Raw genomic sequence first — 56,005 nt, forward strand, 5'->3', positions numbered from 1 at the left:
TGGACCGGTTCCTTGTCCAGATCGACGTACCCTACCCCGACCGCGACACCGAACGCGACATCCTGATCGCCACGACCGGCGTGGCAGAAGAAGAGGCAACAGCCGTCTTCACCGCTGACGAATTGCTTGCCGCCCAAACCCTGTTGCGCCGGATGCCCGTGGGCGACGCCATTGTGGAAATGATCCTTGATCTGGTGCGCGCCTGCCGCCCCGACGACGACAGCGCGCCCGAAGTGGTCAAATCGAACGTCAGCTGGGGCCCTGGCCCACGTGCCGCACAGGCACTTATGCTGACCGTCCGCGCAGAAGCGCTGTTGCGCGGCCGCCTTGTGCCCTCCGCCGAAGACGTCCGCGCCATGGCAGCACCGGTGCTGACTCACCGCATGGCGCTCAGCTTTGCGGCGCGCGCACGTGGTGAAAATCTGGCGGCGGTTATTGACCAAGTCGCAGCCTCCGTCACGCAAGTGACCGCCGCCGCATGAGCGACGCCCCCCTCACCCTCAGATCCGGCGCGGAGACCCTCGCGGCCCCCTTCCCGCCGCTTCTGGCTGAGGCCGAACATCTGGCCTCAACCGTTCTGGTGGGCGATCATGGGCGCAGGCGCGCCGGGCTGGGCGATACGTTCTGGCAATACCGCCCCGCGCAAAACCACGATGAGATGCGCAGCATCGACTGGCGCCGGTCCGCACGGTCAGACGCGCAATTCGTACAAGACAAGGAATGGCAGATTGCGCAGTCGATCCTGCTGTGGGTCGATCAGGGCGCGTCCATGTCGTTTACGTCGCTCAAGGATGGGACGACCAAAGTCAGTCGCGCCCGCACCCTTGCCTTGGCCACCGCCATCCTGCTGCTGCGTGGCGGCGAACGGGTGGGCCTGACCGGCAATCTGTTGCCGCCGCGTCGGGGCGAAACACAGGTCGCGCAAATAGCCCAGCTGCTCAGCGAGGATCACGAAAGCGATTTCGCAGCCCCAGACGCCCGTGGCATGCTGCCCCATTCAAGGGCGTTGTTCGTGTCCGATTTCATGGGCGACCTGACCCAGATCGAGGCCGCGATGGGCAAGGCCGCCGATGCGGACGTGCGCGGCGCGTTGGTGCAAATCCTTGATCCCGCTGAAGAAGCCTTCCCCTTCGACGGACGCACCATTTTTGAAAGCATGTCAGGCACCCTGCGTCACGAGACCCTGAAGGCGGGCGATTTGCGCGCCCGCTATCTGGATCGCCTCGCAGAACGCAAAGACCGCCTTGCCACTTTGGCGCGCACCTGCGGCTGGCAATTTCACACCCACCACACGGACGCCAGCGCCACGTCTGCCCTGCTGTGGACCTACACCGCGCTGGAGCGCCGCATCTGATGGCCCATGCTGACCCTACGACCCGCCCGTTTTCGGATGAAAATCCCCCTCAGAGGTTTACCACTCCGGCTCGAACTCTCTGGTTCAAAAATACCTCGGGGGAGCGCGCAGCGCGGGGGCGGAGCCCCTCTTGCGGCGTAGCCGCCCGGATCGGATGGGCACAGCCCATTCGACAGAAAGCGCGACCATGCTGACCCTCGGCCCCCTCGCCTTTGCAGCGCCATGGTTGTTGTTGGGCCTTATCGTCCTGCCAATTCTATGGGTGCTTTTGCGCGCCGTACCGCCTGCCCCGATCCGCCGCCGTTTTCCCGGCGTAGCGTTGTTGCTGGGCCTGATGGATGACGACAGCCAGACGGACCGGACGCCGTGGTGGCTCCTATTGCTGCGCCTGCTGGCAATGGCCGCAATCATCACCGCCTTCGCCGGTCCCGTCCTCAATCCGCAAGACCGCACAGCGGGCAGCGGTCCGCTCCTGATCCTGACAGACGGCACTTGGGCCTCTGCCCGTGACTGGCCCCGACGGGTGGACCGCATCGATGCAGCCTTGGACGAAGCCGCCCGCGATGGCCGGCCCGCCGCCGTGGTCAGCCTGACGGACCTGCCGCCAGATGGCCCCGTTTTCCAAGACGCCCAAGCTGTGCAGCTGCGCCTGCCGTCCTTGCAACCCGCGCCCTTCGCACCTGATCCGCAGGGCGTGGCTGCATGGTCCGATACACTGACCGCGGATTTTGACACCTTCTGGGTCACCGACGGACTGGCCCGTGACGGTCGCGAAGACCTCCTCTCAGCGCTCGAAGCGCGCGGCACTGTGACGGTCTTCACCTCCCCCCGCGCGATCCTCGGGTTGCGCGGCGCCGAGGTCGTTGATGGCATCATCACCGTCACCGCCCTTCGGGCAACAGCCGGATCACAACGCGACACCACCATCGCCGCCTACGGACTTGATCCCGCCGGCACCGAACGTCGTCTGGCCACAGCCACCGCCGCGTTTGACCCCGCCGCGACAGAGGCTACGGCGACGTTTGACCTACCCCCCGAATTGCGCAACCGCGTCACACGGTTTGAGATCGAAGGCCAGCGGTCAGCCGGTGCCGTCACCTTGACGGATGATGCCCTTAAACGTCGCGAAGTGGCGCTTTTGGCCGGGGCGTCTGAAACCGAAACCCTCGACCTGTTGTCACCGCTTCATTACCTCGAACAGGCGCTGATCCCGACGGCGGATTTGATCGACGGCACCCTTGAAGATGTCCTTTTGGCCAATCCGGATGTGATTATCCTGGCCGATGTGGCCAACCTCACCGCGGTAGAGGCCGACGCCACCGAAGACTGGGTAGACCAAGGCGGTCTGCTGGTCCGTTTTGCCGGCCCCCGTCTTGCCGCCTCCGACATTTCGCGCACCGACGAAGACCCGTTGATGCCCGTGCGTTTGCGCATCGGCGGGCGGTCCATCGGGGGGGCCATGTCGTGGGGGGAACCCAAGGCGTTGGCCGAATTCCCCGACATCTCGCCGTTTTTCGGGCTGCCCGTGCCCGACGATGTATCGATTTCGGCGCAGGTGATGGCCCAGCCCGACCCGACCTTGGCGCAGCGTGTCATCGCACAACTGGCTGACGGTACACCCTTGGTCACACGCAAACCGTTGGGCGAAGGATCGGTTGTCCTGTTCCACGTGACCGCGAATGCAGAATGGTCCACGCTGCCACTATCGGGACTGTTTGTGCAAATGTTGGAACGCATGGCGATTTCCACACGGCCCTCGGCACCGGATGCCGATGAATTGGCAGGCACCACTTGGCTGCCCGAAGATGTCTTGACCGCCTTTGGTGATCTGGAACGGGCGGACACATTGCCCGGCGTACCGGGCGAAGACATTGCAACCGCAGCACCCTCCGCCGCGATGCCGCCTGGTCTTTATGCAGGCGAAGACCGGCGGATCGCGGTCAATATCATCGCAGCCGAAGACACCCTGTCCGCCGCCATCTGGCCCGCGCGAATCACTGTTGAGGGGTTGAACGTGGTACGTGAAACACTTTTGAAAGGCTGGCTGCTGGCGGCAGCGCTTGTGCTGCTGAGCATCGACATCATCGCATCGCTTGCCCTATCGGGCCGCCTGCGTGGTCCCCGCGCCACCGCCACGGCTATGGTCGCACTTACCGCTTTTTCCATGCCCTTTGACCTTCAGGCGCAAGAGGACGCCTTCGCCATTGAGGCCACGTCCAACGTGCAGCTGGCCTACGTCATCACCGGCGATAGCCGCGTGGATGAGATGTCGGATGCGGGCCTGTACGGGCTGTCCAACACTTTGTTCCAACGCACATCGATTGAGCCGACCCTGCCTGTGGGCATAGACATAGAAGTCGACGAACTGGCATTTTTCCCGTTCATCTATTGGCCCGTGACAGCCGACCAGCCCCTCCCCACGCGGGAGGCTTATGCCAAATTGAACCGCTACTTGCGGTCCGGCGGGATGATCCTGTTCGACACCCGTGATGCAGATCTGGCGCGCTTCGGATCGGCCTCCCCCGAGGGGCGCAAACTGCAGGCTATTGCGCGCAGCCTTGATATTCCCGCCCTTGAACCGATCCCGCAAGACCATGTTCTGACGCGCACATTTTATCTACTGCAAGACTTCCCCGGTCGCCATGCCAGCCGCGATGTCTGGGTCGAGGCCGCACCCGCCAGTGCCACCCAAGCCGAAGGCATGCCCTTCCGTGACCTCAATGACGGAGTGACGCCAGTGGTGGTGGGCGGCAATGATTGGGCCGCCGCCTGGGCGCAGGACCGATCTGGCAACGCCATGGTGCCCATCGGGCGCGGCATGGCAGGCGAACGTCAACGAGAGATTGCCATGCGGTTCGGGGTGAACCTGATCATGCATGTGCTGACCGGCAACTATAAATCCGATCAGGTCCATGTGCCTGCTTTGCTCGACAGGTTGGGGCAATGAGGATGTGTCGGATTTTAGGTATTTTTGAACCAGAGAAACAGGGGCCATCCTATGACCGGTAGCGTCGTTCTTGACCCTTTGGTCCCGCTGGTGGTGCTTTATGTGCTGGCAGGTATTGCAGCACTGGGGCTGGCCTTTGCCATCTGGCGGGGTTTGCTAGGCTGGGCCTTGCGCGCCCTTGCGGCGATTGTGATCCTTGGGGCCATCGCCAATCCGTCTTTGCAGCAAGAAGACCGTGCGGCGCTGTCTGACATCGTCGTCGCAGTCGTCGATGAAAGCGCCAGCCAACGGATCGCGGACCGGCCAGATCAAACCGCCGATGCATTGGCCAACCTGCAATCTGAAATTGCGGACCGGCCCAACACCGAACTGCGCGTCGTGACCCTTGGCGACGCCGATGGTGACGGCGGTACGCAGTTGATGACAGCCCTGTCCGAAGCCTTGTCAGAAGAACCCCAGGCCCGCGTCGCTGGCATGGTATTGATCACCGATGGGCGGCTTCATGATCTTGAATCTGCACCCCCTATTTTGCCCGCCCCGCTGCACGTCCTTTTGACGGGGCGTGACAGCGACTGGGACCGGCGTTTGGTCGTGCAAAATGCGCCAGCCTTTGCCATTTTAGGCGAACCTGTCACCCTGACGTTGCGCATCGAAGACCAAGGCGCAGCCCCCGCCACCGACCTTGTGGATTTGACCATTGCCATCGACGGCGGTGCACCTTTGGCCTTTCAGATCCCCGTCAATGAAGACATCGAACTGCCCATTGATCTGCCCCACGGCGGCATGAATGTCATGCAATTTGCAACCCCCGTTGCCGAGGGAGAGCTGACGGACCGCAACAACGAAGCGGTCGTGCAGATCAACGGCGTCCGCGACCGTTTGCGTGTGCTTCTGGTGTCGGGGGAACCGCACGCGGGCGAACGCACGTGGCGCAATCTGCTGAAATCGGACAGCTCTGTTGATCTGGTGCATTTCACCATCCTCCGTCCGCCAGAAAAACAGGACGGCGTGCCCGTCAATGAACTCAGCCTGATTGCCTTTCCCACGCGGGAATTGTTCCTCGAGAAGGTCGATGAATTCGATCTGATCATTTTTGACCGCTACAAACGGCGCGGTATCCTGCCGTCGATCTATCTGGAAAACATCGGCACCTATGTGGAAAATGGCGGGGCTGTCTTGATCGCGGCGGGGCCGGATTATGCCTCCGCCGATAGCATCTACCGCTCCCCCTTGGGGGCTGTTTTGCCTGGAGCGCCAACGGCGCGGGTCTACGAGGAAGGGTTCACGCCGCTGATCTCAGACCTCGGGCAGCGCCATCCCGTCACGACAGGGCTTGAGGCCTTTGCCCCTACGTCAGGCGAAGACGGGCTGCCCGGCTGGGGCCGCTGGTTCCGCCATGTTGAAGTGACGCCGACACAGAGCGCGGATGTTGTGATGACCGGCGCGAACGATCTACCCTTGCTGATGCTTGACCGGATCGGTGAGGGCCGCGTGGCGCTGATGGCGTCGGATCATTCATGGCTGTGGGATCGCGGCTATGAAGGGGGCGGGCCGCAGTTGGAATTGCTGCGCCGTCTGGCCCATTGGATGATGAAGGAGCCCGAGCTTGAAGAGGAGGCCCTTTGGGTCGAACCAAACGGGCTGACCATGCGAATCATCCGCCGCACCTTGGACGACACGACGGGGCCGGTCACGATCATCCACCCTGATGGCACCGAAACCATCGTAGACTTGGAAGAGGTTTCCCCCGGTCGGTATGAATTGTTGTGGGACGCACCGGAGGTTGGCCTGTACCGTCTTCGCGATGCTGAGACTGAAACGGTGATCGCGTTGGGGCCAGCAGCGCCGCGCGAATTTGAACAGACCATCGCCAGCGCGACGGATCTGACCGACCTGATGGCTGCCACCAATGGCGGCGTCACGTTGATCGAAGGCGGTCTTCCCTCCGTCCGTGCGGTGCGTGCGGGGCGGCCTGCGGTGGGCAATGGATGGATCGGGATTACCCCGCGCGACGCCTACAGGACCGCCGATGTCAGCGTCACACCGATTTTGCCCGCTTGGGCGGCGTTGTTGCTGGCCGGTTTGTTGGTGATCGGGGCTTGGCTGCGCGAAGGACGCCGTTAGCGGATCGCGAAACGTGTTGTGGTCGCGGACCAACCGCCCACGGAATCTGAAGCGCGGATAAACACCTCTGTCACATCGGCGGGAACTGCGATGCTGGATGACCGCGTAAAGGGTTGTTCATCCACATGGGGATGGGCCAGATTGCGGGTGCCCAGAACCGTGCCGTCTGCAAGTTCGACCCGCCATCCATCAGCATAATCGTCCCAGCCCGTGTCCCCATGGGACAGGGTCACGCTGAAGCGGCCACCGGAATAGGTGACTTCCTCAACCTTGGGGGCGTCAGCAAAGGCCGGAGCGGCCATAAGAACCAGGGGCAGGACATACTTCATACGGGGATACATACGCCGATTTTTGGCGCTGCCAAGTCACGTGTCGGTGTCAGACAGCACAATCGCGCGGGGGATTGATGCGAACTCGCGGCTCCAGACCAGCCACGACACCATGACCAGCGCCAGACCAAGGCCCAAGGGCCCCACCAACCACGCCACAGCACCCAGCGCGAAATACATCGCCCGCAGCCCACGGTTAAAATTCATGGCTGCACGGATGTTCAATTCAGCGGCTTTGGCCGCCAGACCTGCGGTGCGGGGATCGGCGGGGTCATTGGGCACAGCCCCCATCATCACCGAACAATACCCAAACACCCGATTGGCCCAGACGAATTTCAAAAACGCATTGCCCAGCAAAAGCAGCACCAAGGTCAGTTTCAGCTGCAAAACCACCGCAGGCGCATCGCCCTGCCCGATCCCTGCCGCCAATCCGCGCAACGGGTCCACGTTGCCGATCAGCGCCAGTAAACCACCCAGCGCCAACAAACAGGTGGAGGCGAAGAAAGACGTGCCTTGCCGCAGGCTCATCATCACTTGCGCGTCGAAAATGCGCGGCTCTCGCGTGGTCATCACCTCCATCCATTGGCGCCGGTATTCAGACATCAGGACCGTCACGGACGGTCGTTTTTTCGTGGGATGTTCGATCAGCCAACTCAGGCCGAGCCAGACACACAGGTAGGCTGCGACCAATACGCCGTCGATCCATGTGAGGCTTTGAAATGCAGTCAGAAGGTTCATGTGTCGCACCCTAGGCGCAAAGCGGGGGATGGACACGGGGTGAAATTGGTTATATTTCCTTACCAATCAAAGGAGACGCCCATGGACATGCCTGCCCCCAGCCCCGCCGTTCTGTCGCGCAAGGCCCAGATTGTTGAAAGATTGCAATCGGTTCTGCCCAAAAGCGCCGTCATCCATACCGAATCCGAGGTCCGCGCCTACGAATGCGACGCCTTGACCGCCTATAAGTGTCCGCCCTTGTGCGCCGTGCTGCCGTCGTCCACCGAAGAGGTCGCGGCGGCCTTGAAAATTTGCCACGACATGGGCGTGCCAGTCGTGCCGCGCGGGTCTGGCACATCGCTGGCAGGTGGGGCCCTGCCCACAGCCGATTGTGTGATCCTTGGCACGGCCCGTTTGAACGCGGTGCTGGAGACCAATTACGAAGACCGTTACATCCGGGTCGGATCGGGGCGCACGAACCTGAGCGTGACCGGCGCTGTTGAGGCGGAGGATTTCTTCTACGCCCCCGACCCGTCCAGCCAGTTGGCATGCGCCATTGCGGGCAATATTGCGATGAATTCCGGCGGCGCGCATTGCCTGAAATACGGGGTCACGACGAACAACCTGTTGGGTGTGAAGATGGTGCTGATGGACGGCACGGTGACCGACATCGGCGGCGCGCATCTGGATGCGGCAGGCCTTGATCTGTTGGGGTTGATCTGCGGGTCCGAAGGCCAGTTGGGCGTGGTGACCGAAGCCACCTTGCGCATTTTGCGCAAACCCGAGGGCGCGCGGCCCGTCTTGATGGCCTTTAACGACAACGAAGTGGCGGGTGCCTGTGTGGCCGACATCATCAAGGCAGGTGTGCTGCCCGTGGCCATCGAATTCATGGATCGGTTGTGCATCGAGACAACAGAGCGTTACGCGCAGGCGGGCTATCCCGACAGTGAGGCTTTGTTGATTGTTGAGGTCGAAGGGTCCGACCCCGAGATTGATGAACAGCTTGCCCTGATCCTCGACATCGCGCGCCGTCACGACCCGGTTGAGCTGCGCGAGGCCAAAAGCGCCGATGAGGCTGCCCGTATCTGGCTGGGCCGCAAGTCCGCCTTTGGGGCCATCGGCCAGATTAGTGATTATATGTGTCTGGATGGCACGATCCCCGTGTCCTCCCTGCCCATGGTGCTGCGCCGGATCGGTGAGTTGTCCGAGGAATACGGCCTGAAGGTCGGGAATGTCTTTCACGCCGGCGACGGCAATATGCACCCCTTGATCTGTTACGACGCCAACAAACCCGGCGATCTGGAACTGTGTGAGGCCATGGGCGCGGAGATCCTCAAGCTGTGCGTGGATGCGGGCGGCTGTTTGACCGGAGAGCACGGTGTCGGCATCGAAAAGCGTGATCTGATGACACATCAATTCGCCCCGCAGGATCTGGAAATCCAGATGGCAGTGAAGGATGTGTTTGATCCCATGTGGCTTTTGAACCCAGCCAAGGTCTTTCCGTTGGACAGCAGCGAGACGCGGCGCATTGCGGCAGAGTGAGGGATGATCTGACGATCAGCGCCTGCGGCGGGCGTGGGAGGGGGCGCTGCCCCCCGGCCTGCGGCCTCCCCCCGAGGTATTTTTGAACCAGAGAAGACGAAGGTCATGACAGCAACCACTGAAGACACCATCGCAGAGGCCATTAAGGCCGCAACGGGGCCTTTGCGCATTCGCGGGGGCGGGACGCGTGACATTGGCACCCCGGTGGTGGGGGACTTGCTGGATGTGTCCGGCCTGTCTGGCATATCTTTGTATGAGCCTGGCGCTCTGACGCTTGTGGCGCAGGCCGGCACGCCTGTTGCTGAGATTGAGGCGGCACTGGATGCTGAAAACCAGCGGCTGGCATTCGAGCCGATGGATCACCGCGCGCTGTTGGGCACCAAAGGCTCGCCCACCATCGGGGGCGTAGTCGCAGCGAACGTGAGCGGGCCGCGCCGTATCGCAGTGGGGGCCTGTCGCGATCACATGCTGGGGGTGCGGTTTGTGGATGGGGCGGGCACGATCCTTAAGAACGGGGGGCGCGTCATGAAAAACGTCACGGGCTATGATCTGGTGAAGCTGATGAGCGGGTCTTACGGCACTTTGGGTGTTCTGACGGAGGTGTCTTTGAAGGTCCTCCCCAAGCCAGAGACGTCAGCCACCTTACGGGTGGAGGGTCTGTCCACGGCACAGGCCGTGGCTGCCATGTCAGCGGCCCTTGGATCGCCCTATGAAGTCACAGGCGCCGCGCAAACGGATGCGACCTATTTGCGGATCGAAGGGTTTGATGCCTCGGTCGCGTATCGGACGGGGCAGCTGACGTCCCTGCTCGGGGCGTTCGGAGAGGTGTCTGTACTTGATGCGAAGGCAACCTGCACTCTGTGGGCTGACATTCGCGATGTCGCCGCCTTTGCGAAAGCCGAGGGCGACGTCTGGCGCATCTCAGTCAAGCCGAGCGATGCGCCGCAGGTGATTGCTGCGCTGCCTGACGGGACTAAGACACTCTTGGACTGGGGCGGCGGGTTGATTTGGGCCTGCACACCGGCTGGCACGGACATCCGGCCTTTGGCAACGGCAGGCCATGCCACGCTGATCCGTGCCGGTGCCGAAACCCGCGCCACGTTGCCGGTGTTTGAGCCGCAGGATCATGTGACCGCGACCCTTTCGCAGGGTCTGCGCCAAAAGTTCGACCCGCGCGGCATCCTCAATCCGGGGCTGATGGCATGATCAGCGGTTTGACCTTCACCTTTGTACTGCTGCCCTGCATTGGCGCCTGCGTGCTGGCGGCCCTTGTGCGGCACTGGCAGTTGGCGGCGGCTGGATTGGCGGGTGGATTGGGCCTCGCGTTTCTCGCACCGACCCTACCAGGTGCAATCGGCCTGATCGGTTTACCGCTGTTTATTGGCGTGGCTTTGGGCGGGCTGGCGATGGTCATTGCCCTGCCGCGCCGCCCGACCATGGACATCTGGGGCCGGATGCTGACGGCGCTTGCCGTGGCCTTCACGGCCTCTTTCCTCAATCTGCTTCTGAATGTGAACGGACTTTAACCCATGCAAACGACCTTCACCGAAGACCAGTTAAAAGACCCCCAGATCGCGCGCGCCAACCAGATCTTGCGGACCTGCGTGCACTGCGGGTTTTGCACGGCGACCTGCCCGACCTACCAAGTGCTGGGCGACGAGTTGGACAGCCCACGGGGGCGTATTTACCTTATCAAGGACATGCTCGAAAACGAACGTGTCCCGGATGAGAAGACTGTCAAGCACATCGACCGCTGCCTGTCCTGTCTGGCTTGCATGACGACCTGCCCCAGCGGCGTTCATTATATGCATCTTGTCGATCATGCCCGTGAATACATCGAAGACAATTACAACCGCCCATGGTCGGATCGCGCTTTGCGGTGGGTGCTTGCGCGCATCCTTCCCTACCCCATGCGGTTCCGCGTGGCGTTGTTGGGTGCCAAGATCGGGCGGCCCTTTGCGCGGCTGATGCCCGATGCCCGTCTGCGCGCCATGGTGGAGATGGCACCGAAAACCATCCCGCCAGTGTCGCGCAATGATGACCCGCAGACCTTTCCGGCCCAGCAAAAGAAAATGCGCGTGGCGCTGATGACGGGCTGTGCGCAAAAGGCGCTGAACACTGACATCAACGACGCCACGATCCGCCTGCTGACTCGGCTGGGGGCCGAGGTCGTCGTGGCCGAAGGGGCGGGCTGCTGTGGGGCGCTGACCCACCACATGGGCAAAACGTCCGAAAGCCACGCCACCGCCGCTAAAAACATCCGCGCCTGGACCAAGGAGATCGAGGGCGAGGGGCTTGATGCGATCGTCATCAACACTTCCGGCTGTGGGACGACTGTCAAAGACTACGGCCATATGTTTGCAGGCACTGATCTGACAGACGAGGCCAAGGCCATCGCAACGCGTGCCAAGGACGTGAGTGAGGTTTTGATCGACCTTCTGCCTGACGGGGCTGAGGCCTTCACCCTCAACACAGCCAAATCACAAGTTGCTGGCACCGATGCCGCGTCGATCCCCACCCAAGGGGAAGGCCGCCTGACAGTGGCCTATCATGCTGCGTGTTCGCTCCAGCACGGCCAACAGATCAAAACCTATCCCAAAGACCTATTGAAACGCGCGGGGTTCAAAGTGGCCGAACCTGCAGACAGTCACCTGTGTTGTGGATCAGCTGGCACCTACAACCTGATGCAGCCCGAGATTTCCAAGCAGCTGAAAGCCCGCAAGGTTGAAACGTTGGAAGCTGTGCAGCCCGATATCATCGCCGCCGGAAACATCGGCTGCATGATGCAAATCGGTGGGGCCACGGATGTGCCCATTGTGCATACCGTCGAGTTGCTGGATTGGGCCACCGGCGGGCCACAGCCGCCCGCCCTGACAGCCCCCGGAAAACGCGCGCCAGAGGTTCCCATCCTGCGGTAACTGCGCCACATTTGTGCCCAAATCGCCACGTAGCTTGCGATGATCACACCGAGGGCCCCTATGCGCGCAACACTTTTGACTTTGGCCTTGGCCATTTTCGCAGCCTTCGGCGCGCAGGCACAGACAACGGCCTTGCGCGAACTGGCCACCGGCAATGACGCGCGCGGCTGGGAGGCTGTGGGTCGTCTGGATATCGACGGCAAAGGGTTTTGCACCGGTGCCTTGATCGCCCCCGATCTGGTTCTGACCGCCGCCCATTGCATGTTCGAAGACGCCTCAAGCGTGGCCGTGGACCCAAACCGGATTTCGTTCCTTGCAGGCCTTCGTGGTGGCCGGCCAGAGGCCACGCGCAACATCCGCCGCGCCATTATCCACCCGTCCTATGCCCACACGGGGGCGGCAACCAACGATATCGTGCCCTTCGACGTGGCGCTCCTGCAACTCAGCCAGCCGATCCGGACGTCCCGTGTCGTCCCATTTGAGGTATCGACCCGCACCGGTCGTGGTACAGAAATCGGCGTTGTGTCCTATGCCGAAAACCGCGCTGACGCGCCTTCATTGCAGCAGATTTGCAATGTCTTGGGCCAGCAAGAAGGCATCTTGATCATGGATTGCGATGTGACCTTTGGCGCGTCTGGCGCACCGATCTTTCGCACAGAAAACGGCGTGCCACGGCTTGTCTCTGTGGTTTCCGCCATGGCGGAACTGGATGGTGAAAAGGTGGCCCTTGGAATGGATCTTGCGGCCCCGATTGCCATTTTGCGATCCGAGCTGGAAAAGCAACAAGGCCGTTTCAACACCCCGCCCACGACAGCGCGTATCATCCGCCCTGGCGAACGCACCGACACTGGGGCGCTTTTCGTTCGACCTTGATTTCCAACGATAATTTTCTGCACAGCCTCCCCTTGAAAGCTGCGCAACATCTTCCCAAATAATCCTCACAAGGCGCCGATACTGGGTCTTGTACTAACCCGCCGGGCCCGAATGGGACGGCATTATATACGCAATGATCGCTCAATGGAGGATACCCATGCGAACCTTTGACCTTGCTCCGCTGCACCGTGCCAGCGTCGGTTTTGACCAAGTTGCCCAGATGATGGACCGCGTTCTATCAAACGACACCGGCAGCCAGAGCTACCCTCCCTACAACATCGAAAAACTGGCCGATGACGGCTGGCGCATTTCCATCGCCGTGGCCGGCTTCTCCGAAGACGACCTCCATGTTGAAGTGAAGGAAAACGCCCTGCATGTGACCGCCAAAAAAGCCGAAGACACGGCTGAGCGGACCTATCTGCACCGTGGCATCGCCACGCGCGCCTTTTCCCGCCGCTTCCATCTGGCCGACCACGTCCGCGTGACGGGTGCGTCCCATGAAAACGGCATGCTGCACATCGAACTGGTGCGCGAAGTGCCCGAGGCGTTGAAACCGCGCCGGATCGAAATCACGACGGCCGCCCCCAAGGCGCAAGACGTGATTGACGCCGAAAAGGTGAACTAAGACCTCCCCCATCGTCTTCCTCCCGAGACGACGAAGGGCCGCCCAAACCGGGCGGCCCTTTTGTGTTTCAACATCTTAAAGCGTCAGATCAAAAGGTGATCTTACCGCTCCAACCGCCCAAGTCGGGCTTCGTCTCTGTCATCTTCGCTTTGGCGATCTCGTAGAAAAACCGCACCGGATTGTCGTCGGTGATGGTCGCTTCCGCCGTGCGGGGCGTAAAGCTCATCAGGCGGACATCGGGGTCTTGCTTGCCGTCTTCAAACCATGCGCCCATCATGGACGACCAAATCTCATCCAGGACCTGCGCGTCGTTTTCGGCAGCCAACGTCCCTTCGACATCGGCCCAAATGCCTTCACGGCGTTCGGATACGACCATGCGTGCCTCACGTGCGCCACCCTTGATGGACATGTGAAGGCCCGTGCCCTCAGCGGTGACAAACCAGATTTTGCCGTCCTTGCCGTCGTCAAGGATCTTGGGCGTCATCGGGATTAGGCTGTCGCCCTTGATGCCCAGCATGCATTCGGACACGTCTTCCATGGCATCCCAAAATTCGGCTTTGATATCGTGGCTCGCGTCTTTCATCGGACTCTCCTGTGTGTTTCAGGAGGATCAACCCGCAGCCCTCACGCTTGGTTCCCGTGCACTAAAATTCCGGAATTTTAGTGCGCCTCCGCCCAAGTGGCACCAATCCCTGCATCCACGACCAACGGCACGTCAAACTTCACCGCCGGATCAGCCGCGTTTTCCATCACATCGCGGGCCACGCCGATCAGATCGTCGGCGGCGTCCTTGTCGACCTCGAACACCAGTTCATCGTGGACCTGCAACAGCATCTTGGCAGGCAGCCCCGCAATCGCGTCATCCATGCGGATCATCGCACGCCGGATCACATCCGCAGCTGTGCCTTGGATGGGCGCATTGATCGCCGCACGTTTGGCAAAGCCCGCGCCAGGCCCTTTGGCGTTGATCTCTGGCGTGTGGATTTTGCGACCGAAGAGCGTTTCTACACGGTTGTGCTCTTTGGCAAATGCGACAGTGTCGTCCATGTACTTTCGGATGCCAGGAAAGCGTTCGAAATACCGGTCGATGAACCCCTGCGCCTCGGCCCGTGGGATGCGCAGATTGCGCGCCAGACCAAAGCCGCTGATGCCGTAAATCACGCCAAAGTTGATCGCCTTGGCCTGACGGCGCACGTTGGGCGTCATCTCATCCAGCGGGACATCAAACATTTCAGACGCGGTCATGGCGTGAATGTCGTGGCCTTCTGCGAAGGCCTGTTTCAGCGCGGGAATGTCGGCGATATGGGCCAGAATGCGTAACTCGATCTGGCTATAATCCAGCGCCACCAACACCTTGCCCTCTTCGGCGACAAACGCCTCGCGGATGCGGCGGCCTTCTTCTGTGCGGATCGGGATGTTTTGCAGGTTCGGGTCGGTAGAGGCCAGCCGCCCCGTATTGGCCCCCGTGATCGCGTAGGACGTATGCACGCGGCCTGTCTCATCGTTGATATGGGTCTGCAGAGCGTCGGTATATGTCGATTTCAGCTTGCTCAGCTGACGCCAATCCAGCACCCGTGCGGGGAATTCATGTTCGGTCGCCAAGTCCTCAAGAATATCGGCACCGGTGGAATATTTCCCCGTCTTGCCCTTCTTGCCGCCTTCTAACCCCATCTTATCAAAGAGGATTTCACCCACCTGTGCGGGCGATCCAACGTTGAACTTTTCGCCCGCCAATTCGTATAACTCATCCTCCAAACCGGCCATCTTTTGGCTGAAGGCATTGGACATCCGGCTCAGCGTATCGCGGTCCACCTTGATCCCCGACATCTCCATACGCGCCAGCACAGGCACCAGCGGCCGTTCAAGCGTTTCATAGACGGTCGTGACCTGTTTGCGGTGCAGCTGCGGTTTGAACATCTGCCACAAACGCAAGGTGATATCCGCGTCTTCGGCCGCATAGCGCACCGCATCTTCAACCGGCACTCGGTCGAACGTCTTGGCCGATTTTCCGGTGCCCAAAAGCGATTTAATCTCAATCGGCTTGTGGCCCAGATAGCGTTCCGACAGACCGTCCATCCCGTGATTATGAAGCCCCGCATTCATCGCGTAAGACATCAGCATCGTGTCATCAATGGGCGCCACATTCACGCCAATGCGCGCGAAAATCTTGGCGTCGTATTTCATGTTTTGCCCGATTTTGAGGATACTGTCGTCCTCCAACATGGGCTTGAGGATCGCCAGAGCCTCCTCAAAATCCATCTGACCTTCGGCCAGCGTATCATCGCCGAACAGATCATCCGCCGCCCCGCCCTTGTGGGTCAGTGGCACGTAACAGGCGTGCCCTGCGTCCACACACAACGACACGCCCACAAGCTCTGCCCGCATTTCGTTCAGCGCCGTGGTCTCGGTATCGACCGCCACATAGCCGCGCCCGTAAATCCGCGCGATCCATGCCTTCAGCGCATCGGCATCCTTGACCCAATCATAGGTCGCGTCTTCAAAAGATGGCTGTTCCGGCGCGTCCTCAGCCTCAGCCGCGGGGGCCGTGTCTTCGATGACGGGGGCGTCAACATCCAGTTTTTCAGAAATCCGTTTCACAATGGTGCGGAATTCCATCTGCGCTAGAAACTCCAACAGTTTCTCAGGCTCAGGGTCACGCACCTCAAGATCGTCGAGGGTGAACGGCAAATCCATGTTCACATCCAGCGCGACCAGCTTTTTGGACAGCTCAATCTGCTCACGCTTCTCTATCAAAGTCTCACGCCGTTTGGGCTGTTTGATCTCACTCGCGCGGTCGAGCAGCGTTTCCAGATCACCGTATTCATTAATCAACAAAGCCGCCGTCTTAATCCCGATCCCGGGCGCGCCTGGCACGTTGTCCACGCTGTCACCGGCCAAGGCCTGCACGTCGATCACCCGTTCGGGACCCACGCCAAACTTTTCCTCGACCCCCTCACGGTCGATGACCTTGTTGCCCTTCATGGCATCCATCATCACGACGCCGTCGCCCACCAACTGCATCAAGTCCTTGTCGGAGGAGATGATCGTACAGCGCCCCCCGGCTTCGCGGGCTTGGCGTGCAAGGGTGGCGATGATGTCATCGGCCTCGAACCCTTCAATCTCTTCGCAGGCGATGTTGAAGGCGCGGGTGGCATCGCGGGTCAGCGGGATCTGCGGTCGCAAATCCTCTGGCATCGCCTCACGGTTGGCTTTGTATTGATCGTAAAGGTCATTGCGGAACGTATGGCTGCCCTTGTCGAAAATCACCGCAACATGGGTCACATCCCCGCCAGCGTTTCCTTCCACATAGCGTTGCAGCATGTTGCAAAAGCCGGACACGGCCCCCACGGGCAAGCCATCCGATTTCCGCGTCAAAGGCGGCAGCGCATGATACGCCCGAAAAATGAACGCCGATCCGTCGATCAGGTGAAGGTGACAACCTTTTCCGAACGCCATTGCATACCCCCTTTGTGCAGACCCTCCCTAGGTAGCGGGGTCCGCGCAGGGGTTCAATCGTTCAAGCGCCGCGCGCCATCATCCGCGCGCCAAGGATGACCCCGACGCCCGCGGTCAAAAACACCAGCGCCAAACCGGCCACCCAAAGGGCGACGCCCCCCGCGCCCAACTCCGCCACGTTCAAAAAGAAGTACGGATAGACCCCATCGAACGTGCCCCGAAGAATGGCATAGACCGAATAGACGATGGGATAAGCCGCCCAAATCAATAGATCTCGCCATGCCAGCCGCCCTTTGGGCAAAGCGAACAGCCATACACCGATAAAGGCCGCCGGAATGACCGTGTGAACCATCGTGTCCACCGCCAGATCAAGGCCCACCAAATTGCGCCCTTCCGCCAAAAGCGCGTGATACACGCCCGCAACCAACGCAATGGCCAAGGCACTGCCCGCCGTCAGCCACTGCGGCGCAGCGCGCCCCATGGCGATGCCGACAGCAACCACGCCCACAAGGGTGTTCGTCCAGATCGTAAAGAACCGGTAATCAATCCACGCAGCCCCAAGGACCGAAGTTCCGTTTTCCTGCGCTGTCATGTTCAATCGGACCGCCAGCGTCACCGCGACGGCAAGCGCGATCATCGCCGCAACAGCACGGGTTTTACTCACCTGCGTCCGCCTTGCTGGCGTGGACATAGCGCGCGTCACAGTAGGAACATTCGACCCAGCCCGTATCGCGTGGAATTTGCAGCCAGACACGCGGATGACCCAAAGCGCCTTCGCCCCCGTCACAGGCAATCCGCCAGTCGTTCACAATCTTGGTTTCGGGCGCTGGTTGAGCCATGGATTTGCCTCTGGGTTGTGGGCACGCTAGGTGCCCTTTGGAAGGGTCGTGTTGACGCGGCATACTAGCGATCCTTCGTCCATGAACAAGACGGGAAACGCCCAGCATGTCTCAGAACGCGATTGAAATCACCGGCCTGAAAAAGACCTACGCCGCAACCAAGCGCAGTCCCGCAAAAGAGGCATTGCAAGGCGTTGACTTGACGGTCCCACGTGGATCGATCTTTGGGCTTCTGGGGCCAAATGGTGCGGGCAAATCCACGCTGATCAACATCCTCGCGGGCCTTGTGACCAAATCCGCTGGCGCCGTGACCATCTGGGGCTTTGACCAAGACCGCAATCCGCGCCAATCGCGCGCTGCCATTGGCATCATGCCGCAAGAACCCAACCTTGATCCCTTCTTCACCCCGCGCGGGTCCCTCGATGTACAGGCGGGTCTTTACGGCGTACCCAAGGCGCAGCGCCGCACCGATGAACTTCTTGAACTTACAGGGCTAACGGACAAGGCCAATGCCTACGCGCGGTCCCTGTCTGGCGGCATGCGACGCCGCTTGCTCCTAGGCAAGGCGCTGGTCCACAGCCCCCAAATCCTTGTCCTCGATGAACCCACCGCTGGCGTCGACATCGAATTGCGCAACTTGCTTTGGCAAAACGTGCGGCGTCTCAATGACGACGGGATGACGATCATCCTGACGACCCATTACCTCGAAGAGGCCGAACAGATGTGCGACCAGATCGCCATCATCAACCACGGGGCGGTCATCGCCAATGACACAACGTCCAATCTTCTCAGCCAGCTGGACGCCAAAACGCTGGTCATCACCCCGGACCGCCCCACCGATCTGCCCGCCTTGCCGCCGCAAATCACGGGCACTGCACGGGACAACGGCACCTTGGCCTTCACCTATAAGACCAGCCAGACCCGCGCGGATGAGGTGCTTGATCTTCTGCGCGCGGCCTCAATCTCGATCAAAGACGTCCGCACCGAAGACCCCGACCTCGAAGACGTCTTCCTCGACCTTACCCGCGCCTGACGCGCGGCGGTCGAACACGCGGGCCTTCATTCTTCTGATCCGAAAACTCCGGGGGAGGCCGCAGGCCGGGGGCAGCGCCCCTCCCGCGTGCGCAGCACGCGCGGATCGGACAGGCAAAGCCTGTTCGATAAAGACCGGGGGTTAACGAGCCACCATCGGCCCCATATCGCGCCCGCCCAAGATGTGGACGTGCAAATGCGGAACCTCTTGGACGCCGTCCTCACGCGCGTTGGAAATCGCCCGAAACCCGTTTTCGACACCTGTGATCTCACACACTTTGGCCACGGCCCGCATGTAGCCCACGATCTCTGCGTCACTGGCTTCCGTACAAAAATGATCCATCGACACATATGGCCCTTTGGGGATCACCAGGACATGTACCGGCGCTTTGGGCGCGATGTCGTGAAACGCCAAGGCGTGTTCGTCTTCATAGACCGTTTTGTTCGGGATTTCGCCGCGCAGGATTTTGGCAAAGATATTCTGGTCGTCGTAAACAAAATCCATGGGGTTCCTCAGTCAGCAAAAAGATACGGCGTCTGCGCCAGATTGCGGGCAATGTCTTCGGGCAAGCTCAAAAATTCAACCAGCGGCGTTGTGTTTTCATCGGGGCTGTCTGCTTCGCGAATGCGGTAGTGGTTCTCGAACCCCTCATCCCCGATCCGGTCACTCTCATACACTACATCGTAACGAATGGTCGGCAGCAGCTGCTGCATCGTCTCCTCCGCCGTCTGCTCACCTGCAAGTCCCACACGTTTCGCGTGGCCAATCAGGTATTCATCGGAAAATTCACACTGAATTTCCAACAACCGCGTCGTCGACCGGTCCGAAAAGAAATCCTGCATCAGATCCAGGTTCGCCGTATCCAGACAAATGATCAGACGGTCTGTCTCATAGTAATCAAACAACATCCGCATCAACGCCCGCCTGTGGCGCGTTCGTTTGCCCAAGGTCGTTTGAATACCGCCCAGATCAGGCAGTGGCGTGTGTTCCTCGTTGAACAGATAGTCAATCGCCGGGATGTTCGTGTGATGCTGGATCGACCCCACCAGCCGCTTTGCCACATGCCATTTTTTGCAGGCAATGATCATCAGTTCCCGTTCACGGCCCAAAGAGGCCTCGGTCTCCCAGAACCGCGGCGCGAACCGCCGGCCAATCCGGCCGCGACCGGTCAGGAAGTGAAACAGCCGGTTGCCCTCGTTCGAGATTTTGAAATCATCCCGCTCAGATGCATAAAGCCGCCCAAGACGGTCCTTCAGCGCCGTGGCCTCAGGGCTGATCTTGCGTGCAAACAGGAAATCCTGGCTCAGCAACAAATCGTAGTGATCGTTGTAAAACGTCACGGGCATCCCGTAGTCGGTGAACATCAGGAATGTCAGCGTGCGGGTGCGGATTTCAGGCTCAGGCACCAGATGGCGCACGAGGGTCTGAAAGAATGTCTCATCCGGAATCCATGTGGTGCGGAAAAAGCGCATCACGTCAGGACGGTTGCGCGTCATGTCGAGGATCCATTCCACCGTCCGGCGCCGCAAACACCACCACTGCGACCCGATCATGATCTGCAAATCCGCCGGAATCTCCCGTTCAAGACCCAACTTTCGCTGCGCCCACCACGAATTGTAGAACAGCGATTTATGGGTCCGCTCGTTAAAGAAGTGACGGTAAATCAACCGTTCTTCCTTCATGCCGGTCTTGATCCAGTCACTCTCAAAGAAATCAAAACTCTCGATGTAGTCACAATCGTCGGAGTCCAGAAATTCCTTGGCGAATTTGGCGGATTTGATCGCCATGCAATCGCCCGACACCATGTAAAAATGCGTGGCCCTCGGGAACGCCTGAACCGCAGCCTCAACCGCGTATAACGTCGCTTGCACCAACGACCACTCCCCCCACCCGCATTTGATGCGTTTGGTGGCGTAAGCGACGTTGGGATTGTCTTTGAGTTTCGACTGAATCAGGTCAAAATAAGCCTTGGGGGCACTGGCATCAAAGTGGATCGAAATATAGTCACCAACCGCCGTCAGCTGTTCGGCCTGCTGCACGATGGCCTCAGGGTCTTTATGACACAGCAGGATGAAGGCAATTTTTGCCATATCGGAAACAATATTCCCCTAGGATGATCAGTGTTTTAGATATGTAAACGTGAAGACGGATTGAATAAACACGATTTCTTTGCTTTTTTGCACAAAAGCTGGCCGGACCAACGGCACGGCAAATATATGAGGACAAGAGTATGGGGTTTCCCGGGACCTGGATGACCGAAAGTGAGAGTGTGGTGTACCGCGTGGTGCCCAAATGCGCCTGCTCGACCATCGGTCAAATCATGTATTATTCGGACCATGGCGAATTCTTCGACGGCGACATTCACGACGCGCAGGGCGGGATGCACAAATGGGCGATGGATGACAGCCAGCCGCTGATCACCAACAACGTTAAAAACCATTCAAGCTATGCGTTCACCTGCGTGCGCAATCCCTACACCCGCATCCTGTCGTCGTTCTTTGACAAAATTTGCGGCATTCAGCGCAACGGCAAACGGTATCGCGGCAATCTGGTCCCGTTGCTTATCCAGAAATACGGGATTGAGGTCGGATCCCCCGAAGACGGGTTTGAATTCGACCAAATCAAATCCTTCCGCCGGTTTTTGCTGTTCGCCCGCGACACCATCCGCTGGCGCCGCCCGATGGACCCAGACATCCACTGGTCGGCCATGTCGGGCCACATTTCGACGTTCATCGTGAACGGCGGGCGCTACGACAAGATTTTCTGGACCGAACAGTTCAACGACGGCATGCAGCAGGTTCTTGACGCGATCGAGACCCCGAAAGCCATCGATCTGGGCGAAATACCCCGCTTCAACGAAAGCGAAGGCCACGGCCCCAAACGTGCCCATCCGGTTGAAGACTACTTCGACGATTTGTCGATGCATTTGGTCTATGAAATCTACAAACGGGATTTCAATCTGTTCAAATACGACTTCGAAAACCCCGGCAACAAGATGCCCATCGGTGAAATTGACCTTGATGAGGTGCACGCCAAACTGGGGGAATGATCTGACGATCAGCGCCTGCGGCGGGCGGGGGGCGGTCTTTGCCCCGTCTTTACCGGCCACTAACGTTAGCGCGCCATGATCCCGAAGCGGCACAGGGAGGCATCCCGATGACCGTAACCGAAGAAGCCGCCACTTGATCTGGATAAGATTGGGTGGCGCACTGCGTGCCGCCGTTTTTTGGGTTCGCAAATAGGCCCGCGCGGCAGGCATCTGCCCTCTCGACCCAGACCTACCGCGTGCTAGGTCACGCGAGGAACGGCGGGACAATGAACACATGGGCACCCAATGAAAATTCTGATCCTCGGGAGTGGCCCGAATGTGACCGAAGCCGCCCATTGGGACCGCAGCCCGTTTGATGCGATCGTCACGATCAACAACGCCTGGCGGGTTCGGCCGGATTGGGATTATCTGATCCACCCGTCAGATTTTCCAGCGGATCGTCATCCGGATCCGGTCGAAACCGGACAGAAGATCATCACTTATGAGACTTACGTGCCTGCGCAAAACGCGTTGGGTGGGTTTGTCTATGCGGGCGGCACGATGGCGTTCACCGCTGGATATTGGGCGCTTCATGACCTGAAACCAACCGTCATGGCCTTTATGGGTTGCGATATGACGTATGATCGCGCGCAAACCCATTTTTACGGCACCGGCACCGCAGACCCCCTGCGTGCGGATGTCACTTTGCGATCACTTGAGGCGAAATCGGCGCGGTTGCAGGCCATGGCCCATCGGCGCGGGTGCCGCACCTTGAACCTGAGCCGCGATGCCAGCCGTCTGGTGTTTGTCCGCGCCACCCCCGCTGATATGACGGCCCGCGTGGCCTTCGATGAGGCAGCAATTGATCACGCCCTGCGGCGCGAGGCTAACGCAGGCTACATGGTGCCGTCAGGCAAATACTGGAAAGAAGAAGACCGCTTCGACCCCGCCATCATTGACGAGATCGACGCGGCCTGGTTGGCGACGGTCCGATCCTAGACCAGCCCAGCGGTTTTGAAGGCGGCCAGCATGTTCGCTTGCGGACGCGGGCCGATGTGGCCGATAACCTCAGCCGCGCACATCACGCCCATGGCCGCTGCCACATCCAGCGCCGCACCGGTGCTGACACCGTATAGGAACCCTGCTGCGAATTGGTCACCAGCACCGGTCGCATCGACCGGCGTCACAGGTGTGACGTCTGCGGTGAACCGCTGCGATCCCTGCTGTACCCAAACCGCATCCCCGGAGCGCGTGCAGGCCACGATCTCACAGACCTCAGCGGCCTGACGCAGGGCTGCATCCAGATCATCGGTTTCATAAAGCGTCATCCATTCGGCATCGTTGCCGATGGCGATGTCCATGTCTTCCGCGATCAGGCGTTTGAAATCGGCGCGGTGACGTTCGGCGCAAAACGGATCGGAAATCGTGATCGCCGACCGGCCACCGGCGGTTTTCATCTTGGTCGCGGCCTCGGAAAAGGCGGTCTTTCCTTCGTCCTTATCGAACAAATAGCCCTCAAGGAACAACAGCCCTGTGCCAAACACGTCGGGCACATCGGCGGAAGAAATATCCGCACCTGCGCCCAGATAGGTGTTCATCGACCGTTCCCCATCCGGCGACACAAAGATCATCGACCGTGAGGTCGGCAGATCAACATCCTGTGGCGGCAGTGGAAAAGCGGTGCCCGCCTTGGCGAGGCTGTCCGCATAGAACCGGCCCAGTGCATCGTCTTTGACCTTACCGATGAAGGCCGTTTGCAAGCCAAGCTCCCCAATACCGGCGAGCGTGTTGGCCACAGACCCGCCAGGCGCCTCGACACGGTCGGACATGGAGGCATACAGCAGTTCGGCCCGGTCCCGTTCGATCAACTGCATGATACCCTTGGTGATGCCCATCTGGTCCAGAAAGGTGTCCGGCGCGGGGGAAATCACATCTACCATCGCGTTGCCGATGCCGATTACGTCGAAGTTCATGGTGTCTTATCCTTAAAAAGGCACAGCTCACGGATGTGGCAGGCCTGACATTTCGGTTTCCTTGCCACGCAGATATACCGCCCGTGCAGAATCATCCAGTGGTGGGCATGCAGTTGGAAATCGGCAGGAATGTTGTCTTCGATTGCGCGTTCGACTGCATCTACATCTTTGCCTGGGGCGATGCCGCTGCGGTTGCCCAGCCGGAAGATATGCGTGTCCACGGCCTGCGCAGGTTGCTGCCACCACATATTCAGCACGACATTCGCGGTCTTGCGCCCCACACCGGGCAGGGATTGCAGGGCTGCGCGGGAATTGGGGACGATGCCGTCATAGTCGTCGACCAGAATACGGCTCAACTTGATGACGTTCTTGGCTTTATTGCGGTAAAGGCCGATGGTCTTGATGTGCTGGATCACACCCTCTTCACCTAGATCGAGCATCTTTTGGGGCGTGTCAGCGATCTTGAACAACTCAGCTGTGGCCTTGTTCACGCCCTTGTCTGTCGCCTGCGCCGACAGGGCCACGGCGACGACCAAGGTATAGGCGTTCACGTGATCCAACTCCCCCTTTGGTTCGGGATCTGCGGCCTGAAAGCGGGTGAAAATCTCACGGATGGTGTGATAATCGAGCTGTTTTTGAAGCTTTGCCATGGCACCCCTTTTGCCCGTCGGGCGTCCTGCGCACAAGGCGCAACATTCGGGTCGCACGGGCGGAGATGGCCGCTTAAAGTGCCCCCATGGACCAGTCAGACCGCTATCATTACCACGTCATCCGCCGCGCGCTTGATCACATCGACGCAGCTGACACGCCCCTGTCGCTGGATGCGCTTGCCACACGGATGGAGATGTCACCCGCCCATTTTCAGCGCGTCTTCAGCCGCTGGGTCGGTGTCTCCCCGAAACGCTATCAGCAATATCTGGCACTGGGATATGCCAAGACATTGTTGGCTGAGAATTTTACGACGCTCGCAACCGCTGATGCGGTCGGCCTGTCGGGTTCTGGCCGTTTGCATGATCTGTTCCTGACGTGGGAAGCCATGAGCCCCGGGGACTTTGCCAAAGGCGGGGCGGGGCTGACGATCCATTGGGGCTGCTTTGAATCCCCCTTCGGACCCTTGATCGCGATGGGCACCCACCGTGGGTTGTGCGGGATGGGTTTTACGTCTGAGATGGGCGATGAGGCGGCCTATGATGACCTTGCCCGTCGTTGGCCCAAGGCCGCGTTTATGAAAACACCTGACATGATCCGCCCGTGGGTCGATGCCGCCCTCAACATGAATGGCAACGCAAAGCTGCACATGATTGGGGCGCCCTTCCAGCTTAAGGTGTGGGAGGCGCTGCTGACGATCCCGTCGGGCCATGTGACCACTTATAGCGAAATCGCCAGTGCCATCGGGTCACCCAAAGCGGTCCGCGCCGTGGGGACTGCCGTGGGCCGCAACCCCGTCTCATGGTTGATTCCTTGCCATCGGGCATTGCGCAAATCGGGCGCTTTGGGGGGCTATCATTGGGGTCTGCCTGTGAAACGTGCGCTTCTGGCATGGGAAAGTGCCCGCGAAGAAGCCGGTTGAGCCACAGTGTAACCCCCTGCAAAAAGTTATGTTTTCTGATAACTTCGGCGGAACCCTGCCGTCGCCAGTGGCGTTATTGGATAGCATTGGGGTTTGTCCGATATAAATCCCATCAAGTGCACCATGTCCGGTGCCCAACAATGGAACGATAGAACATGACCCTGTCCAAAGCCTCACTCGCCATCGCCGTGTCCGGCCTTTTCGCTGTGACCGCCTGTGAACAAATTCAGGACCCGAACAACCCGAACCGCAACACCCAGCAAGGTGCCCTTGTGGGGGCCGCTGCTGGCGCTTTGGTGGGCATTGCCCGCGGCGACACCGTGGAAGAACGCAACCGCGGCGCCATCACAGGTGCTATTATCGGTGGCGGCCTTGGTGCCGGTGCCGGAGCATTGCTGGACCGTCAAGAAGCGCAGCTGCGCCAACAGCTGGGGTCCAACGCGCGCATCGTGAACACTGGTGACCAGCTGATCGTGACGCTGCCACAGGACATCCTTTTTGCGACCAACAGCGACCAGCTGTCTGGCGCGCTGCGCACAGACCTGAACGCGCTGGCGCGGTCCATGAACGACTTCCCGAACACAACGGTCAACGTCATCGGCCACGCTGACAACACGGGCGGTGCTGCGTTCAACCTCGAACTGTCCCAGCGTCGCGCACAATCTGTGGCCTCCGCACTGATTTCCAGCGGCGTATCGCCAAACCGCATCCGGTCTATCGGTCGCGGCGAAGACGCACCGATCGCATCGAACCTGACCGCAGAGGGCCGCGCCCAGAACCGTCGTGTGGAAATCACTATCACACCAAACTAAAGCAACAGTGTTCTACAAAAGGGCCGTCCAGGTGTTTGGGCGGCCCTTTTTATTTGCGAGCCTCAGCCATTGGTCATATGATTTGACCAATTCCCGAAAGGTCGCCTATGCCATTTGAACCGGTCCAGCCTGAAAAAATTTCGCAAACGGTTGTCCGCCAAATCGAACAACTGATCCTGCGCGGGATCTTGAAGCCCGGCGAACGGCTGCCTTCGGAACGTGAACTCAGCGAACGATTGGGCGTGTCCCGCCCGTCGCTGCGCGAAGCCTTGGCTGACCTTCAGGACAGCGGCCTACTGACGTCGCGGGCAGGGGCCGGGGTGTTTGTGGGGGATGTCCTTGGGTCTGCTTTCTCAGACACGCTGGTCCGCCTGTTTGCCAATCACGACGAAGCGGTGTTCGACTACATTGCGTTCCGGCGCGATATGGAGGGCCTTGCAGCAGAACGCGCGGCGACCCACGGCACGGATACCGACCTTGCTGTGATCGATACGATCTTCAAAAAAATGGCCGCCGCCCACACCAAACGCAATCCGACGGAAGAAGCGGGCCTCGATGCTGATTTTCATCTCAGTATCATTGAGGCGAGCCATAACGTCATCATGCTGCACATGATGCGATCCATGTATCAGCTCCTGCGCGAAGGCGTGTTCTACAACCGCCAGATCATGTTCAAGCAGCGCACCACCCGCGATCAACTGCTGGATCAACACCGCATCATCAACGACGCGTTGCAAGCGCGCGATGCCATAGGCGCGCGCCGCGCGGTCGAGGCCCACCTGACGTTTGTGGAAACCGCGCTGTTCGAACAGGACAAAGCGGAAAGAAACGATGCGATCGCGAAAAAACGTCTTGATCACGAGTTGCGCCGGTAGGGTCCTGAGACCCGGCGCTGCGCACCGACCCCAAGGACCGGGTCGAGGCACCGCCTCGGATCGGTCCGCCCCAAAAGCAAAAGCCCGGCACAATGGCCGGGCTTTTTTACTTCTATCTTGCCGCGTTTAGTGCAGCTTTGCGCCGACTTCTGCGATCGCGTCGTCGATCAGTGCGTTGGCGTCAGCCGCGGTCGTCTGCTTGGCGATCACGTCTTGCGCTGCAGCAACAGCAACCGTCACCGCTTGGTTGCGCACGGCGCGGATGGCACCCTGCTTGGCGCTTTCGATTTGGTCCTCAGCAGAGGCAAGGCGGCGGGCAACAGACGTTTTAATGTCAGCGGTCGCCTGTTCAGCGGCGCGGGTCGCTTCATCCTTGGCGTTTGCCACAATGCGGTCAGCCTGCTCTTGCACATCACGCTGCTTACGCTCGTAGCTGGCCAGCAAAGTCTGTGCTTCTTCGCGCAGGGCCTTGGCTTCGTTCAGATCGTTTTTGATCCCTTCGGCGCGACCGTCCAACATCCCAGACAACATGCCTGGCACCTTGAATTTGATCAGCACGCCGAGGAAGATGATGAAGGCGATCAGAGCGATCATGTTCGTGTTGGACAAGGACCAGAACTCAGCCGAAAACGGGTTCTTGCTGGCGGCCAATGCAGGCGATGCAGCAAGGGCGAACAGGGCAGTCAGTGAATATTTCATGTCCTTACCCCTTCATCCGCGCGTTGATGGCCGCTGTGATTGTGCGGGCATCTGCCTTCCCACCCAGGGCGGCGACGATCTCTTTGGCGGTGTCCTTAGCGACGGCTTTCACCGCCTCCGTGGCACCGGCCTGAATTTCGGCAATGGCCTTTTCGCTTTCGGCCGTTTGTGCGGCAATCTCGGCGTCGGCCTTTTGCATTTCGACATCCAGTTTCGCCTGAATGTCGGCCTTGGTGTCGGCGACGATTTTGGCGGCCTCTGCACGGGCGTCCAACAGCGCTTGGTCGTAGGCGGCCTCAGCCTCCTGCGCGCGCATCTTCAGCTCTTCTGCAGCGGCGATGTCATTTGTAATTGTACCCTGACGTTCCGCCAATACGCTGGCGATGCGGGGCAATGCCACGCGGGACAGGATCAGATAGATCACGACAAGCGTGACCAGAAGCCAGAAAATCTGGTTGGGGAAGGTCGAAAAGTCCAGTTGCGGCATTCCTGAGCCGCTGGCCTCTGCCCCTGCTTCGACTGGTGTTTCAGCCATTGTATTCGTCCCTTATGGCGTTCTGGTTCCTGCGAAGGGCGGTGTCCGCCTCCCGCTCTGTCTGGCCTTACATCGGTGGATCACGCAGCACGCGATCCACCGAGCGTAAGGATAAGCGGTCTATCTCTTAGACAGCGAACATCAGCAGCAGAGCGATGAGGAACGAGAAGATCCCCAATGCTTCTGCGAATGCGATGCCGATGAAGAGCGTTGCCGTCTGGCCCGCAGCAGCGGATGGGTTGCGCAGGGCGCCGGCGAGGAAGTTGCCAGCCACCTGGCCCACACCGATTGCGGCAGCGCCGGAACCGATTGCAGCCAGACCAGCGCCGATGTGTGCGAGTTCGCCTTCCATAATGTATCTCCTTACGATTGGAAGTTTAGCACCCCGGGGGTCACCCCCGAGGAAGCATTCTTAGTGTGAGGGGTGAAGCGCGTCTTTCAGATAGACGCACGTCAGAATTGTGAAAACGTAGGCCTGAATGGCCGACACGAGGACCTCAAGCGCGTAAATCGCGACGACGCCCAAAATCGCCACAGGCGCGATGATGAGACCCACCTGTGCAAAGCCCGCGAACACCTTGAGGACGGCGTGTCCGGCCATGACGTTACCAGCCAGGCGAATTGAATGGCTGACGGGGCGCACGAAGTAGGAAATCACCTCGATCACCGCGAGGATCGGGCGCAGCGCCAAAGGGGCGGAGCTGACCCAAAACAGGCTCAGGAAGCTCACGCCGTTTTTGACGAAGCCCAGAACGGTTACGGTGATGAACACCCCAAGGGCCAAAACCGCTGTCACAGCAATGTGCGAGGTGGTGCTGAAGGACGTCGGCAGCAGCGCAAGGTAGTTCGAGAACAGGATGAAGACGAAGAGCGTGAAGATATAGGGGAAATACTTGATCCCGTCCTTTCCTGTCACGTCTTCGACCATGGTGTAGATGAAACCGTACAGCGTTTCGGCGATGGATTGCGTCCGGTTGGGCACAACGGCGCGTTTGGACGTGCCGATCACCAGCAACAGCACGATGCATACCACGGCAATTGCCATCCACAAGGTGACGTTTGTGATCGTGTACCATTCGATCGGACCTTCGCCGAACAAACGTTTCACTTCGAACTGATCAAGGGGCTTAAAGCTCAGCCCGCCGCCATCAACTGGTTCTGCCACGTCAGTCTTCCTTTGTCTCGCCCGCCACCGGGGCGGTTGTTGCGTCGTCAGCCTGTTTGGCCAACTGGTCTCTCTGCATCTCTTCCGCCGACCGCATCATGGTTTTGACACCCGCCGCGAGGCCGAAGAATATAAATATAACCATCAGAAACGGAGAGGTGCCAAAAGCGGCGTCCAACCCGTACCCAATGCCGAAACCGATCCCCAGACCGGCCACGAGTTCGATCACCATACGCCAGGCCATCTGTGCCTGAGAATAATGTTCGTCCTGATGAGGCCGCTTTTCGTCCCCGCCCTTCAACGCCGCGATCTTGTCTTCCAGCGCCTTCATGCGCGCTGTGTGATCGTCGTCGTGGACCGGGTCGGACACGTCGGAAGCCCCTTCCTTGGTTGGGTGGGGTTTAGGCCGGGTCAGGGGACAGAGTCAAGCTGGGGATGCGGTGCGTTACAGCGCTGTTTTATTTAGGTATTTTTGAACCAGAGAAGCACAAGACCTGCGTCAAAATGGCCAACGGAGCGCCTTGTTGATATTCAACCATCTGGTTGACGTTTACGCGGTACTGCGGTTGATAGCGGTTATGACACCGGTTCTTGATCAGGTCTTTGCCGCCCTCGCCGACCCCACCCGCCGCGCGATCTTGTCGATGCTGCTGGAGGACGACATGGCCGTCACAGATGTGGCTGAACCGTTTGAGATGTCGCTGGCTGCAATTTCCAAACACTTGGGCGTTTTAACAGCGGCGGGGTTGATCAGCCAAGAGAAGCGAGGCCGTGTGAAGTGGTGCAAGCTGGAACCTGATGCCTTGCGGGGGGCATCCGTCTGGATGCAAAGCTTTGGTCAGTTTGAGGCTGTCAACCTTGATGCCTTTGAGAAGTTTCTGGCCGTTGAATTGTCAGACGACAGCTAGGTGCCCCCGCTTATAAGTCCCAAGCTGCGGCCTCTTCTTTGAGGAACTTCAGGAACGCCTGAACTTTGGTCGTGCGGTGCAGATCAACGTGGGTGACCAGCCACAGCTGCGCGGACCATTCGGGACGTGAGGGGATGACTTCGACCAATTCGGGATGGCGCTCCATCTCCCACTTGGAGACGAAACCGATCCCGGCCCCGGCCAGAACCGCATCCACCAAGGCGCGGTTGTCTGTGGTGCGAAAAACAATCCGGTTGGCCGGCACTGTGGCATTCAGCCACTGGATAAACGGCGCGCGGCTTTCGGCGTTGTCGTGGCCAATAAACCAATGATCCGCCAGCGCGTCTTCGTCGGCGGGTGTGCCGTGGTTTGCGATATATTCAGGTGAGGCGACCAGATGCAGCGGCTGGAATGTGAACGGCTGCACCACGTTGTCGGGTTGATCGGGGGCCGCACCCGCACGGATCGCCACGTGGGCCTCACCGTATTCCAGCCGGAAAAGACGGTCACCGGTCAGATAGCGAACCGTTAGATCAGGATTTTCGCGCCGGAATTTGGCCATGACCGGCACCAGCATGGGGGACAGCATGACCAGTGACGTCACGACCAGATCACCGGACACACCCTCACCCTGGCCACGAATACGACCGGCAAGCTGCGTGAATTGATCGTCGGTGGCCGTGGCCACCTGCATCAGATCTTGGCCAGCCTCGGTCGCGGTATAGCCACGCGCGTGGCGTTGAAACAACTTCACCCCGAGCCGGTTTTCCAAGGCGTCGATATGCCGGATCACCGTAGCATGGTGCACGCCCAGCGCGTCGGCCGCACCGCTGACCGTGCCAATGCGCGCCACCTGAAACGCCGTGCGAATTTCGTCCCAATTGTCCATCTGATGTCCCATCCGATCTTTGCCCATACTTACGCGCTTGGCGCGGCACCCCAAGGTCCACGTGTTCACGCCTTTGCCATCTCAGGCATGACTTTGCATTTATGCACATGAGATAGATAATTCCAGCAGTAGCGTTCAAAATCGCAATGCCGATATGGAAGAGAGACCAACCAAGGACCCCTCTCATGACCCATACACTTCACATAGACGCCTCTGCCAATCTGACCACCAGCCTGTCGCGCGCGGCATCCGCGCACATCGTGGCGGACCAACAGGGCACCGCGACCTACCGCGACTTGGCAAAAGACCCCCTGCCGCAGATCGACGGCGCATGGGCAGACGCCCGTCTGACCGACCCCGCAAGCCGCACGCCCGAAGACGCCGCCCGTTTGGCCCTGTCCGACACCTTGATTGCCGAGCTTCAGGCCGCCGATACCATCGTGATAGGCGCGCCCATCTACAACTTCGCGGCGCCTGCGTCCCTGAAGGCATGGATGGATCTGGTGGCGCGTCCCGGAGTGACCTTTCGCTACACACAAGACGGCCCCGAAGGATTGTTGACGGGCAAAAAGGCGATTGTGACGGTGTCTTCCGGCGGCGTTCAAATCGGATCGCCCGCTGATTTTCTGACGCCACACCTCAGGTTTTTCCTTGGGTTTATCGGAATCAACGATGTATCGGTTTCAGCCGCAAACGACATTTTGGCGAAAGCCTCATAAAGGAGAACGACGATGTCACCGACGACCAAGAAATACGGCCTTTTGGCCATCACCGCCCTTTTGACCTTTGCCTTTGGCGCGGCGGGGCTGTCGAAACTCGCCGGGGTTGAGATGATGGTCGCCACCTTTGACGCCATCGGGTGGGGGCAATGGTTCCGCTATGTGACGGGCGTAATCGAGGTCGGCTCTGCGGTGTTGTTGTGGGTGCCGGGCCTGCAATGGATCGGTGCGGGGCTGTTGGTCTGCACCATGAGCGCGGCTGTGCTGTTCCATATCCTTGTGCTGGGGCCGTCGTTTGTGCCTGCATTGGTGCTGGGCGTGTTATCGGCCATCGTTTTGATCGCCCGCAAACCCGCCTGATCCGGGGCCATCCGAATTGACACCCCCCATGGGCCGCGCTTGACTGCGGCCCATGGGGATCAGCCAAGAGACGAATGAGACTTTGGTCGTGGATGTGCGCGGGGGTTGGACCTCCGTCTTTATGATCCCGCTGTTGTGTCTGTTTCTCTGGCTGCATTGGATCAGCTTTGCCGCCGCTGCCCCGATTTGGGTGCACCTGATCATTGGTGCCTTCACGGTCATGATTGGCCTTGTGATCCTCCATGGGCCTGAACCTCGGCAAGTCGTGTTTGACCGCACTACCGGCAAGGTCGAACTGCGGGTCCGCAAGGGGCCGCAGTATCACTCCCAATGGTTTGAGATTTCAGACGTGGCGGGTTTCGACATCAACCCCGAGGGCGCGGGCATTGTCACCCGCCCCGGCTCGATGGAACGTGTTTACATGTACCTCACCGTCAACGGCGGTATGGACCCAGGTCATTACATCGTCACCCACTACGGCAAATCACAACACAAAACCCGCACATTAATGGCGCGGGCCAGTGCGTGGGTTGCAAAGGGGCGGACATGAATGTCACGCAAAACACGCCGGATCTGTTGATCCTGCGGTTCACCCGCTGGAAGGCATCACTGATCTTTACGATCCTCAGCTTTCTGGGGCTTTGGGTGGGCTACCGCATCATCACTCTGCCCGATGGCACGATTGGCTGGCTTTTGCTGTGGCTGTTTCTGACGGTGTTCTGGACCGTGCTGTTTGCGCTGTTGTTCGTGGAACGGTCCCGTCTGGTTCTGAATGCGCAAACCGGCACTGCACGGCTGTCCCACCGCACGGCCTTTGGCCTGCATCAACACATCTGGCCGCTGGAGGAGGTCCAATCCACCCGCGTCACCCGTCACCACCGCGCCACAGGCCCCGCCAGTGAGGACCCCAAACGCATCATCACGCTTTATGTGCGTCACGGCATGGACGAAGGCCGCCACCGCCTGACCGCCCATTCCGTGTCCGCAGATGATGCCCTTGCGGCCTCATCCGCTGTGAGCGACTGGATGCAGGACTGGCGCAAGCGCGAACCGCTTGACTCCGCCCCCTCTGACGCCTAAACGCGCCCCATATCCGGACAGCACCAGCCGTCCGGTCCCTTGTTTCAAGGGATCGACCCCCGTCAGCGAGTTTCGCCCACGGGGGCCGTTTTGTATTGAACCCCTTCGACCCCATATAGGTCGGACAAACGCAACGACGCTGAAAGGACGCGCCCATGTTTGAGACCCTGTCAGACCGCCTAGGCGGCGTCTTCGACCGCCTCACCAAACAGGGTGCCCTGTCCGAGGACGACGTCAAAACCGCCCTGCGTGAGGTCCGCGTTGCGTTGCTTGAGGCGGACGTGTCGCTGCCCGTTGCCCGAGATTTCGTCAAAGCTGTGCAATCCAAGGCCACCGGCCAGTCCGTCACCAAATCCGTGACACCGGGCCAGCAGGTCGTGAAAATCGTCCACGACGAATTGGTCCATGTCCTTAAAGGGGATGACGACGCCGGCACGTTGAAAATCGACAACCCGCCGGCGCCCATCCTGATGGTTGGTCTGCAAGGCTCCGGTAAAACCACCACCACAGCAAAACTGGCGAAACGCCTGAAAGAACGCGAGGGCAAGAAAGTCCTCATGGCGTCTTTGGACGTGAACCGCCCCGCCGCGATGGAACAGCTGCAAATCCTCGGCGTGCAGATCGGCGTGGATACCCTGCCCATCGTAAAGGGCGAAGACCCCGTTCAGATCGCCAAACGCGCCAAAACTCAAGCGTCCCTTGGTGGGTATGATGTCTACATGCTCGACACCGCGGGTCGTCTGAGCATCGACGAAGAACTCATGCAACAGGTTGAAGCCGTTCGCGACGTGGCCAACCCGCGTGAAACCATGTTGGTGGTCGACGGCCTGACCGGTCAGGACGCCGTCAGCACCGCGGAAAACTTCGACGGTCGCATCGGCATCACCGGCGTGGTCCTCACCCGGATGGATGGTGACGGACGCGGCGGTGCGGCCCTGTCCATGCGCGCGGTCACAGGCCGCCCGATCCGGTTTGTGGGTCTGGGCGAAAAGATGGACGCGATCGAGGAATTCCACGCCGACCGCGTCGCAGGCCGTATCCTTGGTATGGGCGACATCGTCTCCCTCGTTGAAAAAGCACAAGAAACCATTGAGGCCGAACAGGCCGAAAAAATGATGAAACGGTTCCAAAAGGGCCGGTTCAACATGAACGACATGAAAATGCAGCTGGACCAGATGCTCAAAATGGGCGGGATGGAAGGCATGATGGGCATGATGCCCGGCATGAAAAAAATGTCGAAACAGGTCGAAGAAGCTGGGTTTGACGACAGCGTTCTGAAACGCCAGATCGCCCTGATCAATTCGATGACCAAGAAAGAACGCGCCAACCCGCAACTGCTGCAGGCCAGCCGCAAAAAACGCATCGCGCAAGGTGCAGGGCTTGAGGTCCGTGAACTCAACCAGCTGATCAAAATGCACCGCCAGATGTCGGACATGATGAAGAAGATGGGCAAGATGGGCAAAGGCGGGATGCTGAAACAGGCCATGAAAGGCATGTTCGGCAAGGGCGGTATGCCCGATATGAACGACCCCGCCGCCATGGAGGAAGCCGCCAAGAAGATGGGCGCGCAACTGCCCGGCGGTATGGGCGGCATGGGGGGCCTTCCCGGTCTCGGCGGTGGCGCAGCCCTGCCCCCCGGTTTGTCAGGCTTCGGCAAAAAGAAATGACCCTCACCGCAACCATACCCACACTTGAGACAGAGCGCCTTGTGCTGCGCGCGCCCGATCTGGGCGATGCGGACCGCTACATCGCGTACAAAATGTCTGAGAGGTCAAAATTCACCGGTGGCCCGATCGACCGCGAAAAAGCCGCTGGTCAGTTCATGGCCATCGCCGGTCAATGGGTCTTGCGCGGCTATGGTCTGTTCATGACCGCACTCAAGGATGCACCGGGCGACGTGATCGGCGGGTTCGGCATCTTTCATCCCTATTATCAAAAAGAACCCGAATTCGGCTGGACGCTTTACGACGCCAAATACGAAGGCAAAGGCTACGTCACCGAAGCCATGCGCGCGATCATTCCGTGGTCATGGGACGTGATGGGCGTGACGACCGCGCAATCCCACATCGACGAAGGCAACGCACCATCAGCCGCTGTTGCCCGCGCGCTGGGGGCAAAACCTGACCCCGATGAGACGAAGATCGCCAACGCCCCTGGCGGCGAGTTTGCAAACCACTACACGCACGTCAACATTTGGCGTCACCACAAAGGAGAGATGACATGAGCGACAGCCTCCGCGCCGCCGACATCCTCAAAGACCACCGCGACAGTATCGACCGGCTCGATGCGATCCTTGTTTATACACTGGGTGAGCGGTTCAAACACACGCAGGCTGTGGGGAAACTCAAAGCCAGCCACGACCTTCCCCCGTCCGATCCCAAGCGCGAAGAAGCGCAGATCGCACGGCTTGAAGATTTGGCAAAACGGGCCGATCTGGACCCGGAATTTGCCAAGAAGTTCCTCAACTTCATCATCGCTGAAGTCATTCAGCATCATCAATCACATCAATCAAAATCCTAAGGAAACAAACTCATGGCTATGAAAATTCGCCTCGCCCGTGGTGGCTCCAAAAAGCGGCCCTTCTACCGTATCGTTGCAGCCGACAGCCGCATGCCACGTGATGGCCGCTATGTTGAAAAGCTCGGCACATATAACCCACTGCTGGCCAAAGACAGCGAAGAGCGCGTGAAAATGGACATGGAGCGCGTGCAGTACTGGCTCGACCAGGGTGCCCAGCCCACCGACCGTATTTCCCGCTTCCTCGAAGCCGCTGGTGTGGCCGAGACGAAAGAACGCGCGAACCTCAAAAAAGGTGAGCCAGGCAAAAAAGCGCAGGACCGTGCTGAAGAAAAAGCTGCCAAAGCCGCCGCTGCCGATGAGGCCGCTGCCGCCCCAGCAGAAGAGCCTGCTGCCGAAGAAGCCTCTGAATAATCAGACCCTTGGCTGGGCGGTTCGCAATGAACATTGCGGGTCGCCCGGCCAGACCACAGGTGCACCATGACAGATGAAACGCTCATTGTCGGATCGATCTCAGGCGCGTTTGGTGTCCATGGGGACGTACGCCTGAAATCCTTTTGTTCCGATCCTGAAGCGCTGGCCGATTATACACCGCTGACGCGGTCTGACGGCAAAACCATCACGACCATCGTGCTTAAGGGCCAAACCAAAGGCGCCCTGATCGCCCGTGTCGATGGCATCACCACCAAAGAAGAAGCCGATGCATTGCGCGGCGTTGATCTGATCGCCCAGCGCGATCAATTGCCCACCCTGCCCGATGACGAATTTTACCACGCAGACCTGATGGGCCTGATGGCCTTTGACACCGGCGGCGCTGAATTGGGCCGCGTCAAAGCCGTGCAAAGTAATGGCGCGGACGACCTGCTGGAAATCATCGCTCCCGCCCTCAAGGACAGTGTTCTTGTCCCCTTTACGCGCGCGATTGTCCCTACCGTGGACCTTGCCAGCGGACGCATCATCATCGACCCACCCGGCGGATTGTTCGCCGATCCGGACGCATGACGCCCCGCCGCATTATCGTGCACGCCGGCTTTCATAAGACCGGCACGACCACCGTTCAAACCCATTTGCGTCAAAACGGGCGCTATATCTGGCCGAAATCCGCGCTGGTTTTGCCGGGGCGGACACGTGGTGGCGCAGCTTTGATGGCTGTGCGGTATTCGCGTCTGGGGGCACCTGCGCTGCTTGAGGCCTTCGCCTCTGACCTGCACAAAACCCTTTCGGCACTTGATGTCGGCACCTCACGCAAAGTGCTGATCTCAGACGAAAACCTTGCGGGGCGGATGCCCGGCCGCGACGGGCAGATGGCCTACGGGGCCACCGCCCCCTTGATGGCGCGGGCGGAACAGGTGATCCACGACGTCTTTGGCACGGACGCCGAAGTCATCTTTCACTTCTCAATCCGCCATCCCGAAACATGGCTGCGGTCGACCTATCGACACAACCTCCGGACCTCGCGTCTGACCATGGACCGCGACACATATCTGGACACCTACCGCGCGGCGTCCGACCTGCGGCGCGTCGCAGAGGACGTGGCGGGCGCCGTCAAAGGGCGCGTGCAGCTGCGTGATGTCGCAGGTCTTGATGGCCCCGAGGGTCTGTCGGCACCGCTGATTGACCTCTTGGATCTGCCGGGCCACCTGCGTCGCAAGCTGGTCCCGTTGCCTCCCCAAAATGTAGGACCCAACGACGACGTCCTTGACGCATTGCTGGACCTCAACAGGTCAAAACTGTCGGACAAGGCGCTGCAGAAAGCCAAGGCGGCCCTATTGGAAAAGGCTCATTCCCATGACGGATAGTCCCGAAAAGAACCGTTCAATCGGTCGCAAATCCGTGCAGGTCAACCTGAAGCCGCAGGAGTTGATGACCGATCGCCCCAGCCTTGCGAAAGCGTGGACCGCGCAGGTGATCACCCTATTCCCGGATGCCTTTCCAGGATTGCTGGGCGAGAGCCTGACAGGTCGCGCCCTCAAAGACGGGCTGTGGCAGTTGCAAACCACCGATCTGCGCCGCTTTGGCGTTGGGAAACATCGCAATGTCGATGACACCCCGTCGGGCGGCGGTGCGGGAATGGTTTTGCGGTCGGATGTAGTGGCCAATGCTATCGGCGATGCGCGGCGCAAGGCACGTGGACGTATGCCGCTTTTGTACCTTAGCCCCCGCGGTGTCCCGTTTACGCAGAAAATGGCGCAGGACCTTAGCATGCAGGACGGCGTGACACTTTTATGCGGTCGGTTCGAAGGCGTCGATCAACGGGTCTTGGACCATTACGAGATTATGGAAGTGTCCATGGGCGACTAGGTCCTGACGGGCGGCGAGCTTCCGGCGATGACAATGATCGACGCCTGTGTGCGGCTACTGCCCGGTGTGTTGGGCAACGCGGAAAGCGCGGTGGAAGAAAGCCATTCCAATGGCCTTTTGGAACACCCGCAGTATACGCGCCCCGCCGAATGGGAGGGACACACAATTCCCGATGTTCTCACCTCAGGCGATCATGGCAAAGTTGCCGCGTGGCGCCGCGAGATGAGTGAGCAAATCACCAAAGACCGCCGTCCTGATCTGTGGGCCAGACGCCCCTCCAAAGACACCAAAGGCCGTAGTTGATCAGGCGTATCCCACGCGGCGTGGTCCCGCGCTTCCCGTGCGGTTGCAGCCAAACCGGATGCGGTCCAATTCGGATTTCCCAAGCGGTCGGGCAAACGTCACCCCGGCCTTATCGCCATTTGCCCAGCAGACTTTGGCGGTCTGTCGCCCCCCGCTATACGACACTTCAACAGATTGACCCACGGCCAGGCTTTCACCTACGGACAAACAGGCGCCAGAGGCGCTGATACTGGTGACAAGAGACTTATACCCCACTGCCCCAAGGCGAACTGTGACAGGAAAGCGGGTGGGAAATCGGTGCGCACGGTATTTCATAGCCAACTCCTTTTGGAGCTGACTTTCGTGGCAAAACCTAAACAATCTATGAAGAAATGCGGTGCTCGTCAGCCGTGGTTAATGGCGGCCACTCGGCGGGATCGGCCCACATAAGTCCTGAGCATATGCGCGTCATAAAGCGGCATCGCCATGACTTCATTGCCAATTTCAGTCACGGACGGGGCAAGAAACCGCACGGGGCCCATCCGAATGCGACAGCCGTCCCCCACCTTGAGGCCGCGATTGACCGGACACACGTTAATCAAACCTTGACGCAACATATCGGTGGTCAGCGGGTCATACGTCGATTTCGGCCCCGCGCCCGCACAGTTGACGACAAACCCTGTCTGATACAGCGTTTCTGTCCCAGTTGCGTCAACCATCCGAATCACTGCGCCGCCCGCGCCGTGGTCCACACCAGCCACCATGCCTTGCATGACCCGCGCACAGCCTGCCCCGATCAAACGATGCATGTCTTGGATCGTGTCCCGTGTTCCGCCCCGCAGCCAATGACGCAGTGTTCCCGGCACCCGCCGTGCCTCATTAATATCGGACACATAATGATGGAGCGGATGGGCCAGAAAATGCGCCCGGAACCCGGCACGGATTTCCCGCATTTCATCACCCGCTGCTTTTGCGAGGTCAATCTGCGCGCTGACCTGTGCAAGGAAACTGTCGGCCGTGTCGTGCCCTTTGGTCAGTTGTGGCTGTGTCATGCGGCGGGGCAATCGCGGCACCAGCGGCGGCGGGACCTCCCCATCTGGTGCGCAGGCAACAAACCGGATTTGATCATCGTCTAGAAGACTTTGACACAAACGCAGCACATCGAGCATCGCGGCATTGCCCCCGATGCAGAAAATCTCCTCCCCCGCTTTGATGTGTTCGGCAATCCGGTGTTCGTGTCCGAAAACGCTGGGCGCGGCAAACGGGCCATCATCGCCATCGATCCGCATGGTTGAGGGGCCGCCGGGGGCCACATCGACGGTTCGGGCGCGGATCGCTTGTCCGGATGCAAGCATCAGGTGTACGCCATCTGGTGCCTCACGCAGCGATATGGCCTCATCGTTTATGAACGTCACGGACACGCCTGCGGCCGCCAAACGCGCAAGAACGCCCTTCAGCTGGTCGGCCATGAAATCGCCGTAGAATTCACGCGGTGCATTGACGCCGTAAGTATCGCCCGCCTCGACCAAGGGGCGCGCCATGGCCAACCAATCGGGGGAGCGGCCCTGCATCCGGTCCTCGATATCGGCCCAATGGCGGGCCAACCACGCCGCAAAGGCGGGATCAATATCGTCAGCTGGAGAATTGAGCAGATAGGCATAGCGCCAGGGCGTCCCCGCCTCACCCGCGCCATAGGCCGCACCCCGCCCCAGCTGCGTGGCATTTCGGCCTACAGCCACGACCTGTTCGCCAGGCGCGAAATCGCCGGTTTCAAGAAATGCAAAGGCCGTGATGCCGTCCCCAACAATCACATGGGTTGGCACATCGGCGGCAAGGTCCGAAGGCTGGGTCATAAAATATCTCTCTTGGGTTCTGAGGGGACGTAATGCGGCCTTGGCACACGGTCAAATGTCAGAACGGCTCCGCGGGCCCAGCGGTCTGAAAACGTCCCGTCACACCGCAAGGGGGTGTACCATCGCGCCAGACCATCAAACCCCCTTGATTGCACCGGCGCGCACCCTTATACGCCGCGTGTCCGCGACTGAAATGAGTCGGTCGGACCTGTTTGGTATTGGCCGCGACCTCTTCACCGCGAACCCGCCAAATAGCATGAACAAGGACGCGAACCTCTGGTGGGCCCCCGATCTTATTGCAAGACAGGGACGGACCCTATGAAGACCAAAGCTCTGGCGCCGATCACATCCGCGGGCAAACCGCGCGACACATAGGAGACGGTCAATGAACCTGATCGCACAAATCGAGGCGGAACAAATCGCCGAACTGGGCAAAGACATCCCAGACTTCAAAGCGGGTGACACCATCCGCGTCGGTTACAAAGTGACCGAAGGCACGCGCACCCGTGTGCAGAACTACGAAGGCGTGTGCATCGCACGCAAAAACGGCAAGGGCATCGCTGGCTCTTTCACCGTTCGCAAGATTTCCTTTGGTGAAGGCGTGGAACGTGTGTTCCCGCTCTATTCCACCAACATCGACAGCATCACCGTTGTGCGTCGTGGCCGCGTTCGTCGCGCCAAGCTGTACTACCTCCGCGCACGCCGTGGTAAGTCCGCACGTATCGCTGAAAAGACCAACTATCGTCCGCTGTCCAGCGGCGCAGACGCATAAGGATTGGGCGCATGAAAAAAGACATTCACCCCGACTACCACATCATCGACGTCAAAATGACCGATGGCACGGTTTACCAGATGAAATCCACCTGGGGCGCCGAAGGCGACCAGCTGTCATTGGACATCGACCCGACCGTGCACCCCGCATGGACCGGCGGCGGCGCACGTCTGATGGACACCGGTGGCCGCGTGTCGAAGTTCAAGAAGAAGTACGAAGGTCTGGGCTTCTAAGCTTTGGCAATTTGCAGATAGAGACGCCGCTCCCTCGGGGGCGGCGTTTTTCGTTTGGGGAGAACGGCAGTGTCGGAATTTATCACCAGCCACTTTTTCTGGATTGGCGGGGCCATCGGTTTGGCACTGTTCAATATCACCACCTATCTGGCCTTTGCTTTGGACAAAGACCAAGCGAGGCGTGGTGGCCGCCGCATCCCAGAAAATACCCTACTGACGCTGTCCCTGTTTGGTGGCAGCATTGGTGCGAAGCTGGCGCAACGCCGGTTTCGTCATAAAACACGCAAACAGCCTTTTGGGCTGCTCCTGAATTTGATCTGCATTGCGCAGATCGGCCTGATCGGTGCGCTCGTCTTCGCGTTCATCCGCTAGAGAGACCGAGAAACGTTACCCCGCCTTGGGCTTCCGCCGCCGACCACCACCGGACTTTCCGCCACCACCGGGTCGGCCACCACCGCCGCCGGGTTTGCCTTGACCGCGGGGGCCACCACGGCCCCCGCCGCCACCACCACGACGGCCACCGCCGCCGCCGCGTTTGGGTTTGGCTTCTTCTTCGTCCTTGGCCCACGGGCGGCCACCTGCCACGGGGATGTCGGCCTTCATGGCCTTTTGGATGTCGCGCAGCTCGCCCATCTCATCAGGTGCACAAAACGCAACCGCCATACCGTCCGCACCGGCGCGGGCCGTCCGGCCAATCCGGTGCACGTAGTTTTCGGGCACATTGGGCAGGTCGTAATTGTAGACGTGTTTGACCTCCGGAATGTCCAGACCACGCGCTGCCACATCCGTGGCCACCAGCACCGTCACCTTGCCCGCCTTGAAATCCGTGATCGCGCGATCCCGCTGGCCTTGTGATTTGTTCCCGTGGATCGACGCAGAGGCAAAACCCTTCTTCTCAAGCAGCTTATGCAGCTTTTCGGACCCGTGTTTCGTGCGCCCAAAGACAATCGCGCGTTCATCGCGGTGCTTTTCCATCAATTCAATCAACAGATCGGTCTTGGCGGCCTTGGCCACGAAATGCACCGATTGTTCGATCCGGTCCACCGCCTTGCCAGGCGCATTCACCTGCACGCGCACGGGATCGTTCAAATAAGCCTGCGCCAATTCGTTCATCTGCTTGGGCATCGTCGCCGAAAACAACATTGTCTGGCGATCCGCAGCTAGAAGCGGTGCAATCTGGCGCAAGGCGTGGATGAACCCCATGTCGAGCATCTGATCCGCTTCATCCAGCACCAGAAAATGCGTCTCATTCAGGCGCACGGCTTTGCGGTCCAACAGGTCAATCAACCGGCCCGGCGTGGCGACCAACAGGTCCGTGCCACGTTCCAGTTTACGCATCTGGCCGACGATACCGGCACCGCCCACGACCAACATAGTCTTAAGGTGCGTGCCAGTGGTGTAGGCTGCCAAATTCTCCTGAATTTGCTTGGCCAATTCGCGGGTGGGGGCAAGGATCAGGGCGCGCGCGGTCTTGGGCGCGGGCTTGCCCTGTTCTTTCAGCAGCATATTGATCATCGGCAGGCCAAAGGCTGCCGTCTTGCCGGACCCTGTCTGCGCCAACCCCATCACATCGCGGCCATTCATGGCGTGCGGGATCGCTTGGGACTGGATCGGGGTGGGGTCGGTGATGCCTTGCTTTTCCAAAGCGGCGATCAATCGGGGCGCAAGGCCCAGCATGTCAAAATCCATCGGTCGTCTTTCTGGGCAAAGGCCCATGCACGGCGCTAAGGCCGTCAATATCTACGGGAACTGCCCGCCACAGAACGCGCGCCTGATGGCGCGGCACCCCTGCGTGACTGTGGGAACCTTAATCGGACCGGTCGTGGGTCCGTGGTCGATACGCCTGTGCGCACCCAGTGCGCCTGCTCACGCGGCAGCCGGTATCGCCCCGTTGTGTGGCACATGGAGGCCACGCCACCACAAGTCAATCCCCAGCGCCCCTTTCGCGGTCATTGTCTTGTCAGCAGGACGCAGTAAGGTTACGGCATCTTTCCGGGCAACGACCCGGGAACAGCATCGAGGGAACAAAGCAGTGGCACATATTATCGTCGTGGGGAACGAAAAGGGCGGCGCGGGCAAATCGACCGTTTCTATGCACGTGGCCACTGCCCTCTCACGGATGGGCCACAAGGTCGGCACTCTCGATCTGGACCTGCGCCAGAAAACGCTGGGCCGCTACATCGACAACCGCACGACCTATCTGGCCAAAGAGGGGCTGGACCTGCCAACCCCCACCTATCACGACCTGCCTGAGGTGGACCCCGCCTCCCTGCGGGAAGGCGAAAACATCTTCGACCGCCGTTTGTCTGCCGCTGTAGCAGGGCTGGAACCGGACAACGATTTCATCCTGATCGACTGTCCCGGCAGCCACACCCGTCTGTCACAGGTGGCCCATTCGCTGGCCGACACATTGATCACGCCCCTGAACGACAGCTTTATTGATTTTGACCTTCTGGCCCATGTCGACAGCGATGGTGAAAACATCACTGGTCCGTCGGTCTATTCCCAGATGGTCTGGAACGCGCGGCAGCTGCGTGCGCAGGCGGGGTTTGAACCCATTGACTGGATCGTGGTGCGCAACCGGATGGGGGCGCAAAACATGGTCAACAAACAAAAGATGGAAGCGGCGATTGAAAAACTCAGCCGCCGCATCGGGTTCCGCACGGCTCCGGGTTTCAATGAACGGGTCATCTTCCGTGAACTGTTCCCCCGTGGCCTGACCTTGCTGGACCTGCGCGACTTGGGTGTTAAAGGGCTCAACATCTCAAACGTGGCCGCACGGCAGGAGTTGAGGGAGCTTATCAAATCCCTCAACCTGCCTGGCGTCACGGTTGATTTCTAGCCAAAGTCCAAGTCTTCCAATAGATCGCCATTGCCCAGCTTGAACCGGCCCGTCAGGCCGAACAGCTTTTTGAGGCCGATGATCCCGAAGAACGCGCCCAGAACGACCGTCAGCAACGTCACCGTTGCCGTCATATCGCCCGCAGCCGCAGCGTCGATAAGCCCCGCGAACCACTCAGATCCGGCATCGACCCACGCCATTGCCTTTGTCAGCAGGTCTTGGAGTGTGCCGTCCGCCGTTTGGGCCGAAGGCGTTGATACGACGTCCGTCACCTCAACCGGTGCGGCTGGTGCCGCAACAACATCTGAGGCCTCAACAGTTGTGGTTGGTGCAGCGTCCGTGGCCAACATGCTGTACCCAACGGAGGCCGCCAGCAGCACAAACGCGCCCCCGACCACGCCAATAGCCGCTTTGCGCAGGCTAAACCGGCGGGCAGGCACAATGACCGGATCATCCTCCGGCCCAGATGCATAGCCCCCAACGTCCGTCTGCATCGCATAATCAGGCTGAGGGTCATGGCCTTCGTCAAAGTCTTCAACCTGCTCATCATCGTCTTTGCGCCGAAACGCCAGTTTGGCAATCGCCAAAAGCCCGATGGCCCCTGCGACCTTGGACAGCAGCCCAAAGATCGTCATCGTGCCTTCTTTGGGACCGCCCAACGCAACCTCTCGGCCCTCCATAAAGGGCCAGATGACAATCGCGTCTTCGGGCATTTTCAGGCCCATGTCGAACATGGACTCCTCAACCAAGCCTTCCCATTGACCAAGACCGCGCACTTCGCCGTTCAAGGTCATGACCGGCCCCAGCATGCCTTCGTCGATAAGAAGGTCGTCCACCTGTTCTGGCGTAAAGGTGGAGAAATTTCCGTCCTCCGCCTTGAGCATCGCAAAGCCCAGTACCCTGTTCGGGTCCGTCTGGTTCGCGGCCACAATGGGGAACATGACAACGTAGTCGGTCGACCATTCCTTTTCGTACCAAAGGTCGTAGGAATAGTTCCACAGCAACTGCGCCTCAATCACGGCCTCACGCACTAGGGTCACATCACGGGCGGGATCAAAAGACTGCACCTGAACCGCCGCAGGCGCACCCGCATCAAGCGCGCGCAGCTTTTCGACCTGACGTTTGTTCATCTCCACCTGCAGGAAATAGGCGCCGACAAAGATCAACAGTGACACAATGCCCAGCGCCACAGGGCCAAGGCGCAAAAAGCGATCAAACAAAATGCGGTAGGCCATTCTGGCACCTCCAACCAATGCAATCGGTTGAAGGATTAACGACGCTATTGGGCAGAAATTGGGCCGGACCGTGCTGATTTCACGCTTTGGTTGTGCGGTGTGGCCCGGCCAACCCCGTGAGGATCGGGCAATCTGGCCGCGCATCGCCCGCGCGGGTTTCGACCAGATGGGACAGGGTTTCGGCCATATCCTGAAGGTCGCGGATCTTGCCGGTGATGCGGTCCAGATGGTCCGTGGCAATGGCGCGCACATCCGCGCTGGCGCGGGATTGGTCCTCCCACGGGGCCAGCAAATCGCGGCAGTCGTCCACGGAAAACCCCAAACCTCGTGCGCGGGCCAGAAACGTCAGCTTATGCAGGTGCGCGTCGCTGAAATCGCGGTAGCCGTTCGCCGCGCGATCCGGCGCTATCAGGCCGATGTCTTCATAATAACGGATTGTCTTAGCAGGCAGGCCCACAGCTGCGCTGGCGTCTTTGATGTTCATGCCGCCACCTTGACCCAGCGCAGACGCAGCGCGTTCGTGACCACCAGAACACTGGACGCCGCCATGGCGAGGGCCGCCAACTGCGGCGACAACCACGCCAAGGCGGCCACCGGCATAAGGATCACGTTATACCCAAACGCCCAGCCGCGGTTTTGCCAAATATTGCGCAGCGTCCGGCGGCTGACCTCAATCGCGCGGGTCACGCCCATGGGGTCGCCCGACATCAGCACAACATCCGCAGCCTCTACGGCCATGTCCGTCCCGGTGCCCATGGCGACACCCACATCCGCCGCCGCCAGCGCAGGTGCGTCGTTGATCCCGTCACCCACAAACGCCACCGCACCGTCAGATTGCAGGGCCTTCAACGCCCCGACATTGCCCTCTGGTCGCACGCCGGCGATGACGTGGTCGATGCCCAAAGTGCGGCCCACAGCCTCAGCCGCAGACGGCCTATCGCCTGAGATCATAGCGACCTTGACCCCACGGGCCTGCAACGCGGCCACAGCGGCGGCGGCATCCTCTTTAATCGGGTCGGTGACACCTAAGGCCCCCGCAAACTGCCCATCAATGGCGGCATAGACCGGGGTCTGGTCTTGGGGGATCTCAGCCGTCACCGTCACATTCAGCTGCGCCATAAGGTCCGCATTGCCGACGCTGACGTGTCGCCCATCTATGACACCTTGCACGCCCAAACCGGGCAGCGTTTCAACATCATTCGCGGGGTGCGACAGCCCGCCCGCCTCGGCCAGAACAGCTGCGGCGAGGGGGTGGGTCGACGCGGCCTCAGCCGCGGCCACTGCCGCCAGATCATCGTCCACGGCCTGTGCTGTCATCACAAGGGTCGCGGTGCCGTCGATTGTGCCTGCGGTCAGCACGTCACCGACAGCCTTTTCCACCGGCACCGGTTCGCCGGACAACATCGCCACATCCACGACACCGGCGCCGCGCGCCACAACACCGTCCATCGGCACCCGTGCGCCTGCTGGAATGTGCACGACGTCACCCACCTGAACGGATGCAAGCGTCACCTCAACCACCGCACCGTCCCGTTCGATGCGCGCGGTATCCGGCCGCACCCCGATGAGATGCTTGATCGCAGCCCCCGTACGGCCCTTGGCGCGGCCCTCCAACCAGCGACCCAGCATGATCAGTGTCACGATCACGGCCGCTGCTTCGAAATAGACGGCCACCGCGCCTTGGGGCAGCACAGCGGGCGCAAAGGTCGCCACCGTCGAATAGGCCCAAGCCGCCGTCGCGCCCAGCACCACCAGCGCATTCATATCCGGCGCGCCACGCATCAGCGCAGGCACGCCTAGCCGGTAAAACACCCGCCCCGGCCCGATCAGCACCAGCGACGCCAAGACAAATTGCACCGTCCACGACTGGCCCAGCCCGATCTGTGCGGCAATCCAGTGATTTAGGGCGGGAAACAGATTCCCGCCCATTTCGACCACGAAAATCGGCAAGGTCAGCACAGCTGCCGAGACCACCTGCCAGCCCAGCGCGGCAGTATCAGCCTCCGCCACTGCCGTTGCGCGGGCGCGGGTCGTCGCGGGGTAGCCCGCTTTGGTCACGGCCGCCGCGATCTGTGCAGCGGTCGCCCCCGTGGCTTCGACGGTCGCGGTGTGGTTGGCGAAGTTCACCGCCGCCGACGCAACACCGGGCACGCCTGCCATGGCTTTTTCTGCCCGCGCCGCACATCCGCCGCAGGTCATCCCTTCAATATCAAACCGAAACGTGGCCATGTCGCCCCGTTGTTCACCCCGTCATAAGGGTTCCAATGACTAGAAGGTCAAGGCCTCGCTATTCTGGTCTTATTCGGCGGGACACTCTGGCCCTATCTGACACCCCGCAAAGTCGCAATAGTATGACATCGCGCCACATCAGCGCCCCCGATTCTAGCAGGAGGTCCCCCATGGACGGAATGACAGCAAACGATCTGAGCCACGTCGTCGAGGCCGACCGTGCCCACGTGTGGCATCACCTGATCCAGCACAAGCCTTTTGAGACCGGTGAGCCCCGCATCATTGTCGAAGGCAAAGGCATGCGCGTCTGGGACCAGCACGGCAAAGAACACCTCGATGCCGTCGCCGGTGGCGTCTGGACTGTCAACGTGGGCTACGGCCGCGAAAGCATCGCTGACGCCGTGCGGGATCAAATCCTGAAGATGAACTTCTTTGGCGGCACCGTGGGCACGATCCCCGGCGCGCTGTTTGCAGAAAAACTGATCGAAAAGATGCCCGGCATGACGCGGGTCTACTATGCGAACTCCGGCTCTGAGGCGAATGAGAAAGCCTTCAAGATGGTCCGCCAGATCGCCCATAAACGTTACGGCGGCAAGAAGACAAAAATCCTATATCGCGACCGCGATTACCACGGCTCAACCCTCGCCACGATGTCGGCAGGCGGACAGGAAGAACGCAACGCCCAATACGGCCCCTTCGCACCCGATTTTATCCGCGTCCCCCACTGCATGGAATACCGCAAGCACGAACAGGATGGCGCGCCAGACCAGAACTACGGTGAATGGGCCGCCAACCAGATCGAAGAGGTCATCCTGCGCGAAGGCCCCGACACAGTCGGTGCGCTGTGCCTTGAACCCGTCACAGCCGGTGGCGGCGTCATCACGCCCCCTGAAGGCTATTGGGAACGTGTGCAGGAGATTTGCACCAAGTACGACATCCTGCTGCACATCGACGAAGTCGTTTGTGGTATGGGTCGCACAGGTGTTTGGTTCGGCTATCAAAACTACGGCGTACAGCCCGACATCGTAACAATGGCGAAGGGCGTGGCCTCTGGCTATGCGGCGATTTCGTGCTGCGTGACGTCTGAGAAGGTCTTCGATCTGTTCAAGGACGACCACACCGACCCCATGAACTACTTCCGCGACATTTCCACCTTTGGCGGCTGCACGGCAGGCCCCGCTGCCGCGTTGGAAAACATGCGCATCCTTGAAGATGAGAACCTGTTGGACAACACATTGGTCATGGGTGAACGCCTTGTGGCAAATCTGAACGCGCTGGCTGAGAAGCACAAAGTCATCGGCGATGTGCGCGGCAAGGGGCTGTTCTGCGGTGCTGAACTGGTGTCTGACCGCGACAGCAAAGACCCCGTGCATGAAAAAATGGTCGGTCAGGTTGTGGCCGATTGCATGGCGCAGGGCGTGATCATCGGGGCCACCAACCGCTCCGTTCCGGGCAAGAACAACACGCTGTGTTTCTCACCCCCGCTGATCGCAACGGCCAATGATATCGACGAAATCACCACCGCCGTGGACGGCGCATTGGGCCGGGTGTTTGGCTAAAACCGATCCGATGAATGAAAAAAGGGGTTGGGTTCTCAGTGGACCCAGCCTTTTCTTTTTGGAAAGGTGGGGGCTGACATCGTTTCCAAAGGCCCGTTTCATGCTTCGTTCCTTCCTTGCCCTGATTTTTCTGGTGACAGCCCTTCCCGCCCTTGCGCAAAATTCCTGCGACTTTGCCTTCGACGGCGAATGCGATGAGGCCCAATACGGCGGCCAAGGCTTTTGTGCGGACGGCACCGACACCACCGATTGCAGCGCCCAAACCGTGGCCGCCCCAGCGGGCGGCGGCGATAACAGCTGCGAATATTCCAACGACAACGAATGTGACGAGGCCCGCTATGGCGGCGGTGGCTATTGTGCGGACGGCACGGACACCGCCGATTGCCGCCAACTGGCCGCCGGCCTTGATGACGACAGCTGTTCGTTTGCCAACGACAACCAATGTGACGAATTGCGCTACGGCGGAGGCGGTGCCTGTTTGGACGGCACCGATGCCACCGATTGCGATGCTTTTGGCACCTCACCGGAGGCACTGGCCCGCTTGCTGGCACTTGTGCCAGACACCCTGCGCGCCAGCTTGGGCGACGACAGCTGCCAGTATTCAAATGACGGCGAATGTGACGACGTGGCCTTTGGCGGCACGGTCTTTTGCGAAACCGGCACCGACGCCTCTGACTGCCGCGCCATGGCACTGGGCGGGGAGGACAGCTGCCGCTGGGCCAACGATGGCGAATGTGATGAACCGGGCATCGGCACCGACAACTGCCCCTCCGGCACGGATGTGACCGATTGCGCGCCAGTGGCCTATTTGCGCAACCGCACCGACACCTGCAACACGGCCTTTGACGGGGTCTGCAACGAAGCCTCGGGCGGCGATGGCACTTGTGAAGCTTTTAGCGACACCGCCGATTGTCTGGGCCGGTCGCGCCCCGCTGGTTTGGAAAACCACTTCTTTGGTCGCGATGACCGTTTGTTGGTGGATGCGACGCAAATGCCTTGGTCAGCGATCGGCTCGCTTGAGCTGCAGGACGGCACCTGCACCGGCACATTGGTCGGCCCGTCGCTGGTGCTGACGGCGGCCCATTGTGTCACCGACACGGGCGACGAAACCCTAACCCCCGTCAGTTTTACAGCCGGTCTGTCGCTGGGCCGCTCCATGGGGCAAGCAAAAGTGCTGGGCGCGGTGTTCGACCCCAACTACACGCCGGACACACAACCCGCAGGCGGCGGAAATGGCTACGACTGGGCGCTGGTCTTGCTGGATCAGCCCTTGGGGGATGAGGTCGGCTACCTCGACGTCCACGAACTGACCACCGCAAACCTCAGCCAGATCGGACGCGCGGGGCTGATTGTGAACCAAGCAGGTTATTCGTGGGACACGGGCGACAACCTGTCCGGCAACGTCGGCTGCCGCGTCATCGAAGCCTATGAGGATAATTCCATCCTGCACGAATGCGACACCGCCCAAGGCGACAGCGGATCCCCGTTTCTGCTGAACGTAGACGGCGCATGGAAAATCGTCGCCGTGGACAGCACATTCTTCAACGCCGAAGACGAAAAATCCCCCTTCGGTCAGGCAAACCTGGCGGTGGATAGCCGCGCATTTGCGGCAGCGGTGGAACAGCAGCGGTAGGGGCAAAGGTCCGCTATGCGGACGAAGCACCATTTCGCTGCGGCTGCGCCAAGGTCTGCTTAATCAACGCGCATCAGCGACGATCCTTGCACCCAATGCGATAAGAACGGTTCCTCCAAGGCATCGCCCCCACGCGACAAGGCGAGCCGACGCTGCTGCTTTTGCAGCAACAAGTCGCGCAAAGACGATACACACGAGATCGGAAAGGCTGAAGGCTATGTTGGCGATGACGCCGAGTGTTAGGATTTGCAACCAGACCGGAAAAGTCGCATCCGGTGTCGTGAATTGCGGGAGGAAGGTGAAATAGAAGAGCGCGGATTTCGGGTTCAGCATTTCGATGGTGAGACTATCGCGAAAAGCCTCTCGAGAAGGTTCTGCGTTGGATGGTTGGGGTGTTGGAACATCGCTCCTTGGACGTTTCCATAGTCGGATTCCCATCCAAATCAGGTAACAACCCCCAATGACCTTGAGGACGATCAACAAGACTGGCGCGGTTTTCAAAAGAACAGTTACACCGAAGGCAGCCGCGAATATGTGCAAATAAGACGCTAGGTGAAATGCGACGGAGCTGAGCCATCCCGCCCTCGCTCCATGTGTCATTGTTTGAACGGCCATGTAGAGCATTCCAGGGCCGGGGGTGAACGCGAATATCGCTGTTGCGGCTAGAAATGGAACAAGCAGTTCTACGGGCGGCATCATGATCTCCGTGAAAGTATTCTATTGTCACTAGCAGTACGGTTGATTTTCACGAGGGCGACATTTCGCCACCCGGACGTACCAAAGACCGGACGTTCGCCTCGTTGCAGCAATTTGGGAGGTATGGGCTCCTTGCGGCCATCGGAGCCTATCCAGCAAATGAAGCCTTGAGCCGTCATCGTTCGAAGAGGATGGCCTAAACGCGCCCCTCGCTGCACCGCGTTATCTGTTCCTTAGTCATTCTTAACAAACGCCACCGTGCGGTGCGTTAACCTTGGGGTTTGCCAGCGTGTTGCCATACCAAAGCCAGACGCAAGCCATACGGCTTCCATACCGCCAAAACACCGCAAAACAAGGCGTTAACCTAGATTTAGAACAGATTTGGATGTTGCGACCGAACGGCGCGTTAATCTTCAAGGATGCATCACCCCCATAAGACCAGTTCACTTCCCCCATAGGGCCAGCTACACTAGCGCCATGGCCCTACCCGTTGAAACCTTCTTTTTGCAGCCCGATGCCGAGGGCACGTTGCAGACCCAGATCCGCCAGTTGGTGGCGGAGGGTATCCTTGCCGGTCGGTTCCGCCCTGGCGAGAAACTCCCCTCCTCGCGCAAACTGGCAGAACATCTCGGCGTCAGCCGGATCACGGTCACCCTCGCCTTCACCGAACTTCTGGCCGACGACTATATCGTGGCCCGTGGGCGGTCCGGCTATTTCGTGTCCGACAACGCGCCCGAACCGCCGCATTTTCCCGCCAAGGCCGCAGGCGACAGCACGGTGGATTGGTCCCGCGCCATCGGGCAGCGGTTCACGTCGCTGGATACGTTCTCCAAACCTTCGGATTGGGCCAACTATCGCTATCCGTTCATCTACGGGCAGGCCGACCCGACGCTCTTTGACAGCGCCAACTGGCGCCTGTGCGCGTTGGAAGCTTTGGGGCGCAAAGACTTTGACGCGTTGACCGCGGACTACTTTGACAGCGACGATCCCAAACTGCTGGATTTCATCGCCCGCCAAACGCTGCCCCGGCGCGGCATCCTTGCCAAACCGGACGAAATCCTACTGACCTTGGGGGCACAAAACGCCTTGTGGCTGACCGCGCAGGTCCTGCTGACCCAACGCCGCACCGCGGCAATTGAGGACCCGTGCTACCCTGCCCTGCGGGGCATCCTCGAACAATCGCGCTACCACCTGCATGCCATTCCTGTGGACGGCGACGGCATCCCGCCCGGTGCGCTGCCCAAGGGCACTGATGTGCTGTTCACGACCCCCAGCCACCAATGCCCCACCGCCGCCACCATGCCCATGTCGCGCCGACATGACCTGTTGGAGAAGGCCGAACAAGACGATTTCCTAATCGTTGAGGATGACTACGAATTTGAGATGTCGTTCCTCAAACCGCCCTCACCCGCACTGAAATCCCTCGATAAGAACGGGCGGGTGATTTACGTGGGCTCCTTTTCCAAATCGCTGTTTCCCGGGTTGCGGCTGGGTTACCTCGTCGGCCCCGCGCCGTTTATCCGCGAGGCCCGCGCCCTGCGCGCGTCGGTCTTGCGCCACCCGCCGGGCCACATCCAACGTACGGTCACGTATTTCCTGTCGCGCGGTCACTACGATGCCTTGGTCCGGCGTATGTCCCGCGCGTTTCACGACCGGCGCACGACCATTGACCGCGCCGTCAACGAACATGGGCTGACCGTTGCTGGGCGCGGCAGCTTTGGTGGATCATCCTTGTGGATGCGGGCGCCCGATCATGTCGACACGCGCGATCTGGCTGCGCGACTTGCGGAAAAGTCTGTCCTGATCGAACCGGGACACGCGTTTTTCCAAGGACCAAACCCGCCTACGAATTACTACCGGCTCGCCTATAGTTCCATCCCGACGCCGCGCATCACCGAGGGCATTTCCTTGCTGGCGCGCACCCTTGGGGAAATGGGATAAAGTCGGGAGAGCGGTAGGATTGACTCGACAAACCGTGCAATAAATGAGACCAAAAGTCTCGAAACACACGCGACTGGCAATAAGGCCGGTATCGAACTGGACCTAACGCTAGAGGGGGCAAAACCATAGTGTTGGGCCAAATTTGATCAGAGGGGATTCCCAAATGAAAATGACCACCGAAGAAGCCTTCGTTAAAACGCTTCAGGCCCATGGCATCGACAATGCCTTTGGGATCATCGGCTCCGCGATGATGCCGATCTCCGACATTTTTCCAGATGCGGGCATCACCTTCTGGGATTGCGCCCACGAAGGCTCTGCGGGAATGATGGCCGATGGCTACACCCGTGCGACCGGTGCAATGTCCATGATGATCGCCCAAAACGGCCCCGGCATCACGAACTTCGTCACTGCCGTGAAAACCGCCTATTGGAACCACACACCGTGTTTGCTGGTCACGCCGCAGGCCGCCAACAAGACCATCGGTCAGGGCGGTTTTCAGGAAATGGAACAGATGAACCTGTTCGCTGACTGTGTTGCCTACCAAGAAGAAGTCCGCGACCCCACCCGCGTGGCTGAGGTCCTGACCCGCGTGATCGCCAAGGCAAAGCGCCTGTCCGGTCCCGCCCAGATCAACATCCCTCGCGATTTCTGGACCCAAGTGGTCGACATCGAAATCCCTGAGCCGATTGAATTCGAAGTCTCCGGCGGTGGTGAAAACTCCGTCAAAAAAGCGGCTGAGTTGATTTCTGCAGCGAAGAACCCTGTCATCCTGAACGGTGCCGGTGTGGTTCTGTCCGAAGGCGGTATTGAAGCCTCCAAGGCGCTGGCCGAAAAGCTCGATGCACCTGTCTGCGTGGGCTATCAACACAACGACGCTTTCCCTGGCTCCCACCCGCTGTTCGCAGGCCCGCTGGGCTACAACGGGTCCAAGGCTGGCATGGAATTGATCAAGGACGCCGATGTTGTCGTCTGCCTTGGCACGCGCCTTAACCCGTTTTCCACCCTGCCTGGCTATGGCATGGATTACTGGCCCACAGACGCCAAGATTATTCAGGTCGACATCAACCCCGACCGCATCGGCCTGACCAAAAAGGTCACCGTGGGCATCGTAGGTGACGCGGCCAAGGTGGCCAAAGGCCTCCTTGAAAACCTTAGCGCGAATGCAGGCGACGCAGGCCGTGACGCCCGCAAAGCCAAGATCGCTGAAACCAAATCCCGTTGGGCGCAGCAACTGTCCTCCATGGACCACGAGGACGACGATCCAGGCACCACTTGGAACGAACGCGCCCGCGCGGACAAGCCGGATTGGATGTCCCCACGGATGGCATGGCGCGCGATCCAAAGCGCGCTGCCCCGTGAGGCGATCATCTCCTCCGACATCGGCAACAACTGCGCCATCGGCAACGCCTATCCTGACTTCGACGAAGGTCGTAAGTATCTGGCGCCTGGCCTGTTCGGCCCTTGTGGCTATGGCCTGCCTGCCATCGTGGGTGCGAAAATTGGCCAACGCGATGTGCCTGTGGTTGGCTTCGCCGGTGACGGCGCCTTCGGCATCGCGGTCAACGAACTCACAGCGATTGGTCGCGGTGAATGGCCTGCGGTCACGCAGATCGTCTTCCGTAACTACCAGTGGGGCGCGGAAAAGCGGAACTCCACCCTGTGGTTCGACGACAACTTCGTGGGCACCGAGTTGGACACAGAAGTGTCCTACGCCGGCATCGCCAACGCCTGTGGCCTGAAGGGCGTCGTTGCCCGCACGCAGGAAGAACTGACTGACGCGCTGAACCAAGCGATCAAGGACCAGATGGAAAACGGCGTGACCACGCTGATTGAAGCCATGATCAATCAGGAACTGGGTGAACCCTTCCGCCGCGACGCCATGAAGAAGCCTGTGGCCGTGGCTGGTATTTCCAAGGACGACATGAAGCCACAGCTGGCTTAATACGTGTTGTAAAACCTTCGGCCGGGGCGGGATTTTCTCGCCCCGGCCATACGTATCTTTAAGGGGACCCCACCATGACTTTCCTGTCCAATGACGCGGCTGAGGCCCCCGCCCATATCATCAAGCTCGCCCAAGCCTTGCCCAGCCCCCGCGTGGCCATCGCCCGCGCAGGCGCGCCGCTGCCCATGCTGGCCGCCAAAGAGGCGACAGAGGCCAATATGATGGTCCCGATCTTCACCGGCGAACGCCACATGATCGAAGACGAAGCCGCCAAGCTGGATTGGGACATTTCCGAATTCGAAATTATCGAGGCTGACGGCGAGGTCGACAGCGGCATGGCCGCCGCAAAGGCCTGTGGCGAGGGCCGCGCGGATGTCTTGATGAAAGGCCAGCTGCACACCGACGCCTTCATGCGCGCCGCCGTCGCCCGCGACAACGGGCTGCGCACCGGCAAACGGTTCGTGCACATCTTCCACATCACCAAGGGCGATCAAGCCATCACCATTTCGGATGCCGCTGTAAACGTGTCCCCCAACCTCGACACCCGCAAAGACGCCACGGCTGAGGTTGTGACCCTGCTGCACAAGATCGGAAATCCCC

58 protein-coding genes and 3 pseudogenes (1 of these 61 cut by a window edge) are annotated in these 56,005 nt (G+C 59.9%); 37 read left to right on the top strand and 24 right to left on the bottom strand.

Annotated elements, in window-relative coordinates:
• From ACTG36_RS03945 to ACTG36_RS03960, 4 genes are all read left to right on the top strand, one after another.
• A partial coding sequence (locus ACTG36_RS03945; protein ID WP_439141515.1) for an AAA family ATPase occupies positions 1 to 482 on the top strand: 482 nt, incomplete at its 5' end.
• On the top strand, positions 479 to 1,354 hold the full coding sequence (locus ACTG36_RS03950) for a DUF58 domain-containing protein (protein ID WP_375279692.1): 876 nt from the start codon (positions 479 to 481) through the stop codon (positions 1,352 to 1,354). The genes ACTG36_RS03945 and ACTG36_RS03950, both read left to right, overlap by 4 nt.
• A gap of 187 nt (positions 1,355 to 1,541) precedes the next feature.
• The gene (locus ACTG36_RS03955) at positions 1,542 to 4,301 is read left to right on the top strand and encodes a DUF4159 domain-containing protein (protein WP_375279914.1); all 2,760 of its coding nucleotides are present in this window, start codon (positions 1,542 to 1,544) and stop codon (positions 4,299 to 4,301) included.
• Between the two features lie 51 nt (positions 4,302 to 4,352).
• On the top strand, positions 4,353 to 6,425 hold the full coding sequence (locus ACTG36_RS03960) for a hypothetical protein (protein ID WP_375279691.1): 2,073 nt from the start codon (positions 4,353 to 4,355) through the stop codon (positions 6,423 to 6,425).
• Here the strand turns inward: ACTG36_RS03960 and ACTG36_RS03965 are convergent.
• A complete protein-coding gene (locus ACTG36_RS03965; RefSeq protein WP_375279690.1) occupies positions 6,422 to 6,754 on the bottom strand; it encodes a hypothetical protein in 333 nt (110 codons plus the stop codon). The genes ACTG36_RS03960 and ACTG36_RS03965 overlap by 4 nt on opposite strands.
• A 36-nt stretch (positions 6,755 to 6,790) precedes the next feature.
• Positions 6,791 to 7,492, bottom strand: coding sequence for a DUF599 domain-containing protein (locus ACTG36_RS03970; RefSeq protein ID WP_375279689.1), 702 nt, complete (start codon positions 7,490 to 7,492; stop codon positions 6,791 to 6,793).
• A gap of 81 nt (positions 7,493 to 7,573) precedes the next feature.
• Here ACTG36_RS03970 and ACTG36_RS03975 point away from each other — a divergent pair, with 81 nt between their 5' ends.
• The 6 genes from ACTG36_RS03975 (at position 7,574) to ACTG36_RS04000 (ending at position 13,429) form a co-directional block, all read left to right on the top strand.
• Entirely contained in the window at positions 7,574 to 9,013 is a 1,440-nt protein-coding gene (locus tag ACTG36_RS03975; protein WP_375279688.1) for an FAD-linked oxidase C-terminal domain-containing protein, read from the top strand.
• A gap of 105 nt (positions 9,014 to 9,118) precedes the next feature.
• Positions 9,119 to 10,219, top strand: a complete 1,101-nt coding sequence (gene glcE / locus ACTG36_RS03980; protein WP_439141518.1) for a glycolate oxidase subunit GlcE — start codon at positions 9,119 to 9,121, stop codon at positions 10,217 to 10,219.
• Complete coding sequence (locus ACTG36_RS03985; protein WP_375281486.1) at positions 10,216 to 10,539, top strand: hypothetical protein; 324 nt, start codon at positions 10,216 to 10,218, stop codon at positions 10,537 to 10,539. Before glcE ends, ACTG36_RS03985 begins: the two co-directional genes overlap by 4 nt.
• 3 nt (positions 10,540 to 10,542) lie before the next feature.
• Positions 10,543 to 11,931 (top strand): glycolate oxidase subunit GlcF, encoded by a 1,389-nt coding sequence (gene glcF, locus ACTG36_RS03990; protein WP_375281487.1) that lies wholly within the window; start codon positions 10,543 to 10,545, stop codon positions 11,929 to 11,931.
• 60 nt (positions 11,932 to 11,991) lie between these two features.
• Complete coding sequence (locus ACTG36_RS03995) at positions 11,992 to 12,804, top strand: trypsin-like serine peptidase (protein WP_375281488.1); 813 nt, start codon at positions 11,992 to 11,994, stop codon at positions 12,802 to 12,804.
• A 157-nt stretch (positions 12,805 to 12,961) separates the two neighbouring features.
• Entirely contained in the window at positions 12,962 to 13,429 is a 468-nt protein-coding gene (locus ACTG36_RS04000; RefSeq protein ID WP_375281489.1) for an Hsp20 family protein, read from the top strand.
• 88 nt (positions 13,430 to 13,517) lie between these two features.
• Here ACTG36_RS04000 and ACTG36_RS04005 read toward each other — a convergent pair whose 3' ends face one another.
• The 4 genes from ACTG36_RS04005 to ACTG36_RS04020 all read right to left on the bottom strand — a co-directional run bounded on the left by ACTG36_RS04005 (position 13,518) and on the right by ACTG36_RS04020 (position 17,724).
• Complete coding sequence (locus tag ACTG36_RS04005; protein WP_375281490.1) at positions 13,518 to 14,012, bottom strand: pyridoxamine 5'-phosphate oxidase family protein; 495 nt, start codon at positions 14,010 to 14,012, stop codon at positions 13,518 to 13,520.
• Between the two features lie 77 nt (positions 14,013 to 14,089).
• Positions 14,090 to 16,885, bottom strand: coding sequence for a DNA polymerase I (gene polA / locus ACTG36_RS04010; protein ID WP_375281491.1), 2,796 nt, complete (start codon positions 16,883 to 16,885; stop codon positions 14,090 to 14,092).
• A gap of 61 nt (positions 16,886 to 16,946) precedes the next feature.
• Positions 16,947 to 17,549 carry a Pr6Pr family membrane protein gene (locus ACTG36_RS04015; RefSeq protein WP_375281492.1) on the bottom strand — a complete coding sequence of 201 codons (603 nt, stop codon included), beginning with the start codon at positions 17,547 to 17,549 and terminating at the stop codon, positions 16,947 to 16,949.
• Positions 17,542 to 17,724 (bottom strand): zinc-finger domain-containing protein, encoded by a 183-nt coding sequence (locus ACTG36_RS04020; RefSeq protein WP_375281493.1) that lies wholly within the window; start codon positions 17,722 to 17,724, stop codon positions 17,542 to 17,544. Before ACTG36_RS04020 ends, ACTG36_RS04015 begins: the two co-directional genes overlap by 8 nt.
• Positions 17,725 to 17,830: 106 nt before the next feature.
• On the opposite strand from ACTG36_RS04020, the gene ACTG36_RS04025 reads away from it, so the two are divergent.
• Positions 17,831 to 18,757: an ABC transporter ATP-binding protein gene (locus ACTG36_RS04025; RefSeq protein WP_375281494.1), complete on the top strand. Its 927-nt coding sequence runs from the start codon at positions 17,831 to 17,833 to the stop codon at positions 18,755 to 18,757.
• 141 nt (positions 18,758 to 18,898) lie between these two features.
• Here ACTG36_RS04025 and ACTG36_RS04030 read toward each other — a convergent pair whose 3' ends face one another.
• Both ACTG36_RS04030 and ACTG36_RS04035 read right to left on the bottom strand, forming a co-directional pair.
• Positions 18,899 to 19,261: a histidine triad nucleotide-binding protein gene (locus ACTG36_RS04030; RefSeq protein ID WP_375281495.1), complete on the bottom strand. Its 363-nt coding sequence runs from the start codon at positions 19,259 to 19,261 to the stop codon at positions 18,899 to 18,901.
• Between the two features lie 8 nt (positions 19,262 to 19,269).
• Positions 19,270 to 20,847, bottom strand: a complete 1,578-nt coding sequence (locus ACTG36_RS04035) for a DUF5928 domain-containing protein (RefSeq protein WP_375281496.1) — start codon at positions 20,845 to 20,847, stop codon at positions 19,270 to 19,272.
• Positions 20,848 to 20,987: 140 nt separating this feature from the next.
• Between ACTG36_RS04035 and ACTG36_RS04040 the strand changes: the two genes are divergently transcribed.
• Together ACTG36_RS04040 and ACTG36_RS04045 are read left to right on the top strand one after the other, a co-directional pair.
• Positions 20,988 to 21,806 (top strand): sulfotransferase family protein, encoded by an 819-nt coding sequence (locus tag ACTG36_RS04040; protein ID WP_375281497.1) that lies wholly within the window; start codon positions 20,988 to 20,990, stop codon positions 21,804 to 21,806.
• Positions 21,807 to 22,091: 285 nt separating this feature from the next.
• The gene (locus ACTG36_RS04045; RefSeq protein ID WP_375281498.1) at positions 22,092 to 22,784 is read left to right on the top strand and encodes a hypothetical protein; all 693 of its coding nucleotides are present in this window, start codon (positions 22,092 to 22,094) and stop codon (positions 22,782 to 22,784) included.
• Here ACTG36_RS04045 and ACTG36_RS04050 read toward each other — a convergent pair.
• Positions 22,781 to 23,758, bottom strand: coding sequence for an adenosine kinase (locus tag ACTG36_RS04050; protein WP_375281499.1), 978 nt, complete (start codon positions 23,756 to 23,758; stop codon positions 22,781 to 22,783). The genes ACTG36_RS04045 and ACTG36_RS04050 overlap by 4 nt on opposite strands.
• Positions 23,755 to 24,408 (bottom strand): endonuclease III, encoded by a 654-nt coding sequence (nth, locus tag ACTG36_RS04055; protein WP_375281500.1) that lies wholly within the window; start codon positions 24,406 to 24,408, stop codon positions 23,755 to 23,757. Before nth ends, ACTG36_RS04050 begins: the two co-directional genes overlap by 4 nt.
• Before the next feature lie 86 nt (positions 24,409 to 24,494).
• On the opposite strand from nth, the gene ACTG36_RS04060 reads away from it, so the two are divergent.
• The 3 genes from ACTG36_RS04060 (at position 24,495) to ACTG36_RS04070 (ending at position 27,015) form a co-directional block, all read left to right on the top strand.
• Entirely contained in the window at positions 24,495 to 25,328 is an 834-nt protein-coding gene (locus tag ACTG36_RS04060) for a bifunctional helix-turn-helix domain-containing protein/methylated-DNA--[protein]-cysteine S-methyltransferase (RefSeq protein ID WP_375281501.1), read from the top strand.
• 155 nt (positions 25,329 to 25,483) lie between these two features.
• Positions 25,484 to 26,140 (top strand): OmpA family protein, encoded by a 657-nt coding sequence (locus tag ACTG36_RS04065; RefSeq protein ID WP_375281502.1) that lies wholly within the window; start codon positions 25,484 to 25,486, stop codon positions 26,138 to 26,140.
• 107 nt (positions 26,141 to 26,247) lie between these two features.
• Positions 26,248 to 27,015 (top strand): FadR/GntR family transcriptional regulator, encoded by a 768-nt coding sequence (locus ACTG36_RS04070; protein ID WP_375281503.1) that lies wholly within the window; start codon positions 26,248 to 26,250, stop codon positions 27,013 to 27,015.
• A gap of 126 nt (positions 27,016 to 27,141) precedes the next feature.
• Here ACTG36_RS04070 and ACTG36_RS04075 read toward each other — a convergent pair whose 3' ends face one another.
• The 5 genes from ACTG36_RS04075 to ACTG36_RS04095 form a co-directional block, all read right to left on the bottom strand.
• On the bottom strand, positions 27,142 to 27,714 hold the full coding sequence (locus tag ACTG36_RS04075) for a F0F1 ATP synthase subunit B (RefSeq protein ID WP_375281504.1): 573 nt from the start codon (positions 27,712 to 27,714) through the stop codon (positions 27,142 to 27,144).
• Between the two features lie 4 nt (positions 27,715 to 27,718).
• A complete protein-coding gene (locus tag ACTG36_RS04080; protein ID WP_375281505.1) occupies positions 27,719 to 28,249 on the bottom strand; it encodes a F0F1 ATP synthase subunit B' in 531 nt (176 codons plus the stop codon).
• 127 nt (positions 28,250 to 28,376) lie between these two features.
• Positions 28,377 to 28,601 (bottom strand): F0F1 ATP synthase subunit C, encoded by a 225-nt coding sequence (locus ACTG36_RS04085; RefSeq protein ID WP_375281506.1) that lies wholly within the window; start codon positions 28,599 to 28,601, stop codon positions 28,377 to 28,379.
• A 60-nt stretch (positions 28,602 to 28,661) separates the two neighbouring features.
• On the bottom strand, positions 28,662 to 29,414 hold the full coding sequence (locus tag ACTG36_RS04090; protein WP_375281507.1) for a F0F1 ATP synthase subunit A: 753 nt from the start codon (positions 29,412 to 29,414) through the stop codon (positions 28,662 to 28,664).
• Position 29,415: 1 nt separating this feature from the next.
• Entirely contained in the window at positions 29,416 to 29,784 is a 369-nt protein-coding gene (locus tag ACTG36_RS04095) for an AtpZ/AtpI family protein (RefSeq protein WP_375281508.1), read from the bottom strand.
• A gap of 208 nt (positions 29,785 to 29,992) precedes the next feature.
• Between ACTG36_RS04095 and ACTG36_RS04100 the strand changes: the two genes are divergently transcribed.
• Positions 29,993 to 30,322, top strand: coding sequence for an ArsR/SmtB family transcription factor (locus tag ACTG36_RS04100; protein ID WP_375281509.1), 330 nt, complete (start codon positions 29,993 to 29,995; stop codon positions 30,320 to 30,322).
• Positions 30,323 to 30,332: 10 nt separating this feature from the next.
• On the opposite strand, the gene ACTG36_RS04105 is transcribed toward ACTG36_RS04100, so the two are convergent.
• On the bottom strand, positions 30,333 to 31,211 hold the full coding sequence (locus ACTG36_RS04105) for a LysR family transcriptional regulator (RefSeq protein WP_375281510.1): 879 nt from the start codon (positions 31,209 to 31,211) through the stop codon (positions 30,333 to 30,335).
• Positions 31,212 to 31,396: 185 nt separating this feature from the next.
• Here ACTG36_RS04105 and ACTG36_RS04110 point away from each other — a divergent pair, with 185 nt between their 5' ends.
• The 11 genes and pseudogenes from ACTG36_RS04110 to trmD all read left to right on the top strand — a co-directional run bounded on the left by ACTG36_RS04110 (position 31,397) and on the right by trmD (position 38,491).
• Entirely contained in the window at positions 31,397 to 31,930 is a 534-nt protein-coding gene (locus ACTG36_RS04110; protein WP_375281511.1) for an FMN-dependent NADH-azoreductase, read from the top strand.
• Between the two features lie 12 nt (positions 31,931 to 31,942).
• Positions 31,943 to 32,290 (top strand): DoxX family protein, encoded by a 348-nt coding sequence (locus ACTG36_RS04115; protein WP_375281512.1) that lies wholly within the window; start codon positions 31,943 to 31,945, stop codon positions 32,288 to 32,290.
• A gap of 52 nt (positions 32,291 to 32,342) precedes the next feature.
• The gene (locus tag ACTG36_RS04120) at positions 32,343 to 32,840 is read left to right on the top strand and encodes a hypothetical protein (RefSeq protein WP_375281513.1); all 498 of its coding nucleotides are present in this window, start codon (positions 32,343 to 32,345) and stop codon (positions 32,838 to 32,840) included.
• Complete coding sequence (locus ACTG36_RS04125; protein ID WP_375281514.1) at positions 32,837 to 33,370, top strand: hypothetical protein; 534 nt, start codon at positions 32,837 to 32,839, stop codon at positions 33,368 to 33,370. Before ACTG36_RS04120 ends, ACTG36_RS04125 begins: the two co-directional genes overlap by 4 nt.
• Before the next feature lie 155 nt (positions 33,371 to 33,525).
• A complete protein-coding gene (gene ffh / locus ACTG36_RS04130) occupies positions 33,526 to 35,037 on the top strand; it encodes a signal recognition particle protein (RefSeq protein ID WP_375281515.1) in 1,512 nt (503 codons plus the stop codon).
• Complete coding sequence (locus ACTG36_RS04135; RefSeq protein WP_375281516.1) at positions 35,034 to 35,594, top strand: GNAT family N-acetyltransferase; 561 nt, start codon at positions 35,034 to 35,036, stop codon at positions 35,592 to 35,594. The genes ffh and ACTG36_RS04135 overlap by 4 nt, the downstream gene beginning before the upstream one ends.
• A complete protein-coding gene (locus tag ACTG36_RS04140; RefSeq protein ID WP_375281517.1) occupies positions 35,591 to 35,890 on the top strand; it encodes a chorismate mutase in 300 nt (99 codons plus the stop codon). The genes ACTG36_RS04135 and ACTG36_RS04140 overlap by 4 nt, the downstream gene beginning before the upstream one ends.
• 12 nt (positions 35,891 to 35,902) lie before the next feature.
• Positions 35,903 to 36,301 carry a 30S ribosomal protein S16 gene (gene rpsP / locus ACTG36_RS04145; protein ID WP_439141529.1) on the top strand — a complete coding sequence of 133 codons (399 nt, stop codon included), beginning with the start codon at positions 35,903 to 35,905 and terminating at the stop codon, positions 36,299 to 36,301.
• A 66-nt stretch (positions 36,302 to 36,367) separates the two neighbouring features.
• Positions 36,368 to 36,889 (top strand): ribosome maturation factor RimM, encoded by a 522-nt coding sequence (gene rimM, locus ACTG36_RS04150; protein WP_375281519.1) that lies wholly within the window; start codon positions 36,368 to 36,370, stop codon positions 36,887 to 36,889.
• Positions 36,886 to 37,686, top strand: coding sequence for a hypothetical protein (locus ACTG36_RS04155; protein ID WP_375281520.1), 801 nt, complete (start codon positions 36,886 to 36,888; stop codon positions 37,684 to 37,686). The genes rimM and ACTG36_RS04155 overlap by 4 nt, the downstream gene beginning before the upstream one ends.
• A pseudogene (trmD, locus tag ACTG36_RS04160) lies at positions 37,676 to 38,491 on the top strand (tRNA (guanosine(37)-N1)-methyltransferase TrmD). Before ACTG36_RS04155 ends, trmD begins: the two are co-directional and overlap by 11 nt.
• Here trmD and ACTG36_RS04165 read toward each other — a convergent pair.
• Positions 38,492 to 38,806, bottom strand: a complete 315-nt coding sequence (locus tag ACTG36_RS04165) for a PilZ domain-containing protein (RefSeq protein ID WP_375281522.1) — start codon at positions 38,804 to 38,806, stop codon at positions 38,492 to 38,494.
• Positions 38,807 to 38,874: 68 nt separating this feature from the next.
• Entirely contained in the window at positions 38,875 to 40,323 is a 1,449-nt protein-coding gene (locus ACTG36_RS04170; protein ID WP_375281523.1) for an FAD/NAD(P)-binding protein, read from the bottom strand.
• Positions 40,324 to 40,708: 385 nt separating this feature from the next.
• Between ACTG36_RS04170 and rplS the strand changes: the two genes are divergently transcribed.
• From rplS to ACTG36_RS04185, 3 genes are all read left to right on the top strand, one after another.
• Positions 40,709 to 41,095 carry a 50S ribosomal protein L19 gene (gene rplS / locus ACTG36_RS04175; RefSeq protein ID WP_375281524.1) on the top strand — a complete coding sequence of 129 codons (387 nt, stop codon included), beginning with the start codon at positions 40,709 to 40,711 and terminating at the stop codon, positions 41,093 to 41,095.
• Between the two features lie 11 nt (positions 41,096 to 41,106).
• The gene (gene rpmE / locus ACTG36_RS04180; protein ID WP_375281525.1) at positions 41,107 to 41,328 is read left to right on the top strand and encodes a 50S ribosomal protein L31; all 222 of its coding nucleotides are present in this window, start codon (positions 41,107 to 41,109) and stop codon (positions 41,326 to 41,328) included.
• A 69-nt stretch (positions 41,329 to 41,397) separates the two neighbouring features.
• On the top strand, positions 41,398 to 41,700 hold the full coding sequence (locus ACTG36_RS04185; RefSeq protein WP_375281526.1) for a DUF1294 domain-containing protein: 303 nt from the start codon (positions 41,398 to 41,400) through the stop codon (positions 41,698 to 41,700).
• A 15-nt stretch (positions 41,701 to 41,715) separates the two neighbouring features.
• Here ACTG36_RS04185 and ACTG36_RS04190 read toward each other — a convergent pair whose 3' ends face one another.
• Entirely contained in the window at positions 41,716 to 43,017 is a 1,302-nt protein-coding gene (locus ACTG36_RS04190) for a DEAD/DEAH box helicase (RefSeq protein WP_375281527.1), read from the bottom strand.
• Between the two features lie 343 nt (positions 43,018 to 43,360).
• Here ACTG36_RS04190 and ACTG36_RS04195 point away from each other — a divergent pair, with 343 nt between their 5' ends.
• The gene (locus ACTG36_RS04195) at positions 43,361 to 44,170 is read left to right on the top strand and encodes a division plane positioning ATPase MipZ (RefSeq protein ID WP_375281528.1); all 810 of its coding nucleotides are present in this window, start codon (positions 43,361 to 43,363) and stop codon (positions 44,168 to 44,170) included.
• On the opposite strand, the gene ACTG36_RS04200 is transcribed toward ACTG36_RS04195, so the two are convergent.
• The 4 genes and pseudogenes from ACTG36_RS04200 to ACTG36_RS04215 form a co-directional block, all read right to left on the bottom strand.
• Complete coding sequence (locus ACTG36_RS04200; protein ID WP_375281529.1) at positions 44,167 to 45,405, bottom strand: hypothetical protein; 1,239 nt, start codon at positions 45,403 to 45,405, stop codon at positions 44,167 to 44,169. The two genes, ACTG36_RS04195 and ACTG36_RS04200, sit on opposite strands and share 4 nt — an antisense overlap.
• A gap of 79 nt (positions 45,406 to 45,484) precedes the next feature.
• Complete coding sequence (locus tag ACTG36_RS04205; RefSeq protein WP_375281530.1) at positions 45,485 to 45,889, bottom strand: MerR family DNA-binding protein; 405 nt, start codon at positions 45,887 to 45,889, stop codon at positions 45,485 to 45,487.
• Positions 45,886 to 47,250, bottom strand: a pseudogene (locus ACTG36_RS04210) (HAD-IC family P-type ATPase); the annotation flags it as partial. The gene ACTG36_RS04205 and the pseudogene ACTG36_RS04210, both read right to left, overlap by 4 nt.
• A 207-nt stretch (positions 47,251 to 47,457) precedes the next feature.
• Positions 47,458 to 47,634, bottom strand: a pseudogene (locus ACTG36_RS04215) (heavy-metal-associated domain-containing protein); the annotation flags it as partial.
• Between the two features lie 170 nt (positions 47,635 to 47,804).
• On the opposite strand from ACTG36_RS04215, the gene ACTG36_RS04220 reads away from it, so the two are divergent.
• Entirely contained in the window at positions 47,805 to 49,193 is a 1,389-nt protein-coding gene (locus tag ACTG36_RS04220; protein WP_375281532.1) for an aminotransferase family protein, read from the top strand.
• 100 nt (positions 49,194 to 49,293) lie between these two features.
• Positions 49,294 to 50,826: a trypsin-like serine peptidase gene (locus ACTG36_RS04225; RefSeq protein WP_375281533.1), complete on the top strand. Its 1,533-nt coding sequence runs from the start codon at positions 49,294 to 49,296 to the stop codon at positions 50,824 to 50,826.
• A 63-nt stretch (positions 50,827 to 50,889) separates the two neighbouring features.
• On the opposite strand, the gene ACTG36_RS04230 is transcribed toward ACTG36_RS04225, so the two are convergent.
• Positions 50,890 to 51,525: a LysE family translocator gene (locus ACTG36_RS04230; RefSeq protein ID WP_439141535.1), complete on the bottom strand. Its 636-nt coding sequence runs from the start codon at positions 51,523 to 51,525 to the stop codon at positions 50,890 to 50,892.
• A gap of 474 nt (positions 51,526 to 51,999) precedes the next feature.
• On the opposite strand from ACTG36_RS04230, the gene ACTG36_RS04235 reads away from it, so the two are divergent.
• The 3 genes from ACTG36_RS04235 to ACTG36_RS04245 form a co-directional block, all read left to right on the top strand.
• The gene (locus tag ACTG36_RS04235; RefSeq protein WP_439141537.1) at positions 52,000 to 53,463 is read left to right on the top strand and encodes a PLP-dependent aminotransferase family protein; all 1,464 of its coding nucleotides are present in this window, start codon (positions 52,000 to 52,002) and stop codon (positions 53,461 to 53,463) included.
• A 163-nt stretch (positions 53,464 to 53,626) separates the two neighbouring features.
• Positions 53,627 to 55,405: a sulfoacetaldehyde acetyltransferase gene (gene xsc, locus ACTG36_RS04240; protein ID WP_375279920.1), complete on the top strand. Its 1,779-nt coding sequence runs from the start codon at positions 53,627 to 53,629 to the stop codon at positions 55,403 to 55,405.
• Positions 55,406 to 55,479: 74 nt separating this feature from the next.
• Positions 55,480 to 56,005 carry the 5' portion of a phosphate acyltransferase gene (locus ACTG36_RS04245; RefSeq protein ID WP_375279921.1) on the top strand. Its footprint extends 392 nt past the window's final position, so the window shows 526 of its 918 coding nt (coding positions 1-526); the start codon lies at positions 55,480 to 55,482; its stop codon lies off the right edge, out of view.

Origin of the sequence: Pseudooctadecabacter sp., assembly GCF_965657175.1 — a bacterium.
In the GTDB taxonomy this organism is placed as follows: Bacteria; Pseudomonadota; Alphaproteobacteria; order Rhodobacterales; family Rhodobacteraceae; genus Octadecabacter.

Coding starts and splice junctions, on each gene's coding strand:
- ACTG36_RS04125 (WP_375281514.1), top strand. CDS start 32,837: ATGAATGTCACGCAAAACACGCCGGATCTGTTGATCCTGCGGTTCACC.
- ACTG36_RS03955 (WP_375279914.1), top strand. CDS start 1,542: ATGCTGACCCTCGGCCCCCTCGCCTTTGCAGCGCCATGGTTGTTGTTG.
- ACTG36_RS04230 (WP_439141535.1), bottom strand. CDS start 51,525: ATGATGCCGCCCGTAGAACTGCTTGTTCCATTTCTAGCCGCAACAGCG.
- ACTG36_RS03995 (WP_375281488.1), top strand. CDS start 11,992: ATGCGCGCAACACTTTTGACTTTGGCCTTGGCCATTTTCGCAGCCTTC.
- ACTG36_RS04040 (WP_375281497.1), top strand. CDS start 20,988: ATGGGGTTTCCCGGGACCTGGATGACCGAAAGTGAGAGTGTGGTGTAC.
- ACTG36_RS04085 (WP_375281506.1), bottom strand. CDS start 28,601: ATGGAAGGCGAACTCGCACACATCGGCGCTGGTCTGGCTGCAATCGGT.
- ACTG36_RS04080 (WP_375281505.1), bottom strand. CDS start 28,249: ATGGCTGAAACACCAGTCGAAGCAGGGGCAGAGGCCAGCGGCTCAGGA.
- rplS (WP_375281524.1), top strand. CDS start 40,709: ATGAACCTGATCGCACAAATCGAGGCGGAACAAATCGCCGAACTGGGC.
- ACTG36_RS04135 (WP_375281516.1), top strand. CDS start 35,034: ATGACCCTCACCGCAACCATACCCACACTTGAGACAGAGCGCCTTGTG.
- ACTG36_RS03975 (WP_375279688.1), top strand. CDS start 7,574: ATGGACATGCCTGCCCCCAGCCCCGCCGTTCTGTCGCGCAAGGCCCAG.
- ACTG36_RS04050 (WP_375281499.1), bottom strand. CDS start 23,758: ATGAACTTCGACGTAATCGGCATCGGCAACGCGATGGTAGATGTGATT.
- ACTG36_RS04000 (WP_375281489.1), top strand. CDS start 12,962: ATGCGAACCTTTGACCTTGCTCCGCTGCACCGTGCCAGCGTCGGTTTT.
- ACTG36_RS04065 (WP_375281502.1), top strand. CDS start 25,484: ATGACCCTGTCCAAAGCCTCACTCGCCATCGCCGTGTCCGGCCTTTTC.
- rpmE (WP_375281525.1), top strand. CDS start 41,107: ATGAAAAAAGACATTCACCCCGACTACCACATCATCGACGTCAAAATG.
- ACTG36_RS04225 (WP_375281533.1), top strand. CDS start 49,294: ATGCTTCGTTCCTTCCTTGCCCTGATTTTTCTGGTGACAGCCCTTCCC.
- rimM (WP_375281519.1), top strand. CDS start 36,368: ATGACAGATGAAACGCTCATTGTCGGATCGATCTCAGGCGCGTTTGGT.
- ffh (WP_375281515.1), top strand. CDS start 33,526: ATGTTTGAGACCCTGTCAGACCGCCTAGGCGGCGTCTTCGACCGCCTC.
- ACTG36_RS03960 (WP_375279691.1), top strand. CDS start 4,353: ATGACCGGTAGCGTCGTTCTTGACCCTTTGGTCCCGCTGGTGGTGCTT.
- ACTG36_RS04075 (WP_375281504.1), bottom strand. CDS start 27,714: ATGAAATATTCACTGACTGCCCTGTTCGCCCTTGCTGCATCGCCTGCA.
- ACTG36_RS03965 (WP_375279690.1), bottom strand. CDS start 6,754: ATGAAGTATGTCCTGCCCCTGGTTCTTATGGCCGCTCCGGCCTTTGCT.
- ACTG36_RS04200 (WP_375281529.1), bottom strand. CDS start 45,405: ATGGCCTACCGCATTTTGTTTGATCGCTTTTTGCGCCTTGGCCCTGTG.
- ACTG36_RS04140 (WP_375281517.1), top strand. CDS start 35,591: ATGAGCGACAGCCTCCGCGCCGCCGACATCCTCAAAGACCACCGCGAC.
- ACTG36_RS04025 (WP_375281494.1), top strand. CDS start 17,831: ATGTCTCAGAACGCGATTGAAATCACCGGCCTGAAAAAGACCTACGCC.
- ACTG36_RS04170 (WP_375281523.1), bottom strand. CDS start 40,323: ATGACCCAGCCTTCGGACCTTGCCGCCGATGTGCCAACCCATGTGATT.
- ACTG36_RS04035 (WP_375281496.1), bottom strand. CDS start 20,847: ATGGCAAAAATTGCCTTCATCCTGCTGTGTCATAAAGACCCTGAGGCC.
- ACTG36_RS04110 (WP_375281511.1), top strand. CDS start 31,397: ATGACCCATACACTTCACATAGACGCCTCTGCCAATCTGACCACCAGC.
- polA (WP_375281491.1), bottom strand. CDS start 16,885: ATGGCGTTCGGAAAAGGTTGTCACCTTCACCTGATCGACGGATCGGCG.
- ACTG36_RS04205 (WP_375281530.1), bottom strand. CDS start 45,889: ATGAACATCAAAGACGCCAGCGCAGCTGTGGGCCTGCCTGCTAAGACA.
- ACTG36_RS04190 (WP_375281527.1), bottom strand. CDS start 43,017: ATGGATTTTGACATGCTGGGCCTTGCGCCCCGATTGATCGCCGCTTTG.
- ACTG36_RS04005 (WP_375281490.1), bottom strand. CDS start 14,012: ATGAAAGACGCGAGCCACGATATCAAAGCCGAATTTTGGGATGCCATG.
- ACTG36_RS03950 (WP_375279692.1), top strand. CDS start 479: ATGAGCGACGCCCCCCTCACCCTCAGATCCGGCGCGGAGACCCTCGCG.
- ACTG36_RS04070 (WP_375281503.1), top strand. CDS start 26,248: ATGCCATTTGAACCGGTCCAGCCTGAAAAAATTTCGCAAACGGTTGTC.
- ACTG36_RS04165 (WP_375281522.1), bottom strand. CDS start 38,806: ATGAAATACCGTGCGCACCGATTTCCCACCCGCTTTCCTGTCACAGTT.
- ACTG36_RS04045 (WP_375281498.1), top strand. CDS start 22,092: ATGAAAATTCTGATCCTCGGGAGTGGCCCGAATGTGACCGAAGCCGCC.
- xsc (WP_375279920.1), top strand. CDS start 53,627: ATGAAAATGACCACCGAAGAAGCCTTCGTTAAAACGCTTCAGGCCCAT.
- ACTG36_RS04105 (WP_375281510.1), bottom strand. CDS start 31,211: ATGGACAATTGGGACGAAATTCGCACGGCGTTTCAGGTGGCGCGCATT.
- ACTG36_RS04115 (WP_375281512.1), top strand. CDS start 31,943: ATGTCACCGACGACCAAGAAATACGGCCTTTTGGCCATCACCGCCCTT.
- glcE (WP_439141518.1), top strand. CDS start 9,119: ATGACAGCAACCACTGAAGACACCATCGCAGAGGCCATTAAGGCCGCA.
- nth (WP_375281500.1), bottom strand. CDS start 24,408: ATGGCAAAGCTTCAAAAACAGCTCGATTATCACACCATCCGTGAGATT.
- ACTG36_RS04060 (WP_375281501.1), top strand. CDS start 24,495: ATGGACCAGTCAGACCGCTATCATTACCACGTCATCCGCCGCGCGCTT.
- ACTG36_RS03970 (WP_375279689.1), bottom strand. CDS start 7,492: ATGAACCTTCTGACTGCATTTCAAAGCCTCACATGGATCGACGGCGTA.
- ACTG36_RS04220 (WP_375281532.1), top strand. CDS start 47,805: ATGGACGGAATGACAGCAAACGATCTGAGCCACGTCGTCGAGGCCGAC.
- ACTG36_RS04100 (WP_375281509.1), top strand. CDS start 29,993: ATGACACCGGTTCTTGATCAGGTCTTTGCCGCCCTCGCCGACCCCACC.
- glcF (WP_375281487.1), top strand. CDS start 10,543: ATGCAAACGACCTTCACCGAAGACCAGTTAAAAGACCCCCAGATCGCG.
- ACTG36_RS04235 (WP_439141537.1), top strand. CDS start 52,000: ATGGCCCTACCCGTTGAAACCTTCTTTTTGCAGCCCGATGCCGAGGGC.
- ACTG36_RS04120 (WP_375281513.1), top strand. CDS start 32,343: ATGGGGATCAGCCAAGAGACGAATGAGACTTTGGTCGTGGATGTGCGC.
- rpsP (WP_439141529.1), top strand. CDS start 35,903: ATGGCTATGAAAATTCGCCTCGCCCGTGGTGGCTCCAAAAAGCGGCCC.
- ACTG36_RS04030 (WP_375281495.1), bottom strand. CDS start 19,261: ATGGATTTTGTTTACGACGACCAGAATATCTTTGCCAAAATCCTGCGC.
- ACTG36_RS04020 (WP_375281493.1), bottom strand. CDS start 17,724: ATGGCTCAACCAGCGCCCGAAACCAAGATTGTGAACGACTGGCGGATT.
- ACTG36_RS03985 (WP_375281486.1), top strand. CDS start 10,216: ATGATCAGCGGTTTGACCTTCACCTTTGTACTGCTGCCCTGCATTGGC.
- ACTG36_RS04155 (WP_375281520.1), top strand. CDS start 36,886: ATGACGCCCCGCCGCATTATCGTGCACGCCGGCTTTCATAAGACCGGC.